This window comes from Streptomyces sp. NPDC045899 (genome assembly GCF_056431485.1).
Map to the genome: position 1 here is coordinate 1 of NZ_JBWKKP010000030.1, position 55,973 is coordinate 55,973.

At 72.4% G+C, this 55,973-nt stretch carries 53 protein-coding genes and 1 pseudogene (1 of these 54 running past the window's edge); 21 read left to right on the top strand and 33 right to left on the bottom strand.

Features of this window, described 5'->3' with window-relative positions:
• A partial coding sequence (locus AC07FT_RS31585; protein WP_479179412.1) for an integrase core domain-containing protein occupies positions 1–199 on the top strand: 199 nt, incomplete at its 5' end.
• Here the strand turns inward: AC07FT_RS31585 and AC07FT_RS31590 are convergent.
• Complete coding sequence (locus AC07FT_RS31590; RefSeq protein ID WP_479179414.1) at positions 196–804, bottom strand: NADPH-dependent FMN reductase; 609 nt, start codon at positions 802–804, stop codon at positions 196–198. The genes AC07FT_RS31585 and AC07FT_RS31590 overlap by 4 nt on opposite strands.
• Positions 805–941: 137 nt before the next feature.
• On the opposite strand from AC07FT_RS31590, the gene AC07FT_RS31595 reads away from it, so the two are divergent.
• Positions 942–1,805, top strand: coding sequence for a helix-turn-helix domain-containing protein (locus tag AC07FT_RS31595; protein ID WP_479179415.1), 864 nt, complete (start codon positions 942–944; stop codon positions 1,803–1,805).
• Positions 1,806–1,856: 51 nt separating this feature from the next.
• On the opposite strand, the gene AC07FT_RS31600 is transcribed toward AC07FT_RS31595, so the two are convergent.
• From AC07FT_RS31600 to AC07FT_RS31625, 6 genes are all read right to left on the bottom strand, one after another.
• Positions 1,857–2,156: a DUF6506 family protein gene (locus AC07FT_RS31600; RefSeq protein WP_479179416.1), complete on the bottom strand. Its 300-nt coding sequence runs from the start codon at positions 2,154–2,156 to the stop codon at positions 1,857–1,859.
• Between the two features lie 94 nt (positions 2,157–2,250).
• Positions 2,251–3,438, bottom strand: coding sequence for a type III PLP-dependent enzyme (locus tag AC07FT_RS31605; RefSeq protein ID WP_479179417.1), 1,188 nt, complete (start codon positions 3,436–3,438; stop codon positions 2,251–2,253).
• Positions 3,435–5,189 (bottom strand): IucA/IucC family protein, encoded by a 1,755-nt coding sequence (locus AC07FT_RS31610; protein WP_479179419.1) that lies wholly within the window; start codon positions 5,187–5,189, stop codon positions 3,435–3,437. Before AC07FT_RS31610 ends, AC07FT_RS31605 begins: the two co-directional genes overlap by 4 nt.
• Positions 5,190–5,323: 134 nt before the next feature.
• A complete protein-coding gene (locus tag AC07FT_RS31615; protein WP_479179421.1) occupies positions 5,324–7,177 on the bottom strand; it encodes an IucA/IucC family protein in 1,854 nt (617 codons plus the stop codon).
• Complete coding sequence (locus AC07FT_RS31620; RefSeq protein WP_479179422.1) at positions 7,174–8,463, bottom strand: ATP-grasp domain-containing protein; 1,290 nt, start codon at positions 8,461–8,463, stop codon at positions 7,174–7,176. Before AC07FT_RS31620 ends, AC07FT_RS31615 begins: the two co-directional genes overlap by 4 nt.
• Positions 8,464–8,539: 76 nt before the next feature.
• The gene (locus tag AC07FT_RS31625; protein ID WP_479179424.1) at positions 8,540–10,531 is read right to left on the bottom strand and encodes a carboxyl transferase domain-containing protein; all 1,992 of its coding nucleotides are present in this window, start codon (positions 10,529–10,531) and stop codon (positions 8,540–8,542) included.
• Positions 10,532–10,772: 241 nt separating this feature from the next.
• Here AC07FT_RS31625 and AC07FT_RS31630 point away from each other — a divergent pair, with 241 nt between their 5' ends.
• Positions 10,773–11,816 (top strand): lytic polysaccharide monooxygenase auxiliary activity family 9 protein, encoded by a 1,044-nt coding sequence (locus tag AC07FT_RS31630; protein WP_479179426.1) that lies wholly within the window; start codon positions 10,773–10,775, stop codon positions 11,814–11,816.
• A gap of 118 nt (positions 11,817–11,934) precedes the next feature.
• Here AC07FT_RS31630 and AC07FT_RS31635 read toward each other — a convergent pair whose 3' ends face one another.
• On the bottom strand, positions 11,935–12,417 hold the full coding sequence (locus tag AC07FT_RS31635) for a MarR family winged helix-turn-helix transcriptional regulator (RefSeq protein WP_479179427.1): 483 nt from the start codon (positions 12,415–12,417) through the stop codon (positions 11,935–11,937).
• Between the two features lie 118 nt (positions 12,418–12,535).
• Here AC07FT_RS31635 and AC07FT_RS31640 point away from each other — a divergent pair, with 118 nt between their 5' ends.
• On the top strand, positions 12,536–12,952 hold the full coding sequence (locus AC07FT_RS31640) for an organic hydroperoxide resistance protein (protein WP_432014176.1): 417 nt from the start codon (positions 12,536–12,538) through the stop codon (positions 12,950–12,952).
• Positions 12,953–12,970: 18 nt separating this feature from the next.
• Here AC07FT_RS31640 and AC07FT_RS31645 read toward each other — a convergent pair whose 3' ends face one another.
• The gene (locus tag AC07FT_RS31645; RefSeq protein ID WP_471202596.1) at positions 12,971–13,429 is read right to left on the bottom strand and encodes a MarR family winged helix-turn-helix transcriptional regulator; all 459 of its coding nucleotides are present in this window, start codon (positions 13,427–13,429) and stop codon (positions 12,971–12,973) included.
• A 77-nt stretch (positions 13,430–13,506) separates the two neighbouring features.
• Between AC07FT_RS31645 and AC07FT_RS31650 the strand changes: the two genes are divergently transcribed.
• Entirely contained in the window at positions 13,507–13,983 is a 477-nt protein-coding gene (locus AC07FT_RS31650) for a MarR family winged helix-turn-helix transcriptional regulator (protein WP_479179428.1), read from the top strand.
• Positions 13,984–14,016: 33 nt separating this feature from the next.
• Here AC07FT_RS31650 and AC07FT_RS31655 read toward each other — a convergent pair whose 3' ends face one another.
• The 3 genes from AC07FT_RS31655 to AC07FT_RS31665 form a co-directional block, all read right to left on the bottom strand.
• Positions 14,017–14,922, bottom strand: coding sequence for an esterase/lipase family protein (locus AC07FT_RS31655; RefSeq protein ID WP_479179430.1), 906 nt, complete (start codon positions 14,920–14,922; stop codon positions 14,017–14,019).
• Between the two features lie 150 nt (positions 14,923–15,072).
• Positions 15,073–16,068: a DNA polymerase Y family protein gene (locus AC07FT_RS31660; protein ID WP_471202602.1), complete on the bottom strand. Its 996-nt coding sequence runs from the start codon at positions 16,066–16,068 to the stop codon at positions 15,073–15,075.
• 227 nt (positions 16,069–16,295) lie between these two features.
• Positions 16,296–19,841, bottom strand: coding sequence for a DNA polymerase III subunit alpha (locus AC07FT_RS31665; RefSeq protein WP_479179432.1), 3,546 nt, complete (start codon positions 19,839–19,841; stop codon positions 16,296–16,298).
• A 190-nt stretch (positions 19,842–20,031) separates the two neighbouring features.
• On the opposite strand from AC07FT_RS31665, the gene AC07FT_RS31670 reads away from it, so the two are divergent.
• Both AC07FT_RS31670 and AC07FT_RS31675 read left to right on the top strand, forming a co-directional pair.
• Complete coding sequence (locus AC07FT_RS31670) at positions 20,032–20,517, top strand: PPOX class F420-dependent oxidoreductase (RefSeq protein ID WP_479179433.1); 486 nt, start codon at positions 20,032–20,034, stop codon at positions 20,515–20,517.
• Between the two features lie 431 nt (positions 20,518–20,948).
• Complete coding sequence (locus AC07FT_RS31675; RefSeq protein ID WP_254744152.1) at positions 20,949–21,392, top strand: subtilase-type protease inhibitor; 444 nt, start codon at positions 20,949–20,951, stop codon at positions 21,390–21,392.
• 218 nt (positions 21,393–21,610) lie between these two features.
• Here the strand turns inward: AC07FT_RS31675 and AC07FT_RS31680 are convergent, their stop codons facing one another.
• The 10 genes from AC07FT_RS31680 to AC07FT_RS31725 all read right to left on the bottom strand — a co-directional run bounded on the left by AC07FT_RS31680 (position 21,611) and on the right by AC07FT_RS31725 (position 34,206).
• Positions 21,611–22,684 carry a S1 family peptidase gene (locus AC07FT_RS31680; protein ID WP_479179434.1) on the bottom strand — a complete coding sequence of 358 codons (1,074 nt, stop codon included), beginning with the start codon at positions 22,682–22,684 and terminating at the stop codon, positions 21,611–21,613.
• A gap of 340 nt (positions 22,685–23,024) precedes the next feature.
• Positions 23,025–23,957, bottom strand: coding sequence for a slipin family protein (locus tag AC07FT_RS31685; RefSeq protein ID WP_479179435.1), 933 nt, complete (start codon positions 23,955–23,957; stop codon positions 23,025–23,027).
• A gap of 217 nt (positions 23,958–24,174) precedes the next feature.
• The gene (locus AC07FT_RS31690) at positions 24,175–25,080 is read right to left on the bottom strand and encodes a S1 family peptidase (protein ID WP_479179436.1); all 906 of its coding nucleotides are present in this window, start codon (positions 25,078–25,080) and stop codon (positions 24,175–24,177) included.
• Between the two features lie 325 nt (positions 25,081–25,405).
• Complete coding sequence (locus tag AC07FT_RS31695; RefSeq protein WP_479179437.1) at positions 25,406–26,764, bottom strand: NtaA/DmoA family FMN-dependent monooxygenase; 1,359 nt, start codon at positions 26,762–26,764, stop codon at positions 25,406–25,408.
• Positions 26,761–27,855, bottom strand: a complete 1,095-nt coding sequence (locus AC07FT_RS31700; protein WP_479179439.1) for an LLM class flavin-dependent oxidoreductase — start codon at positions 27,853–27,855, stop codon at positions 26,761–26,763. Before AC07FT_RS31700 ends, AC07FT_RS31695 begins: the two co-directional genes overlap by 4 nt.
• Positions 27,856–27,886: 31 nt before the next feature.
• The gene (locus AC07FT_RS31705) at positions 27,887–28,852 is read right to left on the bottom strand and encodes an ABC transporter substrate-binding protein (RefSeq protein WP_479179441.1); all 966 of its coding nucleotides are present in this window, start codon (positions 28,850–28,852) and stop codon (positions 27,887–27,889) included.
• Between the two features lie 73 nt (positions 28,853–28,925).
• On the bottom strand, positions 28,926–29,678 hold the full coding sequence (locus AC07FT_RS31710; protein WP_479179503.1) for an amino acid ABC transporter ATP-binding protein: 753 nt from the start codon (positions 29,676–29,678) through the stop codon (positions 28,926–28,928).
• A gap of 5 nt (positions 29,679–29,683) precedes the next feature.
• Positions 29,684–30,571, bottom strand: a complete 888-nt coding sequence (locus AC07FT_RS31715; protein WP_479179442.1) for an amino acid ABC transporter permease — start codon at positions 30,569–30,571, stop codon at positions 29,684–29,686.
• Positions 30,572–30,618: 47 nt separating this feature from the next.
• Positions 30,619–32,559, bottom strand: coding sequence for an FAD/NAD(P)-binding protein (locus AC07FT_RS31720; RefSeq protein ID WP_479179443.1), 1,941 nt, complete (start codon positions 32,557–32,559; stop codon positions 30,619–30,621).
• Between the two features lie 396 nt (positions 32,560–32,955).
• Positions 32,956–34,206 (bottom strand): DUF5685 family protein, encoded by a 1,251-nt coding sequence (locus AC07FT_RS31725; protein ID WP_479179444.1) that lies wholly within the window; start codon positions 34,204–34,206, stop codon positions 32,956–32,958.
• A gap of 232 nt (positions 34,207–34,438) precedes the next feature.
• Between AC07FT_RS31725 and AC07FT_RS31730 the strand changes: the two genes are divergently transcribed.
• Positions 34,439–34,873, top strand: a complete 435-nt coding sequence (locus AC07FT_RS31730) for a cell division protein SepF (RefSeq protein ID WP_201877370.1) — start codon at positions 34,439–34,441, stop codon at positions 34,871–34,873.
• Between the two features lie 159 nt (positions 34,874–35,032).
• Here the strand turns inward: AC07FT_RS31730 and AC07FT_RS31735 are convergent, their stop codons facing one another.
• Positions 35,033–36,220 carry an acyl-CoA dehydrogenase family protein gene (locus tag AC07FT_RS31735; protein ID WP_479179446.1) on the bottom strand — a complete coding sequence of 396 codons (1,188 nt, stop codon included), beginning with the start codon at positions 36,218–36,220 and terminating at the stop codon, positions 35,033–35,035.
• Between the two features lie 182 nt (positions 36,221–36,402).
• Complete coding sequence (locus tag AC07FT_RS31740; protein ID WP_479179448.1) at positions 36,403–38,097, bottom strand: MFS transporter; 1,695 nt, start codon at positions 38,095–38,097, stop codon at positions 36,403–36,405.
• A gap of 328 nt (positions 38,098–38,425) precedes the next feature.
• On the opposite strand from AC07FT_RS31740, the gene AC07FT_RS31745 reads away from it, so the two are divergent.
• Complete coding sequence (locus AC07FT_RS31745; protein ID WP_479179450.1) at positions 38,426–39,613, top strand: hypothetical protein; 1,188 nt, start codon at positions 38,426–38,428, stop codon at positions 39,611–39,613.
• Between the two features lie 276 nt (positions 39,614–39,889).
• Complete coding sequence (locus AC07FT_RS31750) at positions 39,890–40,954, top strand: phosphatase PAP2 family protein (RefSeq protein ID WP_479179451.1); 1,065 nt, start codon at positions 39,890–39,892, stop codon at positions 40,952–40,954.
• Positions 40,955–41,113: 159 nt separating this feature from the next.
• On the opposite strand, the gene AC07FT_RS31755 is transcribed toward AC07FT_RS31750, so the two are convergent.
• Positions 41,114–41,329, bottom strand: a complete 216-nt coding sequence (locus tag AC07FT_RS31755) for an I78 family peptidase inhibitor (protein ID WP_431773552.1) — start codon at positions 41,327–41,329, stop codon at positions 41,114–41,116.
• A 408-nt stretch (positions 41,330–41,737) separates the two neighbouring features.
• On the opposite strand from AC07FT_RS31755, the gene gvpO reads away from it, so the two are divergent.
• From gvpO to ctaD, 9 genes and pseudogenes are all read left to right on the top strand, one after another.
• Positions 41,738–42,055: a gas vesicle protein GvpO gene (gene gvpO, locus AC07FT_RS31760; RefSeq protein ID WP_479179453.1), complete on the top strand. Its 318-nt coding sequence runs from the start codon at positions 41,738–41,740 to the stop codon at positions 42,053–42,055.
• Positions 42,056–42,120: 65 nt separating this feature from the next.
• A complete protein-coding gene (gene gvpJ, locus AC07FT_RS31765) occupies positions 42,121–42,585 on the top strand; it encodes a gas vesicle protein GvpJ (protein ID WP_479179454.1) in 465 nt (154 codons plus the stop codon).
• Positions 42,582–43,301, top strand: a complete 720-nt coding sequence (locus AC07FT_RS31770; protein WP_479179455.1) for a GvpL/GvpF family gas vesicle protein — start codon at positions 42,582–42,584, stop codon at positions 43,299–43,301. The genes gvpJ and AC07FT_RS31770 overlap by 4 nt, the downstream gene beginning before the upstream one ends.
• Positions 43,301–43,507, top strand: coding sequence for a gas vesicle protein GvpG (locus tag AC07FT_RS31775; RefSeq protein ID WP_254744186.1), 207 nt, complete (start codon positions 43,301–43,303; stop codon positions 43,505–43,507). The genes AC07FT_RS31770 and AC07FT_RS31775 overlap by 1 nt, the downstream gene beginning before the upstream one ends.
• Positions 43,504–43,788, top strand: a pseudogene (locus AC07FT_RS31780) (gas vesicle protein); the annotation flags it as partial. The gene AC07FT_RS31775 and the pseudogene AC07FT_RS31780, both read left to right, overlap by 4 nt.
• A 20-nt stretch (positions 43,789–43,808) precedes the next feature.
• Positions 43,809–44,663 carry a GvpL/GvpF family gas vesicle protein gene (locus AC07FT_RS31785; RefSeq protein ID WP_479179457.1) on the top strand — a complete coding sequence of 285 codons (855 nt, stop codon included), beginning with the start codon at positions 43,809–43,811 and terminating at the stop codon, positions 44,661–44,663.
• On the top strand, positions 44,660–44,851 hold the full coding sequence (locus AC07FT_RS31790; protein ID WP_254744192.1) for a gas vesicle protein: 192 nt from the start codon (positions 44,660–44,662) through the stop codon (positions 44,849–44,851). The genes AC07FT_RS31785 and AC07FT_RS31790 overlap by 4 nt, the downstream gene beginning before the upstream one ends.
• The gene (locus AC07FT_RS31795; RefSeq protein WP_471202644.1) at positions 44,848–45,126 is read left to right on the top strand and encodes a gas vesicle protein K; all 279 of its coding nucleotides are present in this window, start codon (positions 44,848–44,850) and stop codon (positions 45,124–45,126) included. Before AC07FT_RS31790 ends, AC07FT_RS31795 begins: the two co-directional genes overlap by 4 nt.
• Positions 45,127–45,221: 95 nt before the next feature.
• Entirely contained in the window at positions 45,222–46,907 is a 1,686-nt protein-coding gene (gene ctaD, locus AC07FT_RS31800; protein WP_479179460.1) for an aa3-type cytochrome oxidase subunit I, read from the top strand.
• 13 nt (positions 46,908–46,920) lie between these two features.
• Here ctaD and AC07FT_RS31805 read toward each other — a convergent pair whose 3' ends face one another.
• From AC07FT_RS31805 to AC07FT_RS31815, 3 genes are all read right to left on the bottom strand, one after another.
• Positions 46,921–47,880, bottom strand: a complete 960-nt coding sequence (locus tag AC07FT_RS31805; protein WP_479179461.1) for a helix-turn-helix transcriptional regulator — start codon at positions 47,878–47,880, stop codon at positions 46,921–46,923.
• 71 nt (positions 47,881–47,951) lie between these two features.
• Positions 47,952–48,812 (bottom strand): hypothetical protein, encoded by an 861-nt coding sequence (locus tag AC07FT_RS31810; RefSeq protein WP_479179462.1) that lies wholly within the window; start codon positions 48,810–48,812, stop codon positions 47,952–47,954.
• A gap of 74 nt (positions 48,813–48,886) precedes the next feature.
• The gene (locus AC07FT_RS31815; RefSeq protein WP_479179464.1) at positions 48,887–50,125 is read right to left on the bottom strand and encodes a glycosyltransferase family 4 protein; all 1,239 of its coding nucleotides are present in this window, start codon (positions 50,123–50,125) and stop codon (positions 48,887–48,889) included.
• A 281-nt stretch (positions 50,126–50,406) separates the two neighbouring features.
• Here AC07FT_RS31815 and AC07FT_RS31820 point away from each other — a divergent pair, with 281 nt between their 5' ends.
• Positions 50,407–51,300 carry a hypothetical protein gene (locus AC07FT_RS31820; RefSeq protein WP_479179466.1) on the top strand — a complete coding sequence of 298 codons (894 nt, stop codon included), beginning with the start codon at positions 50,407–50,409 and terminating at the stop codon, positions 51,298–51,300.
• Positions 51,301–51,455: 155 nt separating this feature from the next.
• The gene (locus tag AC07FT_RS31825) at positions 51,456–51,764 is read left to right on the top strand and encodes a hypothetical protein (protein ID WP_471202656.1); all 309 of its coding nucleotides are present in this window, start codon (positions 51,456–51,458) and stop codon (positions 51,762–51,764) included.
• A 49-nt stretch (positions 51,765–51,813) separates the two neighbouring features.
• On the opposite strand, the gene der is transcribed toward AC07FT_RS31825, so the two are convergent.
• From der to aroH, 5 genes are all read right to left on the bottom strand, one after another.
• Positions 51,814–53,277, bottom strand: coding sequence for a ribosome biogenesis GTPase Der (gene der, locus AC07FT_RS31830; RefSeq protein ID WP_479179468.1), 1,464 nt, complete (start codon positions 53,275–53,277; stop codon positions 51,814–51,816).
• 58 nt (positions 53,278–53,335) lie between these two features.
• The gene (locus tag AC07FT_RS31835; RefSeq protein ID WP_471202660.1) at positions 53,336–54,013 is read right to left on the bottom strand and encodes a lysophospholipid acyltransferase family protein; all 678 of its coding nucleotides are present in this window, start codon (positions 54,011–54,013) and stop codon (positions 53,336–53,338) included.
• On the bottom strand, positions 54,010–54,726 hold the full coding sequence (cmk, locus tag AC07FT_RS31840) for a (d)CMP kinase (RefSeq protein WP_479179470.1): 717 nt from the start codon (positions 54,724–54,726) through the stop codon (positions 54,010–54,012). Before cmk ends, AC07FT_RS31835 begins: the two co-directional genes overlap by 4 nt.
• Before the next feature lie 142 nt (positions 54,727–54,868).
• Complete coding sequence (locus AC07FT_RS31845; RefSeq protein WP_479179471.1) at positions 54,869–55,954, bottom strand: prephenate dehydrogenase; 1,086 nt, start codon at positions 55,952–55,954, stop codon at positions 54,869–54,871.
• Positions 55,951–55,973 carry the final stretch of a chorismate mutase gene (aroH, locus tag AC07FT_RS31850; RefSeq protein ID WP_254744216.1) on the bottom strand. 340 nt of this gene lie beyond the right edge of the window, so only the last 23 of its 363 coding nucleotides appear in the window; the start codon falls outside the window, past its right edge; the stop codon is at positions 55,951–55,953. The genes AC07FT_RS31845 and aroH overlap by 4 nt, the downstream gene beginning before the upstream one ends.

Genomic DNA, 55,973 nt, shown 5'->3' on the forward strand with positions numbered 1-55,973 from the left:
GACCAACGGCAAGGTCGAACGCTTCAACCGCACCCTGCTGGACGAGTGGGCCTACCTACGGCCCTACACCAGCACCGAAGAACGCACCGCCGCACCGGACACCTTCCTACACAACTACAACCATCACCGATGCCACACCGCACTCGGCGGCCAGCCACCCATCAGCCGCGTGAACAACCCTCCGGGTCAATACACCTAGTCCGCGGCAGCGTACGGCCGGTCCCGGCGGGCGTCGTGGAGAACGTCGGCCCACCAGTGCAGCTCATCGAGCATGGCCTTCGCCGCGCCGTTCGGGCCCTCCGGGTCCAGCAGCGCGCCATCCGGCCCGAACAGCTCGTAGTAACGCGGGAACGTCACATGGTGGCGGAGCGTGTGCGCCCGTGTCTCGCCGAAGACGTGGCGTAGCTGCTCCGCCGCGAGGAGGCCACCACTCGCTCCGCCGCTGTAGCCGACGAAGCCCACCGGTGTGGCCTGCCACTCGGTGTAGTGCCAGTCGATGGCGGCCTTCACGGACGCGGGGAAGCTGTTGTTGTACTCCGGGGTCACCACGACCACCGCGTCGGCGTCGGCGATCCGGCGGGTGAGCTCCTCCATCCCGGCCGGGCGCGGCGGTTCGGGGTCGAAGGCGGGGGGTGCGGCGGGGAGGTTCAGGGGAAGCGGGATATCGGCCAGGTCGACGAGATGGACCGCGAACCGGCCGTCCTCGGAGGCCCGTTCGGTGAACCACTTCGCCACCACCGGGCCGAACCGGCCCTCCCGGACACTGCCGACGATCACTGTGAGTTCGAGGGGTTCGCTGGGCATGGTCGTGCTCCTTGCGTCGGTCGTGGGTGGGACGGCTCCCAATCTGCCGGTGAGCGGCGGGCACCAGGAAGGCCGGGCGGATGGTGGTAGGGGCAGGGCCACCCTCCGGACCGGCACGGGCTGTTACGTTCGGCGGTATGGGCGACAACGAGCTCGGTCTCTTCCTGCGCAGCCGCCGCGAAGCCGTCACACCGGCCGATGCCGGGCTGCCCACGGGGCCGCGCCGGCGGACGCCGGGGCTGCGCCGCGCCGAGCTGGCCACGCTCGCGGGGGTCAGCGTCGAGTATGTGACCCGGCTGGAGCAGGGGCGGGACCGGCGGCCGTCCGCCCCCGTGCTCTCCGCGCTGGCCGACGCGCTCCGGCTGACTCCGGGCGAGCGCATCCATCTGCACCGGCTCACCAAGGGGGCCGAAGGCGGCTTCAGCTGCAACGGCGGCACAGCGCCGGGCCGTACGGTGCGGCCCACCGTACGAGCGCTGCTCGACCGGCTGGAGCCCGCCCCCGCCGTACTGCTCAACCGGCTGAGCGAGGCCCTCGCCTGGACGGACGGCTACGAACGGCTGGCCCGGCCCATCGGGCTGCTGGACGGCTGCGACGGCGGCCCGCCCAACCTCACGCACTTCGTCTTCGCCGACAGCCGGGCGCGCACCGCCTTCCCCGACTGGGACCGGGTCGCCGACGACCAGGTCGCGGCCCTCAAACAGGGCCCGTTCCGTGCGGACCGGCATATCGCCGCACTCGCCGACCAGTTGACCATCACCGCCGGGGCCGCCTTCACCGAGCGGGTACGGACCCTCCCCGGCCTGCCGCGGCCGAGCGGTGTGCTGCGGCTGGTCCACCCCGAGGAGGGGGAACTGCGCCTGGCCTACGAGACGCTGGAGCTGCCCGCCGATGACGAACAGCTCCTGGTCGTCCACCTCCCCGCCGACGAGGCGGCGTCCGCCGCGCTCGACCGGCTGACCGGACGGCGGTCGGGCGCGTTGCGCGCGGTCTCCGGCTGAGCGGTGGCGGCGGAAGCCTCCCCCTCTTCGGCCTGAAGGAGGCGGCACACATCAGGAGAAGATCGCGTGCACCTGATCGACCGCTTCGGGCCCGTAGCCCACCACGCCCACGGGGACCGCGCCGTCGATCGCCTCGATGACACGCCCGGCCCACACCGGCCCGAACCCCCCGCAGAGTTCGATCAGTTGCACACCTTCGCCGACCAGGCGGCGCGCGACCTCGACACCCTCTTCGGGCTTCTCCACCCCGACGAGCACACTGCGGCACGTACCGGTGTCCACGACGCTGACATCGCCGCCTGCCGCGCTGCCGTCCGCCGTGTAGATGAAACCCCAGTGCGTGAGCCCCATATGAATCGCCTCCTGTGATCGTCAGAGTCACCAGCCAAGCAGGACCGGGGCGGGAATGCACCGGGAACCGAGCCCGAGGGAGCGGGGTCACAGGTCAGCCGCCCAGGTAGTGGAAGCCCGGCCTCGGGTGCATCAGGAAGTCATGGTGGGAGATGTTCCAGGCGTAGGCACCGGCGAGGGCGAACGCGATCCGGTCACCCACCCGCAGCCGGTCCACCGGGACCCGCCGGGCCAGGACGTCCTTGGGGGTGCAGAGCTGGCCGACGAGGGTCACCGGCTCCCGCGTCACCGCGGGGCGCGGCCAGGGGAGGTCCCAGCGCTCCTCGGGCAGCACCCGGAAGGGCTGGTCGTGCCCTTTGGTGGCCGGGGTGCGCAGGTGGTGGGTGCCGCCGCGCAGCACCGCGAACGCCTCTCCGCCGCTGTGCTTGAGGTCCAGCACCTCGGTGACGTACCAGCCGCAGTAGACCGTCAGCGCGCGCCCGGGTTCGATCCGCAGGGTCAGTCCGGGGTTCCGGTCGGCGACGGCGGCCAGGCCCTCGCCGTACGCCGCCCAGTCGAAACGGGCCTCGGGTCGGCTGTAGTCGACGGCCATCCCACCGCCGACGTCGACCTCGGTGAGGGCGAGACCGTGCCGGTCGGACAGCTCCCGCGCCCAGTCGGTGATCCGCCCGGCCACCGCGACCTGCGCGGGGGCGTCGAGTCCGCTGGCGAGGTGGGCATGGATCCCGCGCAGCCGCAGCGGCTCACCGGGCCCGAAGCGGCCGAGGCAGCCCTCGAGGCGGTCGGGGTCGAGGCCGAAGGGGCTGGGGCGGCCACCCATGGCCAGCGCGGCACCGCCCAGCTCCCTGTCGTCCACGGGGAGGTTGACGCGGAGCAGGACGTCGGCGGTGTGGCCGCCGGCCGCGGCGGTCGCGGCCAGCAGCCGCAGTTCGTGCTCACTCTCGACGTGGAAGCGCTCCACTCCCAGCTTCAGGGCGCGCCGCAGCTCGGTCGCGGTCTTGCCCGGTCCGCCGAAGGCCAGCGGGCGTCCGGGCACGGCGTCGCGGACGTGCTCCAGTTCACCGCCGGAGGCCACCTCGTAGCCGGTGACGTACGGGGCGAGGGCGGTCAGGACGCGCGGCGCGGGGTTGGCCTTGGCGGCGTAGTACAGCTCGACGGCGGGCGGCAGCACCTCCCGCACGGCGCGGGCGTGATCGGCGAGCGCCGTCAGGTCGTAGACGTAGGCGGGCAGGTCGTCCCCGCTGAGGGCGGTGGCGCGGTCGGTGACGGACGGGGTGATCATCGGCTGCTCCCGGGCGAGATGACGTGGGCCGCTTCGGACAGCAGCGCGGAGGCGAGCGGACTGGCGATACGGACGTAGCCCGCCTCGCGGTCGGCCTTGCGGGCCCAGCGGGTGAGGAGGTTGGCCTTGGCGGGCAGCGGGACGCCCGCGACCAGGGCGCGCAGCGGGGGCGGGTCGTCATGGGCGGCGGAGCGTTCGCACAGCACCCGGCGGACCGCCGACCACAGTGCGGGCTCCAGCCGGGGGTGGCGGTCGGCGAGCGCGGCGACCATCTCGGCCACGTGGTTGACCAGCAGGCAGTACACCACCCGGTCCCAGCCGCGTTCGCGCCCGTAGCTCATGGGGCGGGCGACGGCGGCGGGCAGCGCGGCGAGCGCGGCGGCATGGGGTCCGGGCAGCAGTTTGGTGCCCTCCAGGTCGCGGAAGAGCACCTGTCGCGGGGCGCCGGAGGCATCGACGCCGATGACCACGTTCTGGAGGTGGGGTTCCAGGACCACGCCGTGGTCGAAGTAGGCGGCCAGCACGGGCGGCACGAGCAGGTCGAGATACGCCTGCCACCAGGCCAGCGCATGGTCCGGCCCGGCCCCGGCGAGCAGCCGGGAGACCTGGGCGCCGCCGGTCGGGTACTCGTCGGCGACGGCCGCCGCCAGCAGCCCGGTCAGCCCCGGCCGCAGCCGGGCGGCCAGACCCTCCCGGACGATCACGCCGAAGCCCTCGGTGAGTTCGCGGTGGCCGAGGTCGAGGGTGCGGTAGGCGGGTTCGCGCAGGATGTCGGCGCCGGGGAAGCGGGCGGCGAGGTCGGCGGCGACCGGCTCCAGCAGCCGGGTCAGCGCGACGGCGCCGGACAGTTCGTAGTCTGCGTTCTTGCGCAGACAGTTGGTGATCCGCACGTTCAGGCTGAACTTGAGGAAGTCCCGGCCGTCGTAGAGGGTGCGGACCGACGCGGTCGGCGCGAACTCCCGTCCGCCGGGACCGAGGTCGAGTACGTCGCTGCGGCCCAGCGCCGCCCGCAGCGCCCGGTGGTCGCGCAGCATGGCGTACTGCCAGGGGTGAGCGGGCAGCAGCCGGTAGCCGTCGGGCACCGGACGCTGCCGGTCGAGGGCGTCCAGGGCCCCGGGGACGGCGGACTCCTCCCCGACGAACTCCTCCCGCACGGCGAGGTGGTGGAGCGGGAAGCGGGCCCCGGCCTCGGGGGCGAACCGCGACCAGGCGTCGGCGCTTCCGGTGCGGGCCTTGGGGGTGGGGTGGAAGCGGTGGCCGAAGAACAGCGACTGCTCGGAGGCCAGATAGGCGTCGTCCGCGGCGCGCCCGGTGACCTTGCCCCGCTCCTCCAGGGCCGCGGTCATCCCGGCGTGGCTGGAGGCGACCTGGTCGAGGAACTCGTCGTTGCGCACACCGGTGCGCAGATGGAGCTCCCGGTGGATGCGCTCGGCGAGGCCGCGCCAGGTGACCTCCGTCCAGGTGCCGTCGCGCTGTTCGCTGACCGGTCCGGTGAACCGGTGCGCCCCGATGAGGGAGGTACGGCGCAGTCCGACGCTCAGCAGCGCCCCGCAGCGGGGCAGCCGCAGCCGCAGCCGTCCGTCGGCGACGACGGTCTGGTGCTCCGGGCCGGACACCTCGCGGAGCAGGCAGTTGAGGAGGGTGTGGGCGGCCACCTCATCGGCGGAGGCCACGGCGGTGGCGGCGCTGCCGCGGGCTGACGCGGAGGAGACGGACGGGGAGGAGGCGGACGGGGAGGAGGGTGAGGGCATCGGGCGGCTCCAGCGGGTGCGGAGGGGGGTGGCGGGAGGCGTGGTGGACGGGGGGCGGTACGGGGGTCCGGTGGGGCGGGTGGGCCCGTTGGGTCGGGTGGGTCCGGTGGGTAAACCGCCCGGCGGTTCGGTGGTCATCCGCCGCTCCCCCGCGGCAGCAGGTAGTTGGGCCCGGTGACGTAGTGCTTGTTGATGTCGGCGGCGCCGGTGCGCTCCTTGGGCAGCAGCGTGCCCGCCGTGACCATCGCCTTGACCGGGAGTCGTGGCGCGTCCAGCAGCCGGGCCCGCAGCAGATCCGCCGTGGCACCCGGCCGGGTCCCGGCCATCCGGTCCACGGCCTCGGTGAGCCGGTGGCGCAGCCGCCCCAGCAGATCGTCCAGGGGCGCCCGGCCGAGCGCGGCCAGCTCGAACGCCGGAGCGGCCGCGCACAGATGGACGGTGATGGTGGTGAACACATCGATCACCGGCACATCGCCGCCGGTCAGGATTCTGCGGTCGTCGAACCCGCACAGATCGGCCGCCTCGCCCCCGCCGATCATCGCGGCGAGCCGTATCGCGTGGACACGCGGACCGTCGTGGTCCTTGATCAGCAGCCGGAGGCGGGTGCGGGCGCCCGGGGGGCCGTCCTCGAACACCAGGGAGGTGTTCTGCTGGTGGGACTCGAGCGCGATGCCATGGGCGAGGAGGGTGGTGTGGAAGTCGAACAGCAGCCGGTAGTAGGCGTCGAGCAGGGCATGGAGGTCGCCGCCGTAGTAGCGGTCGGCGAGCGCGTCCACCACCAGCCCGCCGTCCGGCGTACGGGCGAGCAGCCCGGCCAGCGGCACGATCCGGGTGTGTTCCAGACCGGGCGGATAGCGGCGTACCAGGGTCGCCAGCAGCTCGTGCCCGGCGTGCAGATGGGTGGTCTCGTCGGCGAGCAGCACGGTGTCGGTGAACCGCGGCTCCCGCGCGATCACCGCCTCCACCAGCCGCTGGGCGACCTCGCCGTCGGTCAGGGTGCCGGGTTTGACGGTCCGCCGGTTGCGCAGCCCCAGAGTGGCGGTGGTGAGCGGCAGTTTGAGGTGGACCAGGGGGTCGTCGGCGACGGCGACGGTCCGCATCGAGAGCGTCGGCACGACGTCGAGGTACGCGCGCTCGGCCGGCCGGGCGGAGCCGTCGAGCCCGGTCTCCCGCAGCGCGTCGGCCAGCGGACGGCCGACGGTGAGCGGATGCACCGGAACGGCCAGATGCGTACGGTCCAGACCGCGCGCCAGCCCGAGACCCGCCGGGGTGGGCCACCACCCGGGCAGCCGGGCGGGATCCCCGGTGACCGCCTCCCGGGGCAGGGCGATCCAGCGCAGCGGGAACGTGGGGTGGAACTCGGGCGCGTGGGCGCGTAACGCGGACTCGTCGAAGCCGGAGCGGGCGCGGCCGGTCGGATAGACGGGATGGTCACGGAAGGCGGCGAGCGTCTCGTACGCGAGCGCCCCGGCCATCCCGGTCCATCCGGGACCCGGCGCGGGCGGCAGGGGGCCGTGGCGGGTGGCCAGACGGTCGAGGACGGCGGGGCGGACGCGGTGGTGCAACAGCGCGGTGTCCAGCGCCTGTCGGCACTCGCCGACGAAGGCGTCGTAGCCCGCCCGGTCCTCGGCCGGGACCACACCTCGCAACACCCCGAGGACCGCGTCGAGCCCGGTGACGGCCTCGGCCCCGGGCACGTCCACCGCGCCCGGCGGGGGTGCGGACTCCAGCCGGACCGGGCGGTGGGCACGGATCTCGCACTGGAAACCGTCCTCCTCCACCGGCAGCAGCACGTACTCCCCTCCCTCCAGCGCGATCCGCAGCCGGTCGCCCCCGTCCGCGCGGCGTACGGCGCGGGCGCGGGTGCGCAGCCGGTACGCGTCCTCGCGGAGCAGGGTGTCCACCACCCGCCCCAGGAGTTCCTCCTCGGCCTCCCCCCGGCCGCCGTCGCGGGGCCGCGTCCCCCCGGGCGTCCCGGTCCCGCTCATGACGCGATCTCCCATCGGTGGGCCGCCAGGAACTCCGCCACGGCGGCGTCGATCAGCCCCTGGTCGGTGCCGGTCGCCCGCAGGACGCCGAGGAAGTCGCGGTTGGTGCGGTGGAGCGGGTGTTCCTCGCCGATGTCACGCAGGGGACGGTAGTCCAGCCGTACGCCGGCGCGCTCGCTCACGGTCGCCGCCGGGGCGGAGACCAGCCGTCCGGGGCGGTCCGCCACGACGTATTCCAGCCGGGCCCGGCCGTCGGTCCGTGCGCCGAGGTCGTCCGGCAGCGGTTCGCCGAGGTGGGTGCGGAGGACATGTTCGAAGAGCGGGACGCCGAGGAGGTCGGCGAGCACCAGATCGCACTGGTCGCCGATGGCCCGGTAGTTGACCTCGATCAGCCGGGCCCGGTCCCCCTGGACGACGTATTCGGTGTGACAGATACCGAAGCCGACACCGAGTGCGCGCAGTTGAGCGAGTACCTGGCCGGTGTGCGGTTCGGGCTGCGGGGCGGGCAGCAGGCTCAGCCGTTCCTCGATGAAGTGCGGGGGCGGGGAGAGTTCGGTCCGGAACCCGCCGAGGATGTGCAGGGTGCGGCCGTCGCCGAGGGTTTCGAGGGTGCGGAGTTCACCGTCGAGGAACTCCTCGACCACCAGCGCCGCGCCGGGCCGCCGGGCCCGGATGGCGCGGCACCGCTGGACCAGTTCGGCCGCGTCCGCGACCAGGACGACGTCCTCGCTGGCCACGCCCTCGCGCGGTTTGACCACACAGGGGTAGGGCGCGTCGAGCCCGGCGAGCTCGGACGGGTCCTGTCCGGGCGTGAGTTCGGTGGACCAGACGGTGTCGGCACCGGCCGCGGCGAGGGCGCGGCGCAGCTCGGCCTTGTTCTTGGTGCGCAGCGCGGCGCGCCAGTCCTTGCCGGGGAGGGCGAAGTACTCGGCGGCGAGGGCGGCCTGGGCCTGGAGGTGGTCGCTGTTGGTGAAGACCGCCCGGGGCCGCCGCCCGGTGGCGGCGACCCGGCTGACGACCTCGCGGAAGTCCCGTACGTCGCAGTGCTCGACGGCGAGTTCGGGCAGGGGGGTGGTCCCCGCCGCGCGGACGCGCGCGTAGGCGCGTTCATGCGCCTCGGGCTGGTCGGTGAGCAGGGTGACCGCGAGCCCCAGTCTCGCCGCCGCCGGGAGGAACCCCTCGGTGACGGAGTCGGTGGGGTTGACGGCGAGGAGGTGGAGCCGGTCGGACCGCCGGGCAGGGGTGGAGGACGGCCGTGACGCCGCCTGGGGATCATGCTCGTTCACGGCCCGAGATTAGGTTAGGCATGCCTAAGACCGCTAATTGACTCGGCCCGCCTGCCCGTTTGGCCCTGATTCGCCGTCAACCCGTCACCCCGATACGGCGGTGCCGGGCCCGGCGCTCGGCCAGTCGCTCGTCCTGGCCCCGCGCGCGGAGGGCGGCGAGTTCGGCTCCGAGGATACGGCCCAGCCGGTCCAGGAAGATCTCCGGGCGGCCCTCCTCCGCGTCGGACTCGTCCACGATCCGGTCGACGATGCCCTGGGCGAACAGATCGGCGGAGCGTACGCCTTGCCGCCCGGCGACCTCGTACGCCCGCTCGGTGGTGCGGTACAGGATCGCGGAGGCGCCTTCGGGCGGCAGCGGCGACAGCCACGCGTGCCGTGCCGCCACGACCCGGTCGGCGGGCAGCAGCGCGAGCGCGGCGCCCCCCGCGCCCTGACCGAGCAGCAGACACAGGGTGGGCGCGGGCAGGGTCACCATGTCGGCGAGACAGCGGGCGATCTCCCCGGCGAGCCCGCCCTCCTCGGCGGCGCGGTTGAGCGCGGCGCCCGCGGTGTCGATGACGGTGAGCAGCGGGAGGTCCAGTTCGGCGGCGATCCGCATGCCGCGCCGGGCGGTCCGCAGACCGGCGGGGCCGAGCGGCTGCCCCTGCCCCGGCCCGTCGCCGGTCTCGCCCTCACGCGCGCTGCGCCGGTTGTGCCCGAGCACCACGCAGGGCGTCCCGCCGACGCGCGCGAGGGCGAGCAGCAGCCCGGGGTCGTGCTCACCGGCGCCGGTCCCGCTGAGCGGGGTCACGTCCTCGGCGGCAGCCCGCAGCAGATCCCGCACCCCGGGCCGATCGGCCCGCCGGGACGCCCGGATCGACTCCTCGGCGGAGGGCACGGGCCGGGGGCAGTCAGGCGCGGACCGGCCGCCGGACCAAGCGGCACCCCCGGCGGCCGGGACGGACCGAGCGGGCTCACCCTCGACAACCGGCGCTGCACCGGACCCGCCGCCATCGGCGAGCCGAGTCAGGTCGGGGCCTCCACCATCGGCGAGCGGGCGCCCGGAGGACTCACCAGCGTCAACGTGGGCGGACACAACGGGCTCCTCGCCGTCAGCAACCGGTGCGGCCGGCCCACCGCCATCGGCCACCGCGGACCCGGCGGGCCCACCGCCATCGGCCGACGGGCGCCCGGCGGACTCACCAGCATCAACGTGGGCGGGCACGACGGGCGCTCCGCCGTCAGCAACCGGTGCGGCCGGCGCGGGGCCGGCGGACCCACCGCCCGCAGCGAGCCGGGGTGAAGCGGACGCACCGCCCCCGGCCGGGTCCCCGCACAGGACGCGGAGGACCTGGGCCGCCACGCCGCCCAGGCGGCTGGCGGGGAGCACCGCGTCGATCAGACCGTGGTGCATCAGGTTGTCGGCGACCTGGACGCCGGGCGGGAACTCCTCGCCGTAGAGCGCCTCGTGCACCCGCGGACCCATGAAGCCGATCAGCGCCCCCGGTTCGGCGGCGGTGACATGGCCCAGCGAGCCCCAGGACGCGAGCACGCCGCCCGTCGTGGGGTGGCGCAGATGTACGAGGTAAGGCAGGCCCGCGGCCTTGTGCTCGGTTATCGCCGCCGCCACCTTCACCATCTGGAGGAAGGCGACCGTGCCCTCCTGCATCCGGGTGCCGCCGGAGGCGGGCGCGGCGAGCAGCGGGAGCCGTTCCGCGGTGGCCCGCTCCACCGCCCGGACCAGGCGTTCTCCGGCCGCGACGCCGATCGAACCGGCCAGGAAGCGGAACTCGCACGCGACGAACGCCACCCGGCGCCCCTCGATCCGCCCCTCCCCCGTGATCACCGACTCGTCGAGCCCGGTGCGCTCACGCGCCCGCTCGAGGTCGGCGCGGTAGTCGGGGTCCTCGGTGGTGATCACGACCGGTTCGTCCCAGGACCTCCGGGTGCCCGGGTCGAGGACCGCCTCGATCAGCTCCACGGCGGACCTGCGCGACGACGGCCGTGACGGGGCGGGCGGGCCCGACGGGCCGGACGGCGTCGCCCCGGGGCCGGCCGTGTCGTTCGTACGGGAGTTCGTTCCGGTCATGCCACTCACCTTCCACGCACACGACCCTCCGCAACCATTCTCGGCATGTGTCCCCGGCCTCGCCCCGGCGACGGAGCGGGAGGGTCGGACGACGGCGGACGGTCGCACTCCGGTTCGAACCGGACATCATTCTCAGCTCAGCCTGAGCTGCTCCTTAACTCCGCCATAAGCGGGGCGAATCGCCTGATCGGCGTGGCTAGCGTGCTGCGCGTCGCCCCCATCAGCGAAGGAGTTCCCCACGATGACCGCTCGTCGTCAGGCCGCACGGATAGCCGCGCTCGGTGTGGTGCCGCTCGCCCTCACCACGCTGAACGCGGCTCCGGCCGCCGCCCACGGTTCGATGCAGAACCCGGTCAGCCGGGTGTCGGCGTGTTTCGCCGAGGGCCCGGAGAACCCGGTCTCGGCGGCCTGCAAGGCGGCGGTGGCGGCCGGGGGTACCCAGCCGCTGTACGACTGGAACGAGGTCAACATCGCCGACGCCGCCGGGCGGCACAAACAGATCATCCCGGACGGAAAGCTGTGCAGCGCGGGCCGCGACAAGTACAAGGGCCTGGATCTGCCGCGCGCCGACTGGCCCGCCACGGCGATGAAGGCCGGGACCCACACCTTCACCTACCGGGCCACGGCGCCGCACAAGGGCAGTTTCGCGCTGTACATCACCAAGGACGGCTACCGGCCGACCAAACGGCTGGCCTGGTCCGATCTGGAGGCCAAGCCCTTCGCCAAGGTCACCGACCCGGCGCTGAAGAACGGGAGTTACGTCTTCAAGGGCAAGGTGCCGAAGAAGTCCGGCCGCCACCTGATCTACAGCGTGTGGCAGCGCTCGGACAGCCCGGAGGCGTTCTACACCTGCTCGGACGTGACCTTCGGCCGCGCGGCCGGAACGCCGAGGAAGGCGACCACCCCGGAGGCGCCGGCCCCGAAGGCGTCCGCACCGGACGACGCGCAGATCGCCGCGGGCGCCCCCAGGTCGACCGTCGACCACCGGGGACACGGCGGCGACGCGCCGAAGGGGGCGGACACCGGGCACACCGAGCACGGCGTGAAGACTCCCGGGCGGACGGACAGTCCCGGGACCGGCGAGAAGGCCGGCGTGAAGAGCGCCGGGGGCGACGCGGCCAAGGCCCCCACCGCGACCGGCGACAGCGGTGAGCACCTCGCCCAGACCGGCGGTGACGGCAACACCACCACCCTCGCCATCGGCGGTGCCGCGGTCCTCGCGGGCGGGGCGGCGGTGCTGTTCACCGCGAACGGCCGCCGGAAGGCGGCGCGGCGCCGCGGCTGACGCGGGCCGCGGACCGGGCCACAGACCGGAGCCGGTTCCGGGGGTTGTCGACGCCACCCCCGGGACCGGCTCCTCCATGTCCGCCGCCGCTCACGCACCACCGCCCGGACGCCGCCGCTCAGGTGCCGCCGCCCTCCTCCGCCTCGTCCTCGGCCAGCGCCGCGTCCAGCGCGGCCGTCAGCCGCTGGAGCCGCGTCCGCAGGTCCACCATCTCCTCCGTGTCGAGACCGCTGGCCTCGCCCACCTTCAGCGGGATGCCCTGGGCCTTCTCACGCAGCGCCTCGCCCTCCGCGGTCAGCCGCACGGTCACCGAACGCTCGTCCTGGGCGCTGCGCTCGCGCTGGACGAGACCGGCCGTCTGCATGCGCTTGAGCAGCGGCGAGAGGGTGCCGGAGTCCAGCCGCAGATACTCCCCCAGCTTCTTGACCGGCATCTCCCCGTGCTCCCACAGCACCAGCATCGCCAGGTACTGGGGGTAGGTCAGCTCCGTCTCGCGCAGCACCCGGCGGTAGACGCCGCCGAAGGCGCGGGACGCCGCGTGCAGGGTGAAGCAGAGCTGGAGGTCGAGCCGGAGGAGATCGGGGCGGGGCTGGTGCGACATGCCTCCAGCGTACCCTTTAGTTGTGCACAACTTAATTGTGTGCTCTACTTCGTGTCGGCGTTCGGCCCCGAACGCCGACAGGCTCGAACCCGCACAGGACTCGAAAGGGATGGTCTCCATGGATGCGCTCTACACCGCGGTCGCCACGGCCAACGGACGCGACGGCCGGGCCGTGAGCTCCGACGGCCAGATCGACCTGGCGCTCGCCATGCCGCCCGCGCTCGGCGGCAGCGGTCAGGGCACCAACCCCGAGCAGCTGTTCGCCGCGGGCTACGCCGCCTGCTTCGCCAGCGCGCTCGGCCTCGTCGGCCGCCAGGCCAAGGTCGACACCAAGGACATCTCGGTGACCGCCGAGGTCGGCATCGGCAAGGACGAGGCCGACGGCGGCTTCGGGCTCAAGGTCACGCTGCGCGTGGAGCTGCCCGCGGAGCTGGAGGGCGAGAAGGGCCGCGGTCTGGTCGAGCAGGCACACCAGGTGTGCCCGTACTCCAAGGCGACCAAGGGCAACATCGAGGTCGAGCTGATCGCCGAATAAGCACCTCGGCCCCGGCGGCTATGCGGCGGGGGGCGCGGCTTCGAGGTTCGCGGCCATACGGCTCAGCACCCGTACGGTCTCGTGGTACTGCCCGGCCGTCACCCCGTCCATCAGCCGCCGCCGGGTGGCGTCGACCCGCCCCGCCGCCTCGGCCCGCCCTTCGGCGCCGAGCGGGGTGAGCACCCAGCGCCCACCCCCGCCCTCCCCCTCGACCCGGCCGGCCCAGCCGCGCTCGCGGAGCGAGACCAGGACCTGGTCGAGAGTGATCGCCCCCTCGCCCCAGAACGGGAGCAGGGCGGCGGAGAGCTCATCGGCCCGGCACGGAGCCGCGGTGAGCGAGTTCAGCACCTGCCAGTGGCGCCGGGTCAGTCCGCTCCCCGCGAGGGCGCGCTCGAAGTCCGCGTCGATCAGCGCGTCCAGGTGCTTGAGCCAGTATCCGATCGGCTTGGGCTTCGACCTCGGCTTCGGTTCCTCCATGACTCCGCCTTCCTCCATGACGCATGCGATGCATGTAAAGTAGCAACTAGATGTTACTGATTATGCATCGGGGAGCGATGGACCACCACAGCGCACAGCACATCGACGAGGTCGAGCGGGCGATGGTCGCCATCCGGCGGAGTCAGAGCAGGAGGTCCCTGGCGCGTCTGACCGGCCGGCGCTCACCGGGGACCGACACCGGGGGCGCGGCGTTCGACGTACTCGACGCCATCGAGGCGGCGGAGCAGAGCGGGACCCCCGCGACCGTCTCGGGCATCGCCGCCGCCCTCGCCGTGGACCAGCCCCGGGCGAGCAAGCTGGTCGCCGGCGCGGTGGCCGCCGGACTGGTGCGCCGGGAGGCGGACCAGGCCGACGGACGGCGCGCCCTGCTCGTCAGGACCGAGGCAGGGCGCGCGCTGACCGACGAAGTCCGCCGCTTCCGGCGCTCCGTGTTCGCCGAGGCGATGGAGGAGTGGCCGGAAGCGGACCGAGCGGCGTTCGCACGGCTGCTGACCCGCTTCGTGGACGCCCTCGGGGGGCGCACCACCCGCTAGCGGGGTGAGCCGTCAGCCGCTTTCTGTCAAGAGTCAGTCATCCGACGCACAGGTCGTCGGGGTGGCGTGTTCCGGATCGAGGGCGTTGACGGCTTCGTGGAAGGCGAGGCCGTCGGTCAGCCCGATGGCGAGGTGTTCGGAGATATCGGTCCGGCACAGGTCCTGGAGCACCACGTTCTTGACGTCGGGTCCGGACAGGAACTGCGACTGGTAGGGCGTGACGACCTCGTCGTACTTGGTCGCGATGACGGTGTAACGCACCCCGGGGACGGTGTCGCCGCCCTCGTTGAGGCGCTTGAGCAGGTCCGAGCCGACGACCTGGTCCATCAGCCCCGGCGCGGCCCGGGCGATCAGATCGCCGGCGCCCGGGAAGTAGTCGAGCAGCTTGGTCAGCCCGGACAGGGTGGTGCCGTGGTTACTGGGAGCCAGGCCGACCAGGGCGTTCACCTTGGGCGCCCCGCCGAGGAACTTGAGGTAGTAGCGGGGCATCATGCCGCCCTGCGAATGTCCGACCATGTCGACCTTCTGGGCGCCGGTGGCGGCCAGTACCCGGTCCACGTAGGAGGACAGCTGCGCGGCCGACTTGTCGACCCGGTTCAGGCCGTGGAAGAAGGGCACGAGCGGCAACTGGCCGTAGTCGAGGGAGAAGACGCAGTAACCGCGTTTCACCAGGTAGGGGGCGAAGCCGAGCCAGTTGTCGATGGAATTGCCCAGGGTGCCGTGCACCAGCACCACGGGGCGGGGATGTTGGGCCGATGGCTTGCAGGAATAGTTGTTCCACCCGCTGCTCACCGCACCCGAGCCCGCGGCCTCGGCCGCGGTGGGTACGGCGGTCGCCACGACCGTCAGGGCCAGGGCGGGCAGTAACCTGCGCGACCTGTTGACCGTCCGGGTCTTGCGGGACCTGCGGAAACCAGGGATATGCCTCCAGGGCAGCATCACATGAACTCCTCGCCGTGGGGGAGAGAGGGTTGCACTGACGGCGCGCCCTGCGATCCGGATCACATGGGGTGGTGCGCTGAGACGAAATTACGCGTGAGTAGCAAAGGCATCCAGCCATTGGTCAGTGAAGGAACGTCTACCTACTTTTCACGCGACGTCCAGGAATCCGGCGGGCCGTACCGCGGACGGGCCGAAGCGGGCGCGCGCCCGGTCGGCCGCCGCCTCCAGCCGCCGGGACTTCTCATCGGCGGGGTCGAACGTCAGCTGGTGCGCCGCGAGTCCGGCGTCGGTCAGCCCCTCGGCCCGCAGCGACACGGCCCGCACCCGGGCCCGTTGCAGCCCGAGCGCGTCGTGCAGCGCGTACGCGGCGGAGGTCAGCACCGGGGTGTGCGCGGTCGGCTCGGCCAGGGTGCGGGAGCGGGTGGTCGCGGAGCGGTCGGCGTACCGGACGGTGAGCACGAGCACCGCCGCCACCTGCCCGCTCGTCCGCAGCCGGGCGCCGAGCCCGTCGGCGAGCGTGAGCAGCGCCCGGCGCCGCCGGACGGGGTCCAGCTCATCGTGGCGGAACCGGTGTTCCGCTCCCATGGCACGGGCCGGGGCGTTCGGGGTGACGGGCGCCGGGTCGACGCCGCGGGCCCAGGCGTGCACCGTACGCGCGGTGGACGCGCCGAGGATCCGCTGCAGGGTGCCCAGGGGCGCGTCGGCGATCCGCGCGGCGCTGTCGAGCCCGTACGCACACAGCGTGCGCGCGGTGGCCGGACCCACACCGGGCAGGGCGGTGGGCGGCTTGCGGGCGAGGAACGCGGCGACGGCGCCGGGGTCGTCGGGCACCGTGCGGACGGCGCCGGGCGCGTCCGGCGCCGCGTCCTGGGCGGCCATCCGGGCGAGCATGGGGTTGGCGGCGACGCCGACGGTGCAGTCGACGCCGTACCGGGCCAGCGCCCGGACCCGCACGATCCCCGCGAGCCCGGCGGCGTCCCGCCCGAAGTACCGCAGCGCACCGCGGACATCGGCGAACGCGGCATCGGGCGGCAGCGCCTCGACGACGGGTGTCAGCTCCCCGAGCAACGCCAGCAGCCCCTGGTAGACGTCCTCCCCCAGCGCCTCCTGTCCGGCCCCCCGCCGGAACCGCACATACAGCACATGCGGCTCCCCGGCCGGCGGCGCCGGCCGTCCTCCTCCTGCCGGAGGTTCGCCGGGCACGGACGGCGGAGCTGCCGGGTCCGGCCGAACGGCGTCCGCCGGCGGAGCGGGCAGGTCCTTGGATCCGCGCCGGGGACCAGCGCACCCACCCGGCGAAGCCGCCGCGCCGCCCGACCGCCCCTCCCCCGCCGGGCGGCGACGGGGATCGATGGGCCGGTGGCCGGGGGTCATCCCGCGCTCCCGGGGCTGGCGTGCCACAGTTTGCGGCCGGTGGCGGACTGGTCGCCCGCGGGCCGGAGGTCGGCCCAGGGGTGCATGGCGTAGCCGGTGGACATCTGGATGCGGCGGCCGGAACCGGCCCCGGCCGGTTCGCGCGTACCGTCGTCCGGGCCCGCCACCAGTTCGGCGGCGACCGCGTCCAGGCCGCCTTCGCGGCGGAGCCGGGCCAGTTCGGCGAGGTTCCAGACGGCCGAGCCGACGACGCTGAGGCTGCGCGGGCCGCGCCGCTGGACCACCCCGCGCACCAGCAGCAGCCAGGAGTGGAAGACGGTGTGCGCGCACGCGGCGTGGCTGTCGTCGAAGAACGCGCAGTCGACCAGACCGGTCCCGTCGTCGAGGGTGGTGAAGATGACCCGGCGGCCCGAGCGGATCGGCGGGGTCTGGGTGGCGGCCTTGGCCCCGGCGACGAGTACGGTCTCGCCGTGCCGGGCGTCCCGCAGCCGCTTCGCGGACATCGCGCCCAGCTCCTCCAGGAACTCCCGGTGGTCACCCATGAGATGGCGGGAGACATCCATGCCGAGGACACCGAGCTCGGCGCCGAGGCGTTCGTCCGCGTCGAGGTCGGGGAGTCCCGCGGGGGCGGCGGGCCCGGCCTCGGTCAGCGGGAGCTGGCCCGCGCCGTCGTACCGGGCGGCGCCCCGCTGCTGCCGGTGCAGTTCGGCGATCTGCAACAGCAGGTCGCGGCGGCTGGGACCGAACGCGTCCAACGCGCCGACCTGGGCCAGCCGTTCGGCCACCGGCCGCCCGGGGTGGGCGCGCAGCCACAGGTCCTGGAGCGAGGAGTACGGCTGCCCGGCCTCGATCCGCCCGGTCTCCGCCTCGCTGATGCCGTGGACATCGGAGAGGGCCAGCCGGACCCCGGCACCCGGCCCGTCACCGTTACCGCCCTCACCACTGCCACCATCACCGGACATCAGTTCGATTCGATAAGCGGCCCCCGAGCGGTTCACGTCCAGCGGGAGGATCGGCACCCCGCGCCGCCGCGCGTCCGCCAGCAGCAGCCGCTTGGGGTACATCCCGGGGTCATGGGTGAGCAGCCCGGCATAGAAGGCCGCCGGGTGGTGCGCCTTGAGCCAGGCGGACTGATACGTCGGCACCGCGAAGGCGACCGCGTGCGCCTTGCAGAAGCCGTACGAGCCGAACGCCTCGACGATCTCCCAGGTACGCGCCAGCACCTCCGCCGGATAGCCCCGCCGCGCGGCCTCGGTCCGGAACCAGGCCCGTACCCGCCCCTGCCGTTCGGGGTCGGACAGCGCGCGCCGCGCCTCGTCGGCGAGGTCCCGTTCACAACCGGTCATGATCGAGAGGATCTTGATGATCTGTTCATGGAAGACCACCACCCCATAGGTCTCGCGCAGCGCCTCCTCCAGGTCCGGATGCGGATAGCGCGGTGGTGTACGGCCGTGCCGGGCCTCGATGAAGGGGCGCACCATATCGGCGGCGACCGGCCCGGGCCGGAAGAGCGAGATGTCGACCACGAGGTCGTGGAAGGAGGTGGGCTGGAGCCGCCCCAGGAGATCGCGCTGGCCGGGGGACTCGATCTGGAAGCAGCCGAGCGTCTCGGTGGAGCGGATCAGATCGTAGGTGGCGGGGTCGCCGGGCCGGACCAGGGCGGGGTCGTCGAGGTCCACCGTCCGTCCGGTGACCCGCGCGATCTCGGCCACCGCGTGCGCCATCGCGGACTGCATCCGCACACCCAGCACATCGAGTTTGAGCAGCCCCAGTTCCTCGACGTCGTCCTTGTCGAACTGGGACATCGGGAAGCCCTCGCCGCTGCTCGGCACGATGGGCGTACGGGCCGGCAGCCCGGCGTCCGAGAGCAGCACCCCGCAGGGGTGCATGGCGAGCCCCCGGGGCAGCGCGTCCAGCGCCTCGACCAGCTCCCAGAACTTGCCGAAACGTTCCTGCTCGGCCGTCGCCTCGCGTAGCGCCCGCAGCTCGGGCAGTTCGGCCAGGGCCGCGCGGGCGTCACGGGCGCGGATGTGCGGGAAGGACTTGGCGAGCCGGTCCACCTCGTCCGGGTCCATGCCGAGCGCCGCGCCCACGTCCCGCACCGCATGGCGCACCCGGTAGGTCTCGGGCATGGCGACCGTCGCGACCCGCTCCGCCCCGAAGCGGTCGAAGATGGCGCGGTAGACGTCGAGGCGGCGCGCGGACTCCACGTCGATGTCGATGTCGGGCAGCGCGGCCCGCCGCACCGAGAGGAACCGCTCCATCAGCAGCCCGTTGGCGACGGGGTCGGCGTGGGCGATCCCGAGCAGATGGTTGACGAACGAGCCCGCGCCGGAGCCACGGGCGGCGACCCGGACCCCGAGCGCGCGGGTGTCGTCCACGACCTGGGCGACGGTGAGGAAGTACGAGGCGAAGCCGAGCCGCTCGATGGTGCGCAGCTCGTCCTCCAGCCGCTCCCAGCGCAGCCGGTCGCGGTCGTACCCCCGCAGCACCATGGCGGCGGCGCAGCGCGACCGCAGCACCCGCTCGGCACCGCGCCGTCCGGCGCCGACCAGCCGCGGTTCGGGGAAGTGGACACTGCCGAGGCCGATGTGGTCCTCGGGGTCGACCAGACACGCGGCGGCGGTGCGCCGGGTCTCCTCCAGCAGCCGGTGCGCGGCGTCCCGCCGCATCCCCGCCGCCTCCGCGATCCGTTCGGCTGTCTCCGCCATCTCCCGCGGGCCCTTGAGCCAGCGCTCACCACTGTCGAGCGAACCGGGGCGGCGCGGATCGATCGGGACCAGCCGCCGGGCGGCGTCCAGGACGTCGGCGACCGGCCCCTCCCCCGGGTCGGCGTAGCGCGCGGCGTTGCTGAGCACGGCCCGTACGCCCTGGTCGGCGGCGAAGCCGACGGTACGGGCGGCCAGCCGCAGCGAGCCCGGGCCGGTGCCGGGGCGGCCGTGCCACACGGCCTCCAGCCGCAGCGCGTCACCGAAGAGCTCGCGCCAGGGGGTGATCAGCCAGGCGGCCCGGTCGGGGCGGCCGGCGGCCAGGGCCCGGCCGACATCGGAGTCGGGGCCGAGCAGCACGGTCAGCGCGGAGAGCGCCCCACCACCGCCGTCGACCAGGTCGCGCCAGTGCAACAGCGGCGGTCCGTCGTCATGGGCACGGGCGGAGCCGGAGTGGCCGGGCCCGGCGTGGGCGGCGGAGACCAGACCGCACAGCGCGGCCCATCCGGCCGCGCCGTCCCGGGCGAGGAAGACCACACGGGGCGCGGACTCATCGATGAACGCCCCGCCGCGCACCGGGGTACGGCGCCGGACCGTACGCCCCGGCTCCGGGGGTTCCGCCCGGACGGCCAGGTTCACCCCGAAGAGCGGGCGCACCCCCGCGGCCCCGCAGGCGCGGGCGAACCGCACCGCTCCGGCGAGGCTGTCGCGATCGGTCAGCGCGATCGCGTCCATACCGCGCTCGGCGGCGCGCTCCGCGAGCCGCTCCGGATGCGCGGCCCCGTACCGCATGGAGAATCCGGACGCGGTGTGCAGATGCGTGAAGCCTGACATCCGCACCTCCCGCTGCCCACACCCCCTGACCGACCCTGTTCGTCCCACGCCCCACCATAACCCCATTCTCGAACAAGCGTGCGAGTCGGTTCGACGGCCCTTCCATATACACCATAAGCATGCAAAACGCCCCTACATCCCGCGTGTCGCAGCAGGAGAACCGGCGGTCCGCGCCCTACGCTTGATCCTTATGACCGAGCGACCCGGGGATTCCAGCGCACCCTCCCAGGACGCCCCGCTCGGGCTGCTGCGGGAGCAGCGCACCGGCACACTGGTCACCCTCAAGCGCGACGGCAGACCCCAGCTGTCGAACGTCGCCTTCACCTATGACCCGGCCGCCCGCCTGATCCGCGTCTCGGTCACCGACGACCGCGCCAAGACCCGCAATCTGCGCCGCGATCCGCGCGCCAGCTTCTATGTCACCAGCGACGACCGCACCTCCTATCTGGTGGCCGAGGGCGACGCCGAGCTGACCCCGGTGGCCACCGACCCGCACGACGCCACGGTCGACGAACTGGTCGAGATCTACCGCGCCGTCCAGGGCGAGCATCCGGACTGGGAGGAGTTCCGCGCCGCGATGGTCGCCGACCGGCGGCTGGTGGTGCGGCTGCGGGCCGGCCGGGCGTACGGATGGAGCCACCGGACCGGCCCCCTGAGCCGCGATCTGGACAGCTGACCCCGCGCTGTACACCACCGTTCCGGCCGCCGGAGGCCGTTTGAGCACCCGCCCGCCGGTCACCTTGCGCTGGCAGGAACTCACTCACCCGCCCCTCGGGCCCCACACTCACCGGTAACCGACGGACGGATCATCACTCCCTGCCCCATATGGCCCTGCCTGATCCCATACGACTGCTCTGACCATGTAGTTCAGGAACCGGCGGACACTCCGGACACCTCCGCGCCGGGCGTACGCCCATCGACCCGTCCCGCCCTCCGCGCATCCGCCGGATACGCGGCGTTCCACGGAGCGACACCCTCCGCACGCGACAATAAGCCACCGAATGACTACGTATAGCGACCGGAAGTGTTCGATCGACATGCGTTCCCGACGCGCACGGCGTAGAACTCCGTCCGGTATCTGAAACCACGAGCTAGGGAGCGTTCGAAATGCGGAAGACCACAGGGGCGATCGGTCTGGGGGCCGCCGTGGCCCTGAGCGCCGCGCTGGGGATCGGTGCGAGCGGTACGGCGAACGCCGCGCCCGCGCAGCCCGACAGCCTGTACCCGGCCTCTGCGATGGTCCTCACCGTCGGCTACGGCGCGGACGCGGCGACGGCCGACGTACAGCGGGCGGTGACGCTCAGCTGTCAGCCCACCGCCTCCGGTACCCACCCGGCCGCCGCCAAGGCGTGCGCCGAACTGCGCACCGTCGACGGCGCCTTCAACTCGCTGACGCTGTCGGCGGAGCCGGGCCGGATCTGCACCAAGGAATGGCGGCCGGTGACGGTCACCGCCACCGGGGTCTGGGACGGCCGCCGGGTCTCGTACGAGCACACCTTCGCGAACAACTGCCAGCGGGACGCCGTGACCACCCAGGTCTTCGGGTTCTGAGCGGCGCGCGACAGAGCGGCGCGACCCCGTACGACGCACCACCGCACCACGCACCACCGAACGCAGTGCCGCACGACGCGGCACCGGTGAACGCGGCCTGACCGGCCGCGGACACAGGGGAGGCCCCCCGGACACCGTCCACGGGTGTCCGGGGGGCCTCTGTTCTCGGTGCGACCCTACGCCCCCGCACCGGGCGCCCGGGTCGCGGGACCGGCCGGTCAGCCGATCGAGGCGCCGTACGCGTCCAGCGCCTCCGGAACCGGCTGGAAGAACGTCTCGCCGCCGCCGGAGCAGTCACCGCTGCCGCCGGAGGTCAGGCCCAGCGCGGTGTCGTCCGCGAAGAGCGCGCCGCCGCTGTCGCCCGGCTCGGCGCAGACGGTGGTCTGGATGAGCCCCTCGACCGTGCCCTCCTGGTAGTTCACGGTGGCGTCGAGGGCGGTCACCTCGCCGTCGTGCACCTGGGTGGTGCTGCCGCTGCGCTGCACCTTCTGGCCGACCGTGGCGTCGCCCGCCTTGGCGATGGCCTGGGTGCTGCCGTTGTAGAGGTTCACCGCGCTCGGGTGCTCGGTGTCCTTGGTGTACTTGACCAGGCCGTAGTCATTGCCGGGGAAGGAGCTTCCCTCGTTGGCCCCGATCTCCTCGCCGCCCTGCGAGTCCGACCAGCTCTTGATCGACTCGGTGCAGTGGCCGGCGGTCAGGAAGTACGGCTGACCGTCCTTGACCACGTTGAAGCCGAGCGAGCAGCGTCCGCCGTCACCCCAGATGGCGTCGCCACCGGCGATGAAGGTCGAGAACGTGCCCTTGGACCGCTTCACCTCGACCTTGTCACCCAGCCCGTCGGTGACCTCGGTCAGCTTGTCCAGCGCGCCGCCCTTGACGGTGCGGTCCGCGGTGACGACGACCTTGTTGGTTCTGGGGTCCACCGACCACGCGGTACCGGGCAGGGTGGCCTTGTCCTTGAGGGTGGTCCGCGCCGAGTTCAGCTGGGCGAGGGTGTACTTGACCACCTTGGCCTCGGCCCCGGCCGCGCGGACCTTGTCGGCGGCGGTGTCGTTCACCACGTTGACCACGAGCTTCTCGGCCCGGGCGTCGTAGTAGGCCCCCGCGGAGTCATCGCCCAGCGAGGAGACGAGACCGTGGGCCAGCTTGCCCGCGGCCTTCACCGACAGGGGGTCCGGCTGGTCACCGGGGGCGGCGTTGGCGCTCTGCAGGGTGAGCCCCGCGGCGACGAGGGCCGTGATACCGGCTCCGGCGATGGCGACGCGACGCTTGGGTATGCGGCGGTGCTTCAACTCAGAACCTCCAGTGGGGGGTTGGGCCCGATAGCGGCAGTGGGGTGCCGGGCCCGGAAGGCGGGTGGCAGGGCGCGTCCGCCCGTTCACGGCGCGTCCATGCCAACTTCGCCGCCGAGTATTCCCAGGGGCTCCGGGGCCGCACAAGGGCAGGTTCACGTCCGGGCTGTGAAATTTACGGGGCGGTCATGTGCCCGACACGAGGTGCTCCGGTGCCGGAATCGAAACCGGCGCCGTACCGGAACCGGCATGACGAAGCCCGCGCACCGAAGGGGTGCGCGGGCAGGACACTATCCCAGCGGATGTCGATCACCGGCCGGGGGGTACGGAACCTCCGAGGTCAGCGCTCCACGGTGGGCCTCGGCTCCGGTTCGCGTTCGGTGAGGGTGGGCACCGGCCGCGCGGACCGCTCCTCCGTCACCGCGCGGGGCGCAGCGGAATCGGCGGCGGTCTCCGCCCCGGCGGCACCCTCCGGCTTCCGCTCCGTACGCCCGGCCGTCAGGGGCCGCTCCTTCTCCTGTCCCCGCTCCAGGAACCGCAGCAGCTCCACCGGGATGGGCAGCACCAGCGTGGAGTTCTTCTCCGCCGACACCGCCATCACGGTCTGGAGCAGCCGCAGCTGGAGCGCGGCCGGGGTCTCGGACATCTGGGCGGCGGCCTCGGCCAGCTTCTTGGACGCCTGGAGCTCCGCATCGGCGTTGATGACCCGGGCGCGGCGCTCCCGGTCGGCCTCGGCCTGCCGGGCCATCGACCGTTTCATGGTCTCCGGCAGCGATACGTCCTTGATCTCGACACGGTCGATATGGACACCCCAGCCCACCGCCGGGCTGTCGATCATGAGCTCGAGGCCCTGGTTGAGCTTCTCCCGGTTGGAGAGCAGATCATCCAGATCGCTCTTGCCGATGATCGAGCGCAGTGAGGTCTGGGCCATCTGGGAGACGGCGAAACGGTAGTCCTCCACCGCGATGATCGCCTCCGCCGGGTCCACGACCTTGAAGTAGACGACCGCGTCCACCCGGACCGTCACATTGTCCCGGGTGATGCCCTCCTGCGCGGGCACGGGCATCGTCACGATCTGCATGTTCACCTTGTGCAGCCGGTCGAAGACCGGGGCGATCATGGTGAACCCCGGGCCCCGGATACCCGACCGCAGCCTCCCGAGCCGGAAGACCACCCCCCGTTCGTACTGCTTGACCACACGGGCCGCCGCCAGGGCGCAGACCGCACCCAGACAGGCCAGTACCACGACCACTGTCACCAGCGCATCGATCATCACGGCCACCTGCCGTCCGTATCACGACCAATGCCCCATCCGGGGTATTAATGTCCACGATAGTCCGGCTCGACAACAGGGGGGAGCCCCCGCCGGCACTCCGGGCGGGGGCTCCTTCGCCGTATGCCGGCGACCGGTGAGGGGCGGCCGTCGGCATGCCGATGACGGCGAGGGGGGAACGGACCGGTGAAGGTCGTCACGCCGGGGGTCGGCCGGTCTAGTAGACGTTGACCCCGTAGGCGTTCAGCGCTTCGACGACCGGCTGGAAGAACGTGGTCCCGCCGGTGGAGCAGTTGCCGCTGCCGCCGGAGGTGAGGCCGAGGGCGGTGGACCCGGAGTAGAGAGGACCGCCGCTGTCGCCGGGTTCGGCGCAGACGGTGGTCTGGATCATGCCGTAGACGACGTCGCCGTTGCCGTAGTTGACGGTGGCGTTCAGCGCGGTGACCCGGCCGCTGTGGGTGCCGGTGGTGCTGCCGCGCCGGGTGACCGTCTGGCCGACGGTCGGGTTGGCGGCCCGGGTGATGTCCTGGCCTCCGACGGTGCCGGACGGGCTGACCGAGCCGCTGTACCGGACCAGACCGTAGTCATTGGTCGGGAAGCTGGACCCGGCGGTGGGGCCGATGGTGGTGGTGTGTCCGGAGTTGGACCACCAGGTGCCCGCGCCGTCGGTGCAGTGACCCGCGGTGACGAAGTAGTTGGCTCCGCTGCTGTTGCGGACGTTGAACCCGAGGGAGCAGCGCCAGCTGCTGGCGTAGATGGCGTCGCCACCGGAGATCAGCTTGTTGATCTTGCCGGGGGTGCGCTTCACCTCGATCGCGTCGGCGCTCGCACCGGCGCCGTCCTTGATCTTGGCGATCTCACTCGCGGAGACGGTGCTGTCGGCGGTGACCACGAGGGTGTTGGTCGCCTTGTCGACATACCAGGCGGTGCCCGCGACATCGGCCTCGAGAACGGCGTCGCTCGCCGCCCTGACCTCTGTCGCGCCGAACGTGGTGGCCTTGTCGCTTCCGGCGTAGGCGGCGGGGGCGGCGAGTGCCGTTCCGGCCACCAGCGCCGAGGTGGCGGCGATCAGGACCATACGTCTCGCCTGGGTGCCGTGGGGGGCAGTGCGCTTGATCCTCAACTCTTCCTCCGAGGGAATCGGGGGTCCGCTTGGGTGGGCAGGCCCGTGAGGCGCAGTCAATGATCACGTCGAACGGGAATTTCCGACGTGTTCCTGACAAGCGCTTCCCGAAGTATTCGGGCCATCACCCTCGGCGCGCAAGAGAAAACGTGTAACTGTCAGCGGCCGCCCGGCACATGGCCCCGGCGGCTTCCGGCCACCGGGGCGGTGCACCCATCCCCTGGGTATCCCTGAGGACGCGGCTACGGACCCTCAGGTTCCGCCGAGCTCCCCGCCACCGCGCGGACCCTGGTGCGCTCCGGTGTCCCGGCCCGCGCGGAACCCCTCAGCGCTCCTCTCCCGGATGGCGAAGCCCCAGGTGGTCGCGGAGTGTCCGGCCGGTGTACGCGGTGCGGAACACCCCGCGCTCCTGGAGCAGCGGGATCACCCGGTCCACGAAGTCATCGAGTCCGCCGGGGGTCAGATGCGGGACGAGGATGAAGCCGTCGGCCGCGTCCCCCCGTACGAAAGCGGCCATCTCGGCGGCGACCGCCTCCGGGGTGCCGATGAAGGACTGCCGGCCGGTCGTCTCGATGACGGTCTGCCGGATGGACAGCCCTTTCTCCTCCGAGAGGGCCCGCCACTTCGCCGCCACCGCCAGCGGATCGGCATGCCGCACCCGGCCCTGGGAGCGCTGGGAGCCGGGGTCCGGGTCGATGTCCGGAAGCGGGCCGTCGGGGTCGTGGCCGGACAGGTCCACCCCCCAGATCTGCTCCAGGGTGAGCAGCGCGGTCTGCGGGGAGACCTGCTGCCGCCGGATCTCCGCGGCCCGCTCCTGGGCCTCGGCCGCGGTGTCGCCGAGGACGAAGGTCACCCCGGGCATGATCTTCAGATCCTCCGGGGCCCGGCCGTAGGCCGTCAGCCGCCGTTTGACGTCGGCGTAGAAGGCACGGCCCGCCTCCAGGGTGCCGTGCCGGGTGAAGATGATGTCGGCGGCGGAGGCGGCGAACTCCCGGCCCTCGTCGGAGTCCCCGGCCTGGATCACCACCGGATGGCCCTGCGGCGCGGGCGCCACCCCGAAATGCCCCTCGATACCGAAGTGTTCACCGTGGTGCGCGAACGGCCGGGGGGTGCCCCCGGGCGTCCAGGAGTCCCACAGCTCACGCGCGGTGGCCACGAACTCGGCGGCCCGGGTGTAGCGGTCGGCCCGGTCCAGATAGCCGCCGCGCCGGAAGTTCTCACCGGTGAAGGCGTCGGAGGAGGTGACGACGTTCCAGGCGGCGCGGCCCCCGCTGAGATGGTCCAGGGAGGCCAGCCGGCGGGCCAGTTCATACGGTTCGTTGAAGGTGGCGTTGACGGTGGCGGCCAGGCCGAGCCGTTCGGTGACGGCCGCCAGCGCGGACAGCACGGTGAGCGACTCCGGCCTGCCCACCACATCGAGATCGTGGATACGGCCGTTGTGCTCGCGCAGCCGCAGCCCCTCGGCGAGGAAGAAGAAGTCGAACAGCCCGCGTTCGGCGGTGCGCGCCAGATGGACGAAGGAGGAGAAGTCGATCTGGCTGCCGAGAGAGAGGTCGCGCGAAGCGCATCGGCCAGGGGTGGTGGCCGGGCTGGCGAGTGGGCCGGCCCATACGGTGGTGTTGTTCACCCCCGGGAAGTGCGCGGCCAGATGGATCTGCCGGCCGGGGCCGCTCGTGTCGTTCACCGGGCTCCCTCCCTCGCCAGGGCGTAGCGGTTGGCGGGGCGCGGCCGCCCCAGGTGCTCCCGGAGCGTCGTACCGGGGTAGAAGGTGCGGAACAGTCCGCGGTGCTGGAGCAGTGCCACGGTGCCGTTGACGAACCGTTCGAGATCGCCGGGCGGTGCGGCGGGGGTGATGTGGAAGCCGTCCACGGCCCCGGCGGTGTGCCATCCGGCGATCAGGTCCGCGAGGTCCACCGGTCCCCCGCGGTACAGCGGCGGCCGGTCGTCCACGGCGGTCAACGGGCCCTGCGCACGGCCCGGCCCGGCCGCGTACTCACCGTCCGACAGGTCCAGGGTGACGGCGGCGAGCACGGTGAGCGCGCCCGGATCCCGGCCCGACTCCCCCGCGCGCAGCCGCAGTTCGTCGCGTATCCGGCCCGCCGCGTCCGGGGTGGTGGCCCGGACGAACGCCACATCGGCGTGGCGGGCGGCGGTGTCCCGGGTGACGGGGTCGGTGGCGTCGACGGCCACCACCGGGTGGCCCTGCGGCGGCCGGGGGACGATGGAGGGGCCCCGCACCCGGAAGTGGCCGCCCTCGAAGTCGACGTAGTGCAGTTTGTCGCGGTCGATGAAGCGGCCGGTGGCGATGTCGCGGATCTCCGCGTCGTCCTCCCAGCTGTCCCAGAGCCGCGCCACCACATCGGCCACCTCGCCCGCCTCGGCCCACAGTTCGGCCGCGGGGGCGGCGGGGCGCCGGCCCACCAGCCGCGCCTCCGCCTCGGTCGCCGACACCCCGACCGTCCAGCCCGCCCGGCCGCGGCTCACCCAGTCCAGGGTGGCCACGGCACAGGAGACATGGAACGGTTCGGTGTGCGTGGTGGTGACGGTCGGCACCAGTCCGATCCGTTCGGTGGCCGGGGCGACGCGCGCCAGGACGGCGAGTGCGTCGGGCCGGCCCGGCCCCTCCCCCGGGGGGCCGAACGAGTCGTCCAGGGTGATGAAGTCGAGCGTGCCGCGCTCGGCGAGACGCGCGAGCTCGACGTAGTACGGCGCCGTGTAGCTCCCGGTGCCGTCGACGGCGGCGGCCAGGTGCAGGGGGCCGGTGGATGGGGCCATGGTCAGGGCCTTCCTCGGTCGGGGTGGACGGTCACTGCTTCGGCAGGCCGCGCGGGTTGATCTCGGACTTCTCGACCGCCTCGCCGGCGAGTCCCCAGCGCTTCAGCACCTTGGCGTACGAACCGTCGTCGATGACGTGGTCGATGGCCGCCGCATAGGCACCGACCAGTCCGCTGCCCTTCTTGGTGGTGGCGGCGATCTTGCCCTGCACCGCGTCGCCGCCGCCCGAGAGGGTGCCGACGATCTGTGTTCGACCGGCCGAGGCGACGTGGTAGGCGGAGGTGGGGTGGGGGCCGAGATAGGCGTCGATCCGCCCGGACTGGAGGGCGAGGTAGTAGTCGGTGTCCTTCTGGAAGTACGTGATGCCGACCGGCCTCCGGCCCGCCTTCTCGTTCTCCTTGCTCCAGTCGACCAGGATCTTCTCCTGGTTGGTGCCGGAGGAGACGGCGACGGTCTTCCCCGCCACGTCCTTCGGCCCCTTCACCCGCCACGGGGTGCCCTTCTTGGCCTCGAAGGCGAGGTCGTCCAGCCGGTAGGTGGCGAAGTCGTACTTCTCCTTGCGCTCCTCGGTGACGGTCACATTGGAGAACACGGCGTCGAACCTGGAACTGTCCAGGCCGACGAAGAGGTTCTCCCAGGAGACCGCCTGGAAGTCGACCTTGAGGCCGAGGGTGTCGGCGACCAGGGTGGCGAGGTCGATCTCGGAGCCGATGCGGGTCTTGTCGTCGGTGGCGTAGAAGCCGAGCGGCGCGGCGGCGTCCGCGCTGCCGCCGACCCGCAGTGTGCCCCGCTCACGGATCGCTGCGGGCAGCTCGGCGGCGATGGCGGCCACCTTCTTACCTCTGACGCGGTGCTGGTCAGGGCCGATGTTGAGCTGTCCGCCCCGCTTGCCCCCGGCCCCGACGGTCTGCTGGGCGTCACCGCTGCCGCAGGCGCCGAGCAGGGTCGAGGCGAGGGTGACGGCGACGGCGGTGACGAGGGTGCGACGGGTCTTCACGGGATGCTCCTTGCGGGGGTGTGCGGGATACGGGACATACGGGGATGGTCGGGGTGTACCGGGGGGCGGGAGGTCACAGGACCTTGGAGAGGAACGCCTTGGTGCGCGTCTCGCGCGGGCGGTCGAGCACCTCGGACGGCCGTCCCTGCTCGACGATCCGGCCGTCGTCCATGAAGACCACGGTGTCGGCCACTTCGCGGGCGAAGCCGATCTCATGGGTGACCACGACCATGGTGGTGCCCTGGTGGGCCAGATCCTTGATGACGTCCAGGACCTCACCGACCAGCTCGGGGTCGAGTGCGGAGGTCGGCTCGTCGAAGAGCAGCAGCTCCGGTTCCAGGGCGAGCGCGCGGGCGATGGCCACCCGCTGCTGCTGTCCGCCGGAGAGCTGTCGGGGGTAGGCGGACGCCTTGTCCGCGAGACCGACCCGGGCCAGCAGCGTCCCGGCGGCCGCCACGGCCTGCTTCCGGGGGCGGCGCAGCGCGGAGAGGGGTGCCTCGATGACGTTCTCCAGCACCGTCAGGTGCGGGAAGAGGTTGAAGTTCTGGAAGACGAAGCCGATCCGGGTGCGCTGCCGGAGGATCTCGCGTTCGCGCAGCTCGTACAGCCGGTTGCCCTGGCGGCGGTAGCCGACCGGTGAGCCGCCGACGCTGATCCACCCGCTGTCCGCCTTCTCCAGGTGGTTGATGGTGCGCAGCAGCGTGGACTTGCCGGAGCCGGACGGTCCGAGGACGACGGCCACCTCTCCGGCGCGCACCTGGAGGTCGATCCCGCGCAGCACCTCCAGGGTTCCGAAGCTCTTGTGGACGGAGCGGATGTCGACCATGGCGGTCATCGGGTGGCTCCCCGGGAGAAGTGGCGCTCGACGTAGTACTGCGCGACGGAGAGCACGGTGGTCAGGACGATGTACCAGACGGTCGCCACCATCAGCAGCGGTACCACCCGGCCGTTGCGGCCGTAGACGACCTGCACCTGGTAGAAGAGTTCACCGATGGCCATCACCGAGACGATCGAGGTGCCTTTGAAGAGGGAGATGACCTCGTTGGCGGCGTTGGGCAGGATCGAGCGCATCGCCTGCGGCAGCACGATCCTGCGGAGCTGGCGCAGTCGGGGGATGCCGAGTGCGGCCGCCGCCTCCAGCTGTCCGGCGTCGACGGCCAGCACTCCCCCGCGCACGATCTCGGCGGCGTAGGCCGCCTGGTGCAGGGCGAGTCCGAGGACCGCCGCGCTCATGGCGCCGACCAGGCCCGCGGTGTCGAAGGAGAAGAAGCCGGGGCCGAACGGGATGCCGAAGTCCAGCCGCTGGTAGAGGTAGGTGAGGTTGAACCAGAACAGCAGCTGGACGATGAGCGGGATGGAGCGGAACGCCCAGATGTAGGTGAACGCCACCGACTTCAGGAACGGGCTGGCGGACAGCCGCATGAAGGCCAGCACGATACCGAGGGCGAAGCCCAGCGCGGTGCCGTAGAAGGTGAGCTGGATGGTGATCCAGACCGCCTTGAGGATGGTCTCGGTGGCGAAGAACCGGGCGAACACCTCCCATTCCCAGCCGGGGTTGGTGACCAGGCCGTGGGCGAACTGTGCGACCAGGACGGCGGTGACGGAGACCGCGACCCAGCGCCAGGGGTGGCGTACGGGGACGACCTTGAGCGCCGAGTAGTCCTCGGCCGGGGTGGGTTCGGGCGCGGTCTTCAGGGGTGGATCGGAGGTCAGAGACACGGGGGTCCTTCGGGAGGGGCGAGCGGGAAGGGGCGGGCCGGTCGCGCTCAGGCGCTGAGCGGGGCGCTGTGGGCCAGTTCGCGCAGACAGCGCAGCAGGGCCCGGGCGGTCGCGTCGTTCTGGCGGAACGCGGGCGCGTTGGTGCGCGGCCGGGCGAAGGCGCCGGAGGCGCGGGCGTCGGTGTGCGGGCCCAGGGCGAAGCGGCGTGGATGCGGACGTCCGGCCCGGTCCAGGACCCGGCCGTCGTCGGGGCTGACGGCGAGCAGTCCGGCCGGGGTGGCGGCCGCGCCGTCGCGGTGCAGGGAGCGCAGCAGCGGATCGCGGCTGCGCTCAACGGAGGGTTCCGGCAGCCGGGCCTCGACCAGGGCACGGGCCTCGACGGTGTGTCCGGGCAGGCTGTCGCCGGCCGCCCGGAACACCCCGCGCCCGGGGTCGGTGGTCACGGTCAGCCCGGCGCCGAGGAAGCGGACGACTCCGGCGCGGGAGAGCGCGAGGAGCTGTTCCAGCCGCGGTCCGGGCGGGCCGGAGGCGAGGTGGCTGAAGAAGCCGTGCCACCAGCCGCCGGTGTCGCCGAGCCGGATCAGCTGCCCGTAGGCGGAGAGCAGGGCGAGGAAGACGGCCAGGTCGGGGCTGTGCCCAGGGTCATGGCGGCGGGCCAGGTCGGCCTCGACATATCCGCGCAGCCCCTGTTGCAGCGCCTCCTCGTCGGGGTACCGCAGCCCGGCCAGCGGACGGTCCAGGGCGTCGAGGTCGAGCCGGTCCGCCGGATCGGGTACGGCCGAGGCGATCAGTGCGGCGAGAGCGGGGTCGGCGGGCGGGCGGGCGGCGTACCGCTCCTCGAAGACCCGCCACTCCAGGGTGGTGCGCTCGGGGTGGGCGGTGAACAGCCGGTGGTAGTGGGCGTATCCGAGTTCCTTGTCGATCAGCGGCCAGATGTCACGCCGGAAGTCGGGCCCGCCGGGGAGCCGCAGCAGCGCGTCGACCTCGGCGGGGCCGAAGAAGCGCGGCACCGGGGGCCGTTCACCGTCCAGCGGATAGCCGATCTTGGCGTGGTAGGGGACGCCACGGCGCGATCCGACGTGCAGCACGGGTTCCCGCCCCGAGGGCCGGTACCTCAGCTCCCCGGCCGGGCCGCGTTCGTAGCGTCCGCCGCGGCCCTCGGTGAGCAGCACCATCAGGTCGACGAAGGCCAGCCCGAGGCCGCGGACGAGCACCGGCTCACCGGGGCGCAGCACGTCCAGCCCGCTGTCCGCGGTGAACTCCGGCGGGAGGTGGACCAGTCCGTACTCGGCGGCGAACGCCGAGAGCGCCCGCTGTTCGGCGTCGGGTTCGGCGTCGAGGTGGCCGAGGGCGAGGACCACCGCGTCGGCGGTGATCGGGGTGGCCCGGCCCTCCAGCCACACCTGCTGGCGTCCGTCGCGCGGACCGGTGATCCGCACCGCGCGGAACCGGTGCTCATGGACGGTGACCCCGGGCGGCAGGGCGGCCACCGCGCGCTCGTACACCCAGCGCAGATAGGCGCTCTGCAGCCGCCGGGTGGCGAAGCTGCCACCGGTCAGCGCGGCGGCCTCGGCGGCGAGTTCGGGCGGGACGGTGCCGGTCGGGCCGTCGGGGAGGTCGCCGTCACGGAGCCGGGCGGCCCATTCGGCGAGGGAGGGCCCGGGGCGGACCGGCCCCTCGCCCTCCACCGATGCGTCGGTGAACATCGTGACGTCCTCGGCCAGGGAGTTCATCCACAGCAGCGGGGACTGGTCGGGGCGCCAGATGCGGCCGCCACCGGGCGGGTACGGATCGACCAGGTGCACGGCGAAGGGCGGTGCGCCGTCCCCGTACAGCTCGGGGGCGTTGGCGGCGAGCCGTTCCACCAGTCCGGTGGCGCGCGGGCCCGCACCGACGATGACCAGGGTGGACGGCCGGGACGGCCGGGAGGAAAGGGCCGAGTGGGGGCTTCGGGGTGGTCGGGAGGGAAAGTCCGGGATCGCGGACATACGCAAGGCTCCGTGAGTTCTTCGAGCGAACTCAACGCGGGCCTTCACACCCGGCCGCGCCCCTCAGCACGGCCTGGCGCCGAGATTAAGGTGTCCCTACGGCCGGTTGTCAAGGCTGTCCGAACTGTGAGCACCGCGTCTCACCGCAGTTGACGCACAGCCGGAACGCTGCTCCACTTGGCGCATGCATTCATGGCAGCGACTGGTCACCCGCGACCACATCGACTTCGGTCGGGTGTGGTCGTCGTCCTGTTCGGGCTGATCGCCCGCCTCCGCTGCCTTCGGGAGGCTTCACCCGCCCATCGCACGTCCTGTCCGATGTGGCCCTGTATGCCCGCGTTCTCACGCGTCTTCACCCCCGCTTCAGCGCTCCCCTCCCCTCGCGCTCGCTGTTCCTCAACAGCCGCAGTCACACCCGCAATCGCAACCGTCGCAGCAGCCACAGTCGCAACTGCAGCAGTCACAGCAATCACAGCAGTCCGAGCAGTCATCGCACTTGTGGCACAGCCCTTCGCGCGGTTCCCCCGTCCACGGGTCGTGGTACGGGTCCTTGCAGCACACCTGACAGGTACAGAAGAGCCCGGCCCACACCGCGCAGCCGGCTATCAGCCCGCGCCGCCGACCCCGGTTCGGCGGCTCCGGCGGCGCGCCGCCGGGTCCGTGCGGGTTGTTGATCCACGGCGACTGCGGGGGCGGCGCCCCGTGGGATCCCTCGAGGCCGAGCATCTCGAGCTCCGGCGCACCGGACCCGGGGGGCGCGCCGTCGGTGGTGTGCGCACAGCCGGTGGTGCCGAAGGCGCGGTCCACCGCGCGCGGCAGTTCGTGCGCCAGCAGCACATGCGCCAGTCTGCCCGAGCCCTTGCTCGCGAACCGGGTGTCCCGGAGGGCGAGCCGCACCCCGTGCACCGCGTCGTCGCAGAGCCTGCGCACATCGGCGAGGTCGGCGCCGGTGGCGGCGATCGGGTTCCAGGCACCGGTCTCGGCGTCTTCGGCCAGGTCCTCCACCGCGTCCAGCAGATGGGCCAGCCGTCCGAAGAGCCGTCCGGCCTCCTCCAGCGGGGCCCGGTTCTCCGGCCGCCCGGCCAGGATCGCGGTATGGCCGAAAGCCGCCGCCGTCGCGGTCTCGGTCGGCTCGGTGACGGTGAGCAGTGAGGTGCCGATCCCGGCCTCGCCCTCGATCCCGCCCTGTCGGCCGACCGCGTCGAGCAGCACGGCCGTATCGAAGCCGATCTCGGCGCCGCTGCGCGCCCCGGCCCGGTCCCAGCGGGCGGCGACCCGGCGGGCGGCGGCGGCGACCGGCCGCCGCGCCAACGCCCCGTCACCGTCCTCCACATGGTCACGCATCTTCGCCGAGGCCAGCACCAGCGAGACGGTGGCGGCGAGCCGGGCACCCTCGCCCTGGGCGACGGAGGCGGTGCGCATCCCGCGCAGCGGACACGGCCCCGCGGTACGCCGCCCGCCGTCGGAGCCTCCGGTCTGGGCCTCGACCAGTACCGAGATCACCAGACCGTCGTAATTGGTGGCGATCCGGGCGAACTGTCCGTGATCACCCCTCAACGCGAGGCACAACCCGCACAGATGCGCCATCCATTCGGTCCGCAGGTTTTCCGACAGCCGATGGCGGCAAGGCCGGATAATGCCAAACACGAAGATCCCCGTTCACCCGTACGTCCCCGACGTCACCCGTCCGGCCCGGCGGAGTCTACCCAGCACTCCGTCAGCCCCCGTAAGCAGGTGGAACTCTGATATGGCGCCAGGCGTTGTGCACCAGTAACGTCACGAATCCCCTGTGCGGCCGCAATCCACGTGGCACACCATCCGCATCATGGACGACCATGGAGGGGCGGACAGTACACACCGTTAGCGAAAGGAGGCGTCCATGGGATCGGTACGCAAGGCGAGTGCCTGGCTTGGCCTCGTCGACGACAGCGATGACGAGCGCTACTACGACGACGACTACGCCGAGGGGCCCGAGCCCGGCGACTCCTGGGTGACCGACCCGCGCGTGCGGGTGGCCGACCAGGCCGCGCAGGACCAGGGCACACGTATCGCCACGGTCACCCCGGACGGCTTCCGGGACGCCCGGGGCATCGGTGAGCTGTTCCGGGAGGGGGTCCCGGTCATCGTCAACCTGACGACGATGGAGCCGGCCGACGCCAAGCGCGTCGTCGACTTCGCCGCGGGGCTGACGTTCGGGCTGCGCGGTTCCATCGAGCGCGTCGCCAACCGCGTCTTCCTGCTGACCCCGGCGGACTACCAGATCGTCAGCGGTGAGGCCCAGCGCTCGATCGGCGGCTTCTTCAACCAGAGCTGAGCCCCCTTTTTCAGGGGCTCGGTTCGCCTCCGGGGCGCTGAAGCCCCTGCCGACGGTCGACCGTGCTCGGCCACTCGTACCTCGCGGCCTCCGCGCGCTCTCCCTTTCGGCAGGGTCGCGCCCCTTCGGCTCACTCGCCCGGGCCGGAGGCCCCGCGGCTCAGCGGAAGGCGTCGAGACCGGTGAGCGCCTTGCCGAGCACCAACTGGTGCATCTCGACGGTGCCCTCGTAGGTGAGCACCGACTCGAGGTTGGTGGCGTGCCGCATCACGGGGTACTCCAGCGAGATCCCGTTGGCGCCCAGGATGGTCCGCGAGGTGCGGCAGATCTCGATCGCCTCCCGCACATTGTTCAGCTTGCCGAAGCTGACCTGCTCGGGACGCAGCCGTCCCGCGTCCATCCGCCGGCCCAGGTGGTGGGCGAGCAGGACACCCTTGTGCAGCTCCACCGCCATATCGGCCAGCTTGGCCTGGGTGAGCTGGAAGCCCCCGATCGGCCGGCCGAACTGCTCCCGGGTCCGGGAGTAGTCGAGCGCCGCCTCGAACGACGCCCGTGCGGCGCCCATCGCACCCCAGACGATGCCGTAGCGGGCGTGGCTCAGACAGCTCAGCGGTCCGCGCAGCCCGGTGCCGCCGGGCAGCACCGCGTCGGCGGGCAGCCGCACCTCGTCCATCACCAGTTCGCTGGTGACCGAGGCGCGCAGCGACCACTTGTGCTTGATCTCGGGGGCCGAGAAGCCCGGGGTGTCGGTGGGGACGGCGAACCCGCGGATGCCGTCGTCGGTACGGGCCCAGACCACCGCGACCCCGGCCACCGAGCCATTGGTGATCCACATCTTGCGGCCCGTCAGCACCCAGTCGGAGCCGTCCCGTTTGGCGTGGGTGCGCATGGCGGCCGGATCGGAGCCGATGTCGGGCTCGGTGAGCCCGAAGCAGCCGATGATCTCGCCGGAGGCCATCCCCGGCAGCCACCGCTGCTTCTGCTCCTCGGAGCCGAAGCGGTGGATCGCGTACATCGCCAGCGAGCCCTGCACCGAGACCAGGGAGCGGATCCCGGAGTCGGCGGCCTCCAGCTCCAGACAGGCCAGTCCGTACTGGACGGCACTGGCGCCCGCGCAGCCGTAGCCCGTCAGGGACATCCCGAGCGCGCCGATCGAGCCCAGCTCACGGGCCAGCTCACGGATACCGGGCAGTTCGCCGCGCTCGTACCAGTCGGCGATCTGCGGCAGGACGCGGTCGGCGGCCCACTGCCGCACGGTGTCGCGGACCGCCAGGTCCTCAGGTCCGAGGAGGTCCTCGATGCCCAGCGGATCGCTCGGGTCGAACGGCGGCAGGGTGCCAGCGGACATGGGTAGCGGCCTCCGGTGCGTACGGCGGATGGTGCTGCGGGGTGCGGCGGATGTCCACGGGTCGCCGGGCGCGTCCTCCGCCCCGACGGCCGACTGATCATCCGTGTCGGATCCGACGCTACGGCCGGGCCCCGTCCGCCGTCCAGACCCACTCGGTCCCGTCCGGGCGGCCCCGCGCCAGGTCAGCCGGTGGAGTCGGCTCCCACGACGGCCGCGCGGTCGCGGCGGGCCGGGGCCTCCTTGGCCTGCACCCGGTCCGCGCCGCCCGGCGCGTCCGCGGCGGCACCCGGTGCGGACACCTCCTCGGCGGGCGCGCACTCCATGGTCTTCGGCAGCCGCAGCGCGGCCAGCGCGCCGAGCAGCAGCAGTCCCGCGCTGACCACGAGCGTGATGTGCAGTCCGTGGACGAAGGCGGCTCGGGCGGCGGCGCGCAGCGCTTCTCCGGCGGCCCCGCCGAGATCGTGGGAGACCTCGTAGGCCGCGCCCAGCGACTCCCCGGCGTCGGCGCTGGCGTGGTGCGGCACCCCGGTGACCGAGGAGACGCCTGGCTTGTAGGCGGCATTCATCACGCTGCCCAGCAGCGCTATGCCGATACCCGCGCCGAGCTGGTAGGAGGTCTCGCCGATGGCGGCGGCGCCACCGGCCGACTCCGCGGAGGCCTCGTTGAGCATGGACTCATAGGCACCGAAGAGGGTCATCTCCAGGCCGAAGCCGAGGACGACGAAGGCGCCGATGAGCACCGCGGGCCGGTCGGCCTGGCCCATGACGGTGAGGGTGAGCACCGCGGCGGCGGTGAGCCCGAAGCCGAGCGCCACCATGGTGCGCGGGCCGAGCCCCTGGAGCATCCGGGACCCCGCGAGTCCGGCGGCCATCGCGGCGAAGGTGAGCGGCAGCAGCCGCAGCCCGGTCTCCAGCGGGGTGAGTCCCAGCACCAGCTGGAGGTACTGGGCGGCTATGAGCTCCAGACCGACGAGCGCGAGCAGCGCCAGGACGATACAGCCGACCGAGATCGAGAAGGCCGGACGGGCGAACAGATTGAGATCGACCAGCGGATGCGTCCGGCGCCGCTGACGCCGGACGAAGAGCACCAGCAGCAGGACACCGCACACCACCGGGAGCGCGGTGAGCGGCTCCAGCAGACCGAAGCCGCTGCCCACCCGCTTCACACCGAAGACCACGCAGAACAGTCCGCCGGCCGCCATGACGGCGCCCAGCACGTCCCACGGTCCGTCGCGCTCACCGGTGGACTCCGGAAGCAGCCAGCGGCCCACCGGCAGGGCCACCGCCATCAGCGGGATGTTGATCAGGAAGACCGAGCCCCACCAGAAGTGCTCGACCAGGAAGCCGCCGAGCAGCGGGCCGGCGGCCGCGCCGACCGCGGCCACCGCGCTCCAGATGCCGATGGCGAGGGCGCGCTCGCGGCGGTCGGGGAAGACCTGGCGCAGGATCGACAGGGTGGCGGGCATGATCATCGCGCCGCCGACGCCCAGCAGGGCGCGGGCCACGATGAGGATCTGGGGGGTGTCCGCGAAGGCCGCGAGGGCCGAGGCGGCACCGAACAGCCCGTAGCCGAGCAGCAGCACCCGGCGTCTGCCGACGCGGTCGCCGAGGGTGCCGAAGAGGATCAGCAGGGACGCGCATACCAGCGGGTAGGCGTCCACGATCCACAGCAGCTCGATCGAGCCGGGGCGAAGGTCCTCGGTGACGGCGGGGACCGCGACGTGCAGCACGGTGGCATCGACGGCCACCAGCAGCAGGCTGACGCAGAGCACGAGCAGGACGACCCAGCGGTTCGCACCGCCGCCCGCTTCGGTCCCGCGCCATTGCCGGGGAACGCCCGCCGTCCGCTGTTCGCGGCCCGTGGTCGTCCCGGACATGTACGCACCTCCCTGTCTTGCGCTCGCGGTCCGCCCGGGAGGGCGGAGACGTCACGTCGTGGGGACGCGTCCGGTGACCCGGTGGCGCAGGCGCGAGTGAGAGGTCAGGGTACGCGAGTCGCCGCACCGACCGTGTGCCGCAGGTCATGTTGCATCCGGGCCCCGCGGCGGATAAGGCGGCGTACGTCCCTCCGTTCCCCTTTCGTCCCCTCGTTTCTCCCCTTCTTCCGGTGTCGTACAGGTGGCGGCCGGATGTCCTTCCGTGGTTCGTCTCACGGTTGTCCACAGGCGTCCCGACCGGTCCGGATCATGCTCGATAATCGTCGCCGTGACTGCTCTCGACCATGCCGCGGCCGTGCCGTGCGGCGACGACGCCCGGCCCGGCCGCACTCTGCGCGCCGCGCTGCGCCGAGCCGCCCCGGCACTGCTCGCGTATGCGGGGACGCGCCTGGTCGGGCTGGCGGTTCTGGCGATCTGGGGGGCGGTGGCGGACAGAAGTCCCCACCAGCTCCTCGCGGCCCGCTGGGACTCCCTCTGGTACACCCGTATCGCCGAGCAGGGGTACGGCTACACACTGCGGCTGCCGGATGGCTCGATCCATTCGGATCTGGCGTTCTTCCCGATGCTGCCCGCGCTGGAGCGGGTGATCTCGGCCATATCTCCGCTGGACGCGGCCGGCGCCGGACTGGCGGTGAGCTGTGTCACCTCGCTGCTGGCCGCGTGGGGGATCTTCGCGGTCGGTGATCTGCTGCACGGACGCCGGGTGGGAACCCTGCTGGTGGTGGCCTGGGCAGTGCTCCCGGTCGGCATCGTGCAGTCGATGGCCTATTCGGAGTCCCTCTTCACGGCCGTGGCCGCCTGGGCGGTTTACGCGACGCTCACCCGGCAGTGGCTGGCGGCGGGCACGCTCGCGGCACTCGCGGGGCTCACCCGGCCGGTGGGGGCGGCGGTGGTCGCCGCGGTGTGGCTCGCCGCGGCCGTGGAGCTGCTGCCCGGGGGCCGGTGGCGGCGGGCCCGGCGCACCGATCCCGAGCTGCTCGCCGGAGTGGTGCTGGCCCCGCTGGGCTGGCTCGCCTATGTGGGGTGGGTCGGCTTCGAGACCGGCAGCGCCACCGGCTACTTCGAGATCCAGAGCGGCTGGGGGAACGGCTTCGACGGGGGCCTCGCCTTCGCCGGCTTCATCGGCGGGATGCTGACGGGCCCGGGGTTCCCCGCCGGGCTGGCGCTGCTGACCGGGGTCGCGGCACTGCTGTGGCTGTTCGCGCGCGGGGTGCGGCAGGGCCAGCCGCTGCCGGTGCTGGCGTACTGCGGCTCGGTGCTGGTGCTCGCGCTGACCGCGAAGGGCTACTTCTGCTCCAAACCACGGCTGTTGATGCCGGCGTTCCCGCTGCTGCTGCCGCTCGCGCTGGCGCTGGCCCGGCTCCGTCCGGCGCGTACGGCGCTGATCCTGGGCTCGGTTGGGCTGGGCTCCGCGCTCTACGGGGCGTTCTGGCTGCATGGTTCGGGGCCGCCCTGATCAGCCCGCTCCGGTCCGGGCGACAGCGGGACCGCCACCCGGGAAACGGGCGGGAACGGCACGGCCAATCACCGATAAACGCCGCTGTAAGAACTCCATAAAGGCCCCGCGGGTCGCGGATAGGAACGCTGTGCGCGCAATACTTCCGGGGCCTCGTGGATTACGTCGGAATGGCACCTTCATAAGCGGCCGACGAGACGAACTCCACATCACATCGTCATCACAAAGCGACCTGATCGACCGAACCCGCCTGTCACGCAATGTAACGTCGATTAGGTGCGTACCGAAGAGAAGCTCCCCGAGGCGGAGGAGCGCCCGACCGATCTCGCGCGACCGCGCATGACCCGGACCCGCCGTTGGCTGCTCGGGTCCACGCTGGCGGTCTACGCGGCCACGGTCATCGGCGTCCTCACCACCTCGTGGCTGGTGAAGCTGGACTGGCAGGTCATGCTGTTCCGGCCCTACAAGCAGTGGCCGGAGTTCCACACCTTCCTGGACTACTTCGTGGTCATGGGCCAGCGCGGCCCCACCGCCGTCGCGGTCGCCGCCTGGCTGGGATGGTGCTGCCACCGGCAGCGCACCATGCGGCCGCTGCTGGTGCTCGGCACCTCTCTGCTGCTGCTGAACTTCACCGTGGGTGCGGTGAAGCTGGGCTTCGGACGGCTCGGCCCGCACTACGCGACCACCGTCGGCTCCAATGAGATGTGGGCCAACGGCGATATATTTCCTTCGGGTCACACCGCGAACGCCGTGGTCACCTGGGGTGTACTGGCCTATCTGGCGACCACGCCGCTGGCCCGCCGGATCGCCTCGCTGATCGCCACGGGCTTCGCCTTCGGCGTCGGCATGACCACCGTCTACCTCGGTACCCACTGGCTGAGCGATGTGGTGCTGGGCTGGGCCGCCGGGGTGCTGGTGCTGCTGGCCCTGCCCTGGCTGGAGCCGGTGATGTACCGCGCCGAGGTGCTGCTGCTGGAGATGTGGCACCGGCTGCGCCAGCACGGCGGCAAGGCGCCGGTTCCGGTCCGCGTTCCCTCCGCGCGCCCGGTGGCCGGATCCACCCTCGCCACCCCGCGGACCGCCCGGGACGACGAAATGCCGCCGCGCGAGCCGGTGGGCGTGGCCGGGAACGGCCGCCCGACCGGTCCCACCGCGCGGATCGCCGAGCCCCGTCAGCACCACCCGGTCCGCCAGCACCAGCACACCACCCGGTCCGAGCGGACCCCGGTCACCCCGGGCGGCAGCCGCCGTCCGCCGCACTCCGACCGGGTGCCCCGCGCGGCCACCACACCCTTCGGCTCCACCACGGGACGCGGGCGGACGACCGCCACCGGCGGCTAGCCCCCGGCCCGGCCGGGCGGGACGGTACGCACAGACCTCCCCGCCCGCCCCGCAGACCCCGTACGACGGCCCCGGACGCTCCACCGAGAGCGTCCGGGGCCGTTGTCCTGTCGTGCCGCGGAAGGGCCCCTGGTGACCCGCGGGGCACCAGGGGCCGGCTCAGCCGCGCCAGCAGCGCCGTACGACGTCTTCGGCGACCTCGAAGTTGATACGCCCGAAGAGGTACTCCATCGTGATGATCGCGCCCGGCGGCACCCTACGCACGGTGGTCCAGCCGCGCTCCCGCGCCCGGTCCTCGGCGGTCGCGGCATCGAGTCCCACATAGCTGTCGAGGTCGTCCTCGGGTTCGGCCGGAAGGTTCGGTACAGGTCCCATGACAGCCACCGTAGGCGGCGTCAAAGGGGCGGGAAAGCGAGAGCTGGATCACGGTGAGCACTGCCTCATCCGCCCCGGGTCCGTCACTCGTCACACTTGTGTCACAGAAAACACGCCCGGGTTTGTCCGCGACTTTGTCACTCTTCCGTGGCTCATGTTGACGGCTCTCGGGCGGGCGGCCGTTTTCGCTGATTTCCGATGCCAAAGGCGCTGGTCTGGTATAGGAAGCGGGCTCTCCGATCTCTCCGCTGATCCCTCTGCCGAACAAATGGAACAGCAGACGGATAAACATCGCCCGGACACCACCCGGAAGCAGCCGGAGCACACAATTCCACCACAAATCGCCGATAGCGAACCGTCAGGTTTACCCGGGGACGCACGCGGTACCCGCCGCACCACGGAGCGAACATGACTGACTCGACTGACTCACGCGATGAGACCCGCGACAAGAAGAAGAAGGCGGCCGACGGTATGACTCCGGTGGCACTCCTGCGCTCAGCCCGTGACCAGCTCGCCGAGCTGACGGGCCTCGTTCCCGAATCGGTGCCGCGGATGGAGCGGACCGAGGAGGGATGGGTGCTGGACGCCGAAGTGGTGGAGCTGGCCCGGGTACCGGAGACGATGAGTCTGATGGCTCTGTACGAGCTGACTCTCGACCCGGACGGCGTGCTCACCGGATACCGCCGCCTCCGCCGCTACGAGCGCGGGCGAAGTGACCGCGGCTGACCGTACGGAGGGCCGTGGGCCCACCCGGACGCCAGCCGCCCGGAGCCGAGAGGAACTCAAACGACATGACAACCGTAGTCCCGGCACAGCAGTCCAGGGGCGGGGGCGGCAGCAGTGGCCTCTACGACGTCCTGGAACTCATCCTCGACCGCGGGCTGGTGATCGACGCCTTCATCCGCGTCTCCCTCGTCGGCATCGAGATACTCAAGATCGACGTACGGGTCGTGGTGGCCAGTGTGGACACCTATCTGCGCTTCGCCGAGGCGTGCAACCGGCTCGACCTGGAGTCCGGCCCCAACAAGTCCCCCGGTATCCCCGAGATCCTCGACGGCGCCACCGAGGGCGCCGCGCGCAGCAAGACCAAGGGGGCGCTGTCCGGCGCGGGCGAGACGGTCAGCAAGGCGGCCAGCACCGTCGCCGAGGCGCTCCGCGGCGATGAGCGTGAGCGTGAGGAGGAGCCCGCCCGCAGCCGCAGCCGCCGCACCACCACCCGCAAGACGTCGTCGAAGAAGGCGGAGGAGACCGAGTGAACACCTACGTCTACGGCATCGCGCGGGGCGAGGTCTCCGGCCTCGGCGACCGGCTGCGCGGTATCGGCGACCCCCCGCTGCCGGTCCGCGCGCTCACCGAGGGCGAACTGTCCGCGATCGTCAGCGACTGCCCGGCCGAACTCAAGCCGCGCCGCCGTGATCTGCTGGCCCATCAGCATGTGCTGGCCGAGGTGGGCGACGCCCATCCGGTGCTGCCGATGCGCTTCGGCTCGGTGTCGACCAGCGACGACGATGTGCGCACGGTGCTGTCCGAGCACGCCGACCGCTACCACGAACAGCTGTCCCGGCTCGCGGACCGGGTGGAGTACAACGTCAAGGCGGTTCATGACGAGAACGCCGTACTGCACCAGGTGCTCTCGGAGGAGCCCGAGCTGCGGATGATGGCGGAGGCCAACCGGGCCTCGGGCGGCGGCACCTACGAGGACCGGGTGCGCTTCGGCGAGCTGGTGGCCGCCGCGGTCCAGGCACGGGAGACGCGCGACGCGCGGATCGTGGAGGAGACCCTGGCGCCCGCCGCCGAGGCGGTGCGTCCCGGTCCGGAGAGCGGCGGCTGGTTCCTCAGCCTGTCCGTCCTGCTGGCCAAGGACGCCACCGACCCCCTGCTCTCGGCGGTGAGCGGGCTGGAGAAGGCCCATCCCCGGCTGAAGCTCCGGGTCAACGGGCCGCTGCCGCCGTACAGCTTCGTCGATTCCTGATGCTGCTGATCGGCTGGACGCTCCGGCAGCTCCTCACCCAGGCCGAGCGGGAGTACTACAACCCCGCGAACATCCAGGGCGCGCTGATCGCCCTGGAGACCCGGCTCGACGAGGGGCTGATCGACGAGGAGGAGTTCGAGCGGCAGGAGGACGTGCTGCTCGACCGGATGGAGGAGGCGCGCCGATGGGCGAACGGGACCCTATGACCACCACCGCCTACGGCTCCCCCCTGGCGTCCCGCGGCCCCGCCCCGGGCGGGCTGTCCGCCCGGGGCGAGAGCGGGGCCAATCTGGCCGACATCCTGGAGCGGGTGCTCGACAAGGGTGTGGTCATCGCGGGCGACATCCGTATCAATCTGCTCGACATCGAATTGCTCACGATCAAACTGCGGCTGATCGTGGCCTCTGTCGACAAGGCCAAGGAAATGGGCATCGACTGGTGGGAGCACGACCCCTCGCTCTCGTCGCGCGCCCGCCGGGACGAGCTGGAAGGGCGGGAAGAGGGCTGATGACCGAAGCACTGCGGGCGGAGGGACTCCAGTACGCCTACGCGGTCGTACGCGACACCGGGACGCTGGACGCGGCCCTGGAAGGGGTGCGCGGGGTGGCGGGCGAACCGGTGCGCGCCGTCGTCCACCTCGGTCTCGCCGTGGTGGCGGGCCCGGTACCGGCCGGGGAGTTCGACGAGGGGCCACTGAAGGAGCGGCTGGAGAAGCTGGAGTGGCTGGAGCGGATCGCCCGCGCCCATGCCCGTGTGGTGGACGCGGCCGGTGCGGACAGCGGGGTGGTGCCGGTCCGGCTGGCCACCGTCTGCCGCGGCGAGGAGGGCCTGCGGCGCATGCTCGAGACCGGCCGGGAGCGGTTCACCGAGGCGCTGGACCGGCTGGACGGCCGGGTCGAATGGGGCGTGAAGGTGTACGCCGCTCCGCCGCCGCCCGCCGAACCGGCCGCCGCGCCCACCGGCGCCGTCTCCGGCCGTGACTACCTGCGCAGGCGACGGGCCGAACGGCAGGCGTCCGCGGAGCGCTGGGGGCGGAGCGAGGACGGTGCGCGGCAGGTGCACGACGCGCTGTGCGTCCTTGCCGAGCAGGCCCGGCTGCATCCCCCGCAGGACGGCCGGATCTCCGGTGCGTCCGACCGCAATGTGCTCAACGCCGCGTATCTGCTGCCGCGTGAGGAGAGCCCCGCGTTCGCCGAGCGGGTGGAGGAGCTGGTCCGGAGTTCGGCCGGGGTGCGGCTGGAGCTGACCGGCCCCTGGGTGCCGTACTCCTTCGTCGCCCCGTTCAGCGAGGACACCGCGGGGGCGTCGGCCGGTGGGGGCGGCGGGCCCGGTGCGGACCGGCGGGGGCGGTCCGGCGGATGACCACGAGCCCCCTGGCCCACCGGGAGATCGCCCTGGTGGATCTGCTGGACCGGCTGCTCGCGGGCGGTGTGGTGATCACCGGTGATCTCACCCTGCGGATCGCCGACGTCGACCTCGTCCGGATCGATCTGCGCGCGCTCATCAGCTCGGTGAACGAGAACGTGCCGTCCCCCTGGGAGGAACCGTGACCCGGAAGGTGGAGCTGGACCAGGACACCGTCGAACGCGATCTGATGAAGCTGGTGCTGACCGTCGTGGAGCTGCTGCGCCAACTCATGGAGCGGCAGGCGCTGCGCCGGGTGGACCAGGGCGATCTGACGGAGGACCAGGAGGAGCGGATCGGGCTGACGCTGATGCTGCTGGAGGACCGGATGGGCGGGCTGTGCGAGCGCTACGGCATCGCGCCGTCCGATCTCAATATGGACCTTGGGCCACTCGGTCCGCTGTTGCCCCCGGGGGAGTGATGCTCGGCAGCCCTCCGCGGATCGGGACCTCCACCGGGTGATCATGGCGGGAAGCCGTGTCGCACCCGGTCCCCGGAACGCGGAGGGAGCCCTCGATGACGACGGACACCGCGCGGGCGCCGGCCGGTGCCGGGGTCCGGTTGCCGCGCCGGGGCCGGGTGGTCGTGGACTGGCTGACCACCACCGACCACAAGAAGATCGGCCATCTCTACCTGATCACATCGTTCGGCTTCTTCCTGATCGGTGGGGCGCTGGCGCTGGTGATGCGGGCCGAGTTGGCCCGGCCGGGGATCCAGCTGCTCTCCCAGGAGGCGTACAACCAGGCGTTCACCCTGCACGGCACCATCATGCTGCTGCTGTTCGCCACCCCGACCTTCGCCGGGTTCGCCAACGAGATCATGCCGTTGCAGATCGGTGCGCCGGACGTGGCCTTCCCCCGGCTGAACATGCTCTCGTACTGGCTGTTCCTCTTCGGCGGGCTGATGGTGGTGTGCGGTCTGATGGTGCCCGGCGGCGGCGCCGACTTCGGCTGGACCGCCTACGCCCCGCTGAACAGCGCGGTCCGCTCCCCCGGGGTGGGTGCCGATATGTGGATCATGGGGCTGGCGCTGGCGGGGTTCGGCACGATCCTGGGCGCGGTCAACTTCCTCACCACCATCATGGTGATGCGCGCCCCGGGGATGACGATGTTCCGGATGCCGGTCTTCACCTGGAACACCCTCTTCACCTCGATCATGATCCTGATGGCGTTCCCGGTGCTGGCCGCGGCGCTGCTGGCGCTGGAGGCGGACCGGCGGTTCGGGGCGGTGGTCTTCGACGCCCGGTTCGGCGGATCCCTGCTGTGGCAGCATCTGTTCTGGTTCTTCGGCCATCCCGAGGTCTACATCATCGCGCTGCCGTTCTTCGGCATCATCAGTGAGATCATCCCGGTCTTCTCCCGCAAACCGATCTTCGGCTACGTCACGCTGATCGGTGCGACGATGGCCATCACCGGGCTGTCGATGGTGGTCTGGGCCCACCACATGTTCGCCACCGGCGCGGTGCTGCTGCCGTTCTTCTCGCTGCTGTCGTTCCTGATCGCGGTGCCGACCGGGGTGAAGTTCTTCAACTGGATCGGCACCATGCTGTACGGCTCGCTGTCCTTCGAGGCACCGATGCTGTGGGCGGTCGGCTTCCTGGTGAGCTTTCTGTTCGGCGGGCTGACCGGGGTCATCCTGGCCTCGCCCCCGCTCGACTTCCAGGTCACCGACAGCTACTTCGTGGTCGGCCACTTCCACTACGTGGTGTTCGGGACGGTCGTCTTCGCGATGTTCGCGGGCTTCTACTTCTGGTGGCCGAAGTTCACCGGGAAACTGCTGGACGAGCGGCTGGCCAGGATCCACTTCTGGACGCTCTTCACCGGCTTCCACACCACCTTCCTGGTGCAGCACTGGCTGGGGGTGGAGGGGATGCCCCGGCGTTACGCGGACTACCTGGCGGCGGACGGCTTCACGGCCCTCAACACCGTCTCCACCATCGGGGCGTTCCTGCTGGGGCTGTCCACCCTGCCGTTCCTCTACAACGTCTGGCGCACGGCCGCCTACGGGAAGCGGGTCACGGTGGACGATCCATGGGGGTTCGGCCGCTCGCTGGAGTGGGCGACCTCCTGTCCCCCGCCCCGCCACAACTTCACCACGCTGCCCAAGGTCCGCACCGAGTCCCCCGCCTTCGATCTGCACCATCCGCAGGTGGCGCGCCGGGCTCAGGAGAAGGACCAGCAGCTGAAGCCGCGCGGCGGCTGACCGGGAGTCCTGGTCAGTCCAGGGCGCGGTCCAGCCGGTCCCGGATCCGGCGGAGGTGCTCGATCAAAGGTGCGGGCTCGCGCACCTCGAAGTCGAAGCCCATCAGCACGATGTGGATCGCCAGCACATCGAGGCCGTGGGCGCCGGTGTACAGCAGACAGCTGTGCTCGTCGACGGCCTCCAGCACCCCCACCGAGGGCGTGACGCGTTCGGCCGCCCGCTCGACGGGGACCTTCAGCAGCACGGTGGCCCGCTCCGCGTAGACGCCGTGGGAGATGCCCCGGGAGACATAGGCGGCCAGGTCCTCGGCGGGAGGACGGCGCGGGGCCACCCGGGGGCCGTGCGGCGGGGTCGGGGTGATCCGGTCGACGCGGTAGGTGCGCCAGTCCGCCCGGTCCACGTCCCATGCGACCAGGTACCAACGGCGCTGGGCACAGACGAGCCGGTGAGGTTCGGCGGTACGGCGGCTGGCGGTGCCCCCGTGGTCGCGGTACTCGAAGCGCAGCCGGTGGCTGTCCCGGCAGGCGTTGGCCAGTTCGGTCAGCACCTCCGGATCCACCCCGGACCCGGGGACACCACCGGCCATCGGCACGGTGAACGAGGTCAGGGCACCGACCCGGCGGCGCAGCCGGTCCGGCAGCACCTGCTCCAGTTTGGCCAGGGCGCGGACCGAGGTCTCCTCGATCCCGTCCACACCGCCGCACGCGGCCTGGCGCAGGCCGACGGCGACGGCCACCGCCTCGTCGTCGTCGAGCAGCAGCGGGGGCAACCGGGCGCCCGCGCCCAGCTGGTAGCCGCCCGCCGTACCGGGCGCGGAGTGCACGGGGTAGCCCAGGTCGCGCAGCCGGTCGATGTCACGGCGTACGGTGCGCGGGGTCACCCCGAGCCGGTCGGCGAGGTCCGCACCCGACCATTCGCGGTGCGCCTGCAACAGGGAGAGCAGACGGAGCAGTCGTGCCGAGGTCTCCAACATGGAGCCGAGTCTGTCAGCCCTTGAGGACAGCGCTCGTCCTCAAGGGCTGATCCCAGGCGGGTGCCCCGGCTCTAGGCCGGTGCCTCGACCCGCACCGACAGGTCGTTGTCCCGGGTGTAGTACGGACGCACCCGTACCGGGCCGCGGGGGGCGGTCAGCTCCGTGGACGGATAGGTGAAGATCTCCTTCTTGTCCGGGACGTCGTCCAGGATGCGGGCCAGCCGCACCGGCGGCTCCTCCGCGTCCGCGGACCGCAGCCTCAGGTCCCAGACGTCCCGTTCGCCGTCCCAGTCCCCGGCCAGCTCGGCGAAGGGCAGGGTGCAGAAGAACGTCGCGCCCTCCGCGGTGACCGGCACCATGCGCACCCGGTCGCGGTCACGGCGGCAGCGCGCCTCCAGAACCGCTCCGTCCAGCCACCGCGCGGGGTCCCGGACCCGGTGCAGCAGCCCGTGGACGGCCATCGCGCCCCCCTCCAGCCGGATCTCCCCCGCCTCGGCGTGCGGTGCCCGCCGCCAGCTGCGCAGCGAGAGGTTGCCGTGCTTGGTGGCGTAGGGGATGCGCACGGACAGCGGCGAGGTGCTCGGGCCCGGTCTGCGGTCGACCAGGGAACGAAGGTCGTTCAGCCCCGGCGCCAGCCGCCGCGGTTCGTCCTCCCCGTAGGCCACATGGACGTCCCAGCGGCCCTCGGGCAGGGCGACCGTACTGGGCAGCGCGGCTTGGAGGCGGCCGTCGCCGATCGGACCGAGCGGCAGCCGGACCTCGCTGTCTCCGGAGCCCACCGAGCCCCGGCGGATCAGCACCAGCGCACCGCTCCAGTCGTCGTAACTCCCCGGCTGCGGGCGGACCCAGTCGGAGATGTGGAAGGTGAGACCACCGGCGGAGTCCGCCACGCAGTCGGCACGGGTGGGGGCGGCCTCTCCGGTCTCGTTCACGCTGTCCTCCTGCTCCTGCCGCGTTCGCTCCGCGGCCCCCGCTGACGTCGTGGACGCGCCTCCGCTCAGGGCGCTCATACCGGCCGCACCTTCCGCAGCGAGTCCTTCGTCACCAGCGCGCCGCTGAGCAGGCTGCCGCGGGCACGGTGGAGGGTGCCGCGCAGTCCGCTGCGCGCGACGAGGTCGGCGAAGAGGGAGTCATAGCGCCCGGCCACCCGGGAGGGGTCGAACCGGGCCGCGTCCTTCAGCGCCGCCTGCCCCATCTGCTGCCGCAGTTCATCGTTGTTGATCAGGTCGAGCAGGGCCCCGGCCACGGCGTCGGCGTCACCGCTGGGCACCAGACGGCCGTCCACCCCATTGTCGATGATCTCCGCCGGACCGTGCGGGCAGTCGGTGGAGACCACCGGCAGTCCGCAGCGCATCGCCTCGACGATGGTCATGCCGAACGACTCCAGACTGGAGGTGACGGCCGCGATGGAGCCCTTGGCCCACTCGGGGTCCAGCGGATTGGCCGGTCCCATCAGGAACACGTGGTTGTACAGGCCGAGTTCATCGATCAGCGCGCGCAGCGCGTCGTGCTGGGCACCGCTGCCGTAGATCCGCAGCCGCCAGTCCGGGCGGGCCGCACTGACCTTGGCGAAAGCCCGTATCAGCAGGTCGTACCGTTTCACCGGGGCGAGCCGCCCGGCCGCCACGACCCACTTGCCGGTGCCGTCGGCGGGCTCCAGACCGGGCTCGGGCACACTGTTGGGCACCGCCTCGATCCGCACCCCCGGCAGCCGCATCTGGCCGCGGTAGGTCCGGGCGTCCGCCTCGGTGACCGTGGTCACCGCGTCCAGCCGCGGGTAGACCCCGCGCAGCGCCCGCTTCAGCCCCCGGGAGTGGGTGCTGAGCGTCAGGTGCTCCTGGCCGACGCGTACCGGGCCGCGGCGCGCCTCACGTGCGATGTGCACATTGAGTCCGGGCCGGGTGCCGACGACGACATCGGCCTCCAACTGCCGGAGGTGTTCGGCGATCCGGCGGTCGGTGAGCGCGCTGTACTGCTTGTAACGGCCCTCGCTGGAGGGGAAGACCTTGGCGGGGCGGGCGTGGTCAGGGTCCGCTCCGTCGTAGGTGGGACTTCCCTTGCGAATGTCCACCAGGTGGCTGAGCCGTACATGCGGCCCGGGATCGAAGATCGGCTGATCACGGTGGCGGAACACCGAGACGATCTCCACATCGTGCTGTTCGCCCAGGGTGCGGGCAAGGTTGTACGTGGTCCGGATCGTCCCGCCGATCCCGTACGCGTTGTGAATCAGGAATGAGATGTGCATCCGTTCCCGTCGTCCCCGTATCCGGCTGGTTCCCCGCGGACAGGTCAATCGTCCGCCTACCACGAGGTAGGACCTCCCCCCGGATCACAGGGTTGGGCCTCATCACCGCTTTGTTCCACAACAGATGTGAAATCGGTAGCGAAATCAGGGAACGCCGAGGCGTTCTGACGCATCGGAGTCCATGGACGGCCGGGGCGGCGTGACCCCCGCCGTGGATGGCCCGTTGTTCTCCATACGGGCCGGGAGACACCCGGCCCAGGACCGAAACCGAGGAGCCACCCGTGCCGCGCATGCTCGACGTCAGCGATGACGTACGTGCCGAGATCGGCGATGAAGAAGCCGACCGGTTGCTCACCGGTGACAACGCCCCGGGCGCCTATGACTGCACGTCCTGCCGCACCCCGGGCAACACCGACCAGGAGCGGACCAGCACCGTCCTCTTCGTCGGCCAGGAGACGGCCGTGCTCGCCTTCGCGCACGCCACCTGTGTCCCGTCCCAGGTGGTGCCGGTCTCCGAGGAGCAGTTGCGCGGCGCGGTGCGCTCCATCACCGCGGAGGAGGCGGCCGATCCGCTCATGGATCCCTCAACGCGCCCGGCGTTCGCCGCCGCGTCCGGGTACGCCACCCCGTCGTCCGGGTACGCCGAGGCGCCGCGGCCCCGGACCGTCCAGCCGCCCGCGCAGTCGCCGGAGCGCGCCCCGTCGCCGCAGGCCGTGCTCGGGGTCACCAGCGGGGTGGTGCTGGTCGGCGCGGAGGCGCGGCCCGCGCTGGTGGTCGAGCCGACGGCCCCGATCAACCGGCCCGGCTCCAGCCAGAGTGATGACTTCCTGCCCCTCCTCGCCGAGCAGGGCTTCGCACCGGTCGTCGATCTGAACCGGCCGCCCGGACCCAACCACGGCTGGTCGGTGCTGATCGCAATGGGCCAGCTGCACGCGGTGCTGATGCCCTCGGCCAACGGCGGCTCCCCGGTGGCCTGGTGGCAGGCCCACCGTCCGATGCCGCTCAGCGAGGGCTGGCGCAACGCGGTCAACCGCTCCCGGCAGGTGATGCTCTACGCCGCGCCGGCGGGCACCATCGGCACCCAGCCGCGCGAGGACCAGTTGCGCGTGGCACTGGACCGGGCCGCGGCGAGCGGTGCGCTGGTGGGCGCCTCGATGCCGCTCGCGGGTACCTGACGCCCATGGCCCCCGACGTTCCCGGACCCGCCCAGCCGCCACGGGCAGCCCATTCGCCACCGATGCCGCATCCGACGGGCGGCCGGGTCGTTGGCACCTACGTGCACGCATACGACCTCCCCTATCGCTCCCCCTCATACGGCCATATCCCGGCAATGCGTCCGGCGCTGGAGGCAGCCGCCGACCCCTGGCGGCAGTCCGCCACGCCGATCTACGACGCCCTCTGCGCGGAGTACCGGAGACTGTTCCGGACACTGCCCGGTGACCGTTCGGACGAGGAGGACCTGGAGTTCGTCGCGTTCAGCGCCATCGGCCACCCCGGCCAGCCGCGCGGTCTGACCAGCGGGGGTCACGGCCGGGCGGGCGGCCCGGGCGGCTCGTGGGACACCGGCGGTCCGTACTACCGCGGCTATCTCCCCGCGCTGCCGCCGGGCCGGCGCGACGGGCGGGGGCACGACTACTGAACCGGCGCCCCCTGATGGGGCGCGCGGGGTGCCTGGCACCCCGCGCGGCTCACTTCTTGCGGCCGCGCTTCTCGCGCACCCGCACCGAGATCTGGATCGGCGTCCCCGCGAAGCCGAACTCCTCGCGCAGCCGCCGCTCGATGAAGCGGCGGTAGCCCGCCTCCAGGAAGCCCGAGGCGAACAGCACGAACCGCGGCGGCCGGGTTCCGGCCTGCGTCCCGAAGAGGATGCGGGGCTGCTTGCCGCCGCGGATCGGGTGCGGGTGGGAGGCCACGATCTCGCCCAGGAAGGCGTTCAGCCGCCCGGTGGGGACCCGGGTCTCCCAGCCGGCCAGCGCCGTCTCGATCGCCGGGACGAGCTTCTCCATATGGCGGCCGGTGCGCGCGGAGACATTGACCCGCGGCGCCCACTGGATCTGCCCGAGCTCGGTCTCGATCTCGCGCTCGAGGTAGTAGCGGCGCTCCTCGTCGAGGGTGTCCCACTTGTTGAAGGCGATCACCATCGCGCGTCCGGCCTCGACCGCCATCGAGATGATCCGCTGGTCCTGGACGCTGATGGACTCGCTGGTGTCGATCAGGATGACCGCGACCTCGGCCTTCTCCACGGCCGCGGCGGTGCGCAGGGAGGCGTAGTAGTCGGCCCCCTCCTGGAGGTGGACGCGGCGGCGGATACCGGCGGTGTCCACGAACTTCCAGGTCACGCCGCCGAGTTCGATCAGCTCGTCGACGGGGTCGCGGGTGGTGCCCGCCATCTCGTTGACGACCACCCGCTCCTCGCCCGCGACCTTGTTCAGCAGGGAGGACTTGCCGACGTTGGGACGGCCGATGAGGGCGATGCGGCGCGGTCCGCCGACCGCCGAGCCGAAGGTCTGGGCCGGGGCCTCGGGCAGCGCCTCGAGCACCGCGTCCAGCATGTCGCCGGTGCCGCGGCCGTGCAGCGCGGAGACCGGGTGCGGCTCGCCGAGCCCCAGCGACCACAGCATGGCGGCGTCCGCCTCACCGCTGGGCCCGTCGACCTTGTTGGCGCACAGCACGACGGGCTTGCCCGCCCGGCGCAGCAGCTTGACCACGGCCTCGTCGGTGTCGGTGGCGCCCACCGTGGCGTCCACCACGAAGACCACCGCGTCGGCGGCCTCGATGGCGAACTCGGCCTGCGCGGCCACGGACGCGTCGATGCCGAGCACATCCTGCTCCCAGCCGCCGGTGTCGACGACCTTGAAGCGGCGGCCGGACCATTCGGCCTCGTAGGTCACCCGGTCCCGGGTGACGCCGGGACGGTCCTCGACCACGGCTTCGCGGCGGCCGATGACCCGGTTCACCAGGGTCGACTTACCGACATTGGGGCGGCCGACGATGGCCAGGACGGGCAGCGGGCCGTGTCCGGCCGCGGCGAGGTCGCCCTCGACCTGCTCGAGGTCGAAGCCCTCCTGCGCGGCGAGCTCCATGAACTCCGCGTACTCGGCGTCGCCAAGCTCTCCGTGCTCGTCTCCGCCACTGTGGATCTGGTCGTTCATGAAGTTACGTTCCTCGTCGTCCCTCAGGCCGCGCGCCCGCCGTACGGGCTCGCGGGTCTCATGTCTCGTCGCGGCGGCCGGTGAGCCGCCTGGCGTTCCCCAGGTGTGCGCCCAGTCGCTTCTGGATGCGCGTGGTCGCCTCGTCCAGGGCCGCCCGGGTCCGCCGTCCGCTGCCGTCGCCCGCCTGGAACGGGTCGCCGAAGACCACGTCGATCCGGCTGCGCAGCCGCGGCAGATGCCTGGCCCGGCCGTTGCCGTCGCGCTGGTCGCCGGAGCCGAGCACGGCCACCGGCACGATCGGCGCGCCGGAGCGGACGGCGAAGTACGCGAGCCCCGCGCGCAGCGACGCGAAGTCGCCGTCGCCGCGGCTGCCCTCGGGGAAGATCCCGAGGACCCCGCCGCGCTGCAGCACGCCCAGGGCATCGGTGATCGCCGCCCGGTCGGTGGTCGTCCGGTCCACCTTCAGCTGCCCGATCCCGCGCAGGAACGGATCCAGCGGACCGATGAACGCCTCTTTCTTGATCAGGAAGTGCACCGGCCGGGGCGCGGTGCCCATCAGCATCGGACCGTCGATGTTGTGGGTGTGGTTCACCGCGAGGATCAGCGGCCCGGCGGACGGCACCCGCCAGGCACCCAGCACCCGCGGCCGCCACAGCCCGTACATCAGGCCGATGCCGATCCGGCGTCCCACCGCGGCTCCGGCCGCGCTCGGCAGTGTGTCGGCGGGTCCGGTCACACGCCCGTCCGCTTCTCCTCGACGAGCGTGACCACGCACTCGATGACCTGGTCGAGGGTGAGCTCGGTGGTGTCCACCTCTATGGCGTCGTCCGCCTTGGCCAGCGGCGAGGTCTTCCGGCCGGAGTCCAGGGCGTCCCGCTTGGCGAGCGCCGCCTGGGTGGCGGCCAGGTCGGCCGCCTCCTTGCCCTTGAGCTCACCGCTGCGACGGGCGGCCCGCGCCTCGGCGGACGCGGTCAGGAAGATCTTGACGTCGGCGTCGGGCAGCACCGTGGTGCCGATGTCACGGCCCTCGACGACGATGCCGCGCGGGGCCTCGGCGGCGATGGTCCGCTGGAGCTCGGTGATCCGGGTCCGCACCTCGGCGACCGCGCTGACCGCGCTGACCCGGGAGGTGACCTCCTGGGTGCGGATCGGCCCGGCGACATCGGTGCCGTCGACGGTGATGGTCGGGGCGGCCGGGTCGGTGCCGGAGACGATGTGGGGCTTGGCGGCGGCGTCGGCCACGGCCACGGCGTCCTCGACGTCGATACCGTTGTTCACCATCCACCAGGTGATCGCCCGGTACTGGGCGCCGGTGTCCAGGTAGCCCAGGCCCAGCTTGGTGGCGACGGCCTTGGAGGTGCTGGACTTGCCCGTGCCAGCGGGGCCGTCGATCGCGACAATCACTGCTGCCGGGGCGGTCCGGGCGGCGGTTTCCACGGTGACTGACACCTTTCGTGTGCACGGGGCTTGGTCGGACGGGGCGGATGGAGCCTCGGACAAGGTTACTGGTTCACACGACCGCTCCGGACAGCGTGGTCATGACCGGACCACGGAGCCGGGCGGCCGGGGCGGTGCCCGCACCGCCCCACGATCACTGCCGGATCGACCAGCCCCGCTCGCGGAGCGCCGCGGTCAGCCCGGGGGCCGCCGCGGGCTCCACCATCAGCTGGATCAGACCCGCCTGCTGACCGGTGGCGTGCTCGATCCGGACGTCCTCGATGTTGACGCCCGCCCGGCCCGCGTCGGCGAAGATCCGGGCCAGCTCGCCCGGCTGGTCGCCGATGAGCACCGTCACCGTCTCGTAGACGGCGGAGGCGGCGCCGTGCTTGCCCGGCACCCGCTCGCGTCCGGCGTTGCCGCGGCGCAGCACGTCCTCGATCCCGGTGGCGCCGTCGCCGCGCTTGGCCTCGTCGGCGGACTGGAGGCCGCGCAGCGCCCGTACCGTCTCGTCGAGGTCCGCGGCCACCGCCGCCAGCACATCGGCGACCGGGCCGGGGTTGGCGGACAGGATGTCGATCCACATCGCCGGATCGGAGGCGGCGATCCGGGTCACATCGCGGATCCCCTGGCCGCACAACCGCACCGCGGTCTCGTCGGCGTCCTTCAGCCGGGCGGCGACCATGCTGGACAGCAGATGCGGGGTGTGCGAGACCAGTGCCACCGCGCGGTCGTGGGCGTCGGCGTCCATCACCACGGGCACCGCGCGGCACAGCGCCACCAGTTCCAGGGCGAGGTTGAGCACCTCGGTGTCGGTGCCCTGGCCGGGGGTGAGCACCCACGGCCGCCCCTCGAAGAGGTCGGCGGTCGCGGCCAGCGGACCGGAGCGCTCCCGGCCGGACATCGGATGGGTGCCGATGTAGCGGCCGAGGTCGACGCCCAGGGCCTCCAGCTCCCGGCGCGGCCCGCCCTTGACGCTGGCCACGTCCAGCGCGGCGCGGGCGACCCCGCGGCGCAGCACATCGGCGACCGTCCGCGCCACGTACGCGGGCGGTACGGCGACGATCGCCAGGTCCACCGGGCCCTCGGGCTCCTCCTGCGTCCCGGCGCCGAGCGCCGCGGCGGTACGGGCCTGGTCCGCGTCATGGTCGGCGAGGTGGACGTGGACGCCGCGTCCGGCCAGGGCCAGCGCGGCGGAGGTGCCGATCAGACCGGTGCCGATGACGAGTGCGGTTCTCATTGGGCGATGTCCTTGCGGA

What these genes read in the sequence shown, in the direction of transcription:
- AC07FT_RS31720 (WP_479179443.1), bottom strand. Translation starts at nt 32,559, where the DNA reads ATGTCCGCGATCCCGGACTTTCCCTCCCGACCACCCCGAAGCCCCCAC.
- AC07FT_RS31775 (WP_254744186.1), top strand. Translation starts at nt 43,301, where the DNA reads ATGCTGCTGATCGGCTGGACGCTCCGGCAGCTCCTCACCCAGGCCGAG.
- AC07FT_RS31590 (WP_479179414.1), bottom strand. Translation starts at nt 804, where the DNA reads ATGCCCAGCGAACCCCTCGAACTCACAGTGATCGTCGGCAGTGTCCGG.
- AC07FT_RS31825 (WP_471202656.1), top strand. Translation starts at nt 51,456, where the DNA reads ATGCGTCCGGCGCTGGAGGCAGCCGCCGACCCCTGGCGGCAGTCCGCC.
- AC07FT_RS31625 (WP_479179424.1), bottom strand. Translation starts at nt 10,531, where the DNA reads ATGACCGGAACGAACTCCCGTACGAACGACACGGCCGGCCCCGGGGCG.
- gvpJ (WP_479179454.1), top strand. Translation starts at nt 42,121, where the DNA reads ATGACAACCGTAGTCCCGGCACAGCAGTCCAGGGGCGGGGGCGGCAGC.
- AC07FT_RS31790 (WP_254744192.1), top strand. Translation starts at nt 44,660, where the DNA reads ATGACCACGAGCCCCCTGGCCCACCGGGAGATCGCCCTGGTGGATCTG.
- AC07FT_RS31650 (WP_479179428.1), top strand. Translation starts at nt 13,507, where the DNA reads ATGGACCACCACAGCGCACAGCACATCGACGAGGTCGAGCGGGCGATG.
- AC07FT_RS31615 (WP_479179421.1), bottom strand. Translation starts at nt 7,177, where the DNA reads ATGAGCGGGACCGGGACGCCCGGGGGGACGCGGCCCCGCGACGGCGGC.
- AC07FT_RS31675 (WP_254744152.1), top strand. Translation starts at nt 20,949, where the DNA reads ATGCGGAAGACCACAGGGGCGATCGGTCTGGGGGCCGCCGTGGCCCTG.
- AC07FT_RS31655 (WP_479179430.1), bottom strand. Translation starts at nt 14,922, where the DNA reads ATGCTGCCCTGGAGGCATATCCCTGGTTTCCGCAGGTCCCGCAAGACC.
- der (WP_479179468.1), bottom strand. Translation starts at nt 53,277, where the DNA reads ATGAACGACCAGATCCACAGTGGCGGAGACGAGCACGGAGAGCTTGGC.
- AC07FT_RS31755 (WP_431773552.1), bottom strand. Translation starts at nt 41,329, where the DNA reads ATGGGACCTGTACCGAACCTTCCGGCCGAACCCGAGGACGACCTCGAC.
- AC07FT_RS31670 (WP_479179433.1), top strand. Translation starts at nt 20,032, where the DNA reads ATGACCGAGCGACCCGGGGATTCCAGCGCACCCTCCCAGGACGCCCCG.
- AC07FT_RS31710 (WP_479179503.1), bottom strand. Translation starts at nt 29,678, where the DNA reads ATGGTCGACATCCGCTCCGTCCACAAGAGCTTCGGAACCCTGGAGGTG.
- AC07FT_RS31740 (WP_479179448.1), bottom strand. Translation starts at nt 38,097, where the DNA reads ATGTCCGGGACGACCACGGGCCGCGAACAGCGGACGGCGGGCGTTCCC.
- ctaD (WP_479179460.1), top strand. Translation starts at nt 45,222, where the DNA reads ATGACGACGGACACCGCGCGGGCGCCGGCCGGTGCCGGGGTCCGGTTG.
- AC07FT_RS31815 (WP_479179464.1), bottom strand. Translation starts at nt 50,125, where the DNA reads ATGCACATCTCATTCCTGATTCACAACGCGTACGGGATCGGCGGGACG.
- AC07FT_RS31805 (WP_479179461.1), bottom strand. Translation starts at nt 47,880, where the DNA reads ATGTTGGAGACCTCGGCACGACTGCTCCGTCTGCTCTCCCTGTTGCAG.
- AC07FT_RS31730 (WP_201877370.1), top strand. Translation starts at nt 34,439, where the DNA reads ATGGGATCGGTACGCAAGGCGAGTGCCTGGCTTGGCCTCGTCGACGAC.
- AC07FT_RS31610 (WP_479179419.1), bottom strand. Translation starts at nt 5,189, where the DNA reads ATGCCCTCACCCTCCTCCCCGTCCGCCTCCTCCCCGTCCGTCTCCTCC.
- AC07FT_RS31630 (WP_479179426.1), top strand. Translation starts at nt 10,773, where the DNA reads ATGACCGCTCGTCGTCAGGCCGCACGGATAGCCGCGCTCGGTGTGGTG.
- AC07FT_RS31595 (WP_479179415.1), top strand. Translation starts at nt 942, where the DNA reads ATGGGCGACAACGAGCTCGGTCTCTTCCTGCGCAGCCGCCGCGAAGCC.
- gvpO (WP_479179453.1), top strand. Translation starts at nt 41,738, where the DNA reads ATGACTGACTCGACTGACTCACGCGATGAGACCCGCGACAAGAAGAAG.
- AC07FT_RS31605 (WP_479179417.1), bottom strand. Translation starts at nt 3,438, where the DNA reads ATGATCACCCCGTCCGTCACCGACCGCGCCACCGCCCTCAGCGGGGAC.
- AC07FT_RS31645 (WP_471202596.1), bottom strand. Translation starts at nt 13,429, where the DNA reads ATGGAGGAACCGAAGCCGAGGTCGAAGCCCAAGCCGATCGGATACTGG.
- AC07FT_RS31640 (WP_432014176.1), top strand. Translation starts at nt 12,536, where the DNA reads ATGGATGCGCTCTACACCGCGGTCGCCACGGCCAACGGACGCGACGGC.
- AC07FT_RS31785 (WP_479179457.1), top strand. Translation starts at nt 43,809, where the DNA reads ATGACCGAAGCACTGCGGGCGGAGGGACTCCAGTACGCCTACGCGGTC.
- AC07FT_RS31685 (WP_479179435.1), bottom strand. Translation starts at nt 23,957, where the DNA reads ATGATCGATGCGCTGGTGACAGTGGTCGTGGTACTGGCCTGTCTGGGT.
- AC07FT_RS31600 (WP_479179416.1), bottom strand. Translation starts at nt 2,156, where the DNA reads ATGGGGCTCACGCACTGGGGTTTCATCTACACGGCGGACGGCAGCGCG.
- AC07FT_RS31635 (WP_479179427.1), bottom strand. Translation starts at nt 12,417, where the DNA reads ATGTCGCACCAGCCCCGCCCCGATCTCCTCCGGCTCGACCTCCAGCTC.
- AC07FT_RS31735 (WP_479179446.1), bottom strand. Translation starts at nt 36,220, where the DNA reads ATGTCCGCTGGCACCCTGCCGCCGTTCGACCCGAGCGATCCGCTGGGC.
- AC07FT_RS31665 (WP_479179432.1), bottom strand. Translation starts at nt 19,841, where the DNA reads ATGTCAGGCTTCACGCATCTGCACACCGCGTCCGGATTCTCCATGCGG.
- AC07FT_RS31845 (WP_479179471.1), bottom strand. Translation starts at nt 55,954, where the DNA reads ATGAGAACCGCACTCGTCATCGGCACCGGTCTGATCGGCACCTCCGCC.
- AC07FT_RS31700 (WP_479179439.1), bottom strand. Translation starts at nt 27,855, where the DNA reads ATGGCCCCATCCACCGGCCCCCTGCACCTGGCCGCCGCCGTCGACGGC.